At 65.5% G+C, this 56,980-nt stretch carries 50 protein-coding genes (2 of these 50 cut by a window edge); 32 read left to right on the forward strand and 18 right to left on the reverse strand.

What is annotated here, in order from left to right; genetic code table 11:
* From ACUJB0_RS28375 to ACUJB0_RS28405, 7 genes are all read left to right on the forward strand, one after another.
* Window positions 1-760, forward strand: the 3' portion of a protein-coding gene (locus ACUJB0_RS28375) for an efflux RND transporter periplasmic adaptor subunit (protein WP_444848175.1). It extends 488 nt beyond the left edge of the window; only the last 760 of its 1,248 coding nucleotides appear in the window; the start codon falls outside the window, past its left edge; it ends in the stop codon at window positions 758-760.
* Between the two features lie 22 nt (window positions 761-782).
* Entirely contained in the window at window positions 783-1,445 is a 663-nt protein-coding gene (locus ACUJB0_RS28380) for an ABC transporter ATP-binding protein (protein ID WP_444848176.1), read from the forward strand.
* Window positions 1,446-1,460: 15 nt separating this feature from the next.
* The gene (locus ACUJB0_RS28385) at window positions 1,461-2,699 is read left to right on the forward strand and encodes an ABC transporter permease (RefSeq protein WP_444848177.1); all 1,239 of its coding nucleotides are present in this window, start codon (window positions 1,461-1,463) and stop codon (window positions 2,697-2,699) included.
* Window positions 2,696-3,904 carry an ABC transporter permease gene (locus ACUJB0_RS28390; RefSeq protein WP_444848178.1) on the forward strand — a complete coding sequence of 403 codons (1,209 nt, stop codon included), beginning with the start codon at window positions 2,696-2,698 and terminating at the stop codon, window positions 3,902-3,904. The genes ACUJB0_RS28385 and ACUJB0_RS28390 overlap by 4 nt, the downstream gene beginning before the upstream one ends.
* Window positions 3,905-3,918: 14 nt before the next feature.
* On the forward strand, window positions 3,919-5,337 hold the full coding sequence (locus tag ACUJB0_RS28395) for a sigma-54-dependent transcriptional regulator (protein ID WP_444848179.1): 1,419 nt from the start codon (window positions 3,919-3,921) through the stop codon (window positions 5,335-5,337).
* On the forward strand, window positions 5,334-6,683 hold the full coding sequence (locus ACUJB0_RS28400; RefSeq protein ID WP_444848180.1) for a sensor histidine kinase: 1,350 nt from the start codon (window positions 5,334-5,336) through the stop codon (window positions 6,681-6,683). Before ACUJB0_RS28395 ends, ACUJB0_RS28400 begins: the two co-directional genes overlap by 4 nt.
* Before the next feature lie 234 nt (window positions 6,684-6,917).
* Window positions 6,918-8,318, forward strand: a complete 1,401-nt coding sequence (locus ACUJB0_RS28405; protein ID WP_444848181.1) for an L-cystine transporter — start codon at window positions 6,918-6,920, stop codon at window positions 8,316-8,318.
* A gap of 2 nt (window positions 8,319-8,320) precedes the next feature.
* Here ACUJB0_RS28405 and ACUJB0_RS28410 read toward each other — a convergent pair whose 3' ends face one another.
* Window positions 8,321-9,058 (reverse strand): hypothetical protein, encoded by a 738-nt coding sequence (locus tag ACUJB0_RS28410; RefSeq protein WP_444848182.1) that lies wholly within the window; start codon window positions 9,056-9,058, stop codon window positions 8,321-8,323.
* Between the two features lie 173 nt (window positions 9,059-9,231).
* On the opposite strand from ACUJB0_RS28410, the gene ACUJB0_RS28415 reads away from it, so the two are divergent.
* The gene (locus tag ACUJB0_RS28415) at window positions 9,232-9,474 is read left to right on the forward strand and encodes a hypothetical protein (RefSeq protein ID WP_444848183.1); all 243 of its coding nucleotides are present in this window, start codon (window positions 9,232-9,234) and stop codon (window positions 9,472-9,474) included.
* A 46-nt stretch (window positions 9,475-9,520) separates the two neighbouring features.
* On the opposite strand, the gene ACUJB0_RS28420 is transcribed toward ACUJB0_RS28415, so the two are convergent.
* The 4 genes from ACUJB0_RS28420 to ACUJB0_RS28435 all read right to left on the reverse strand — a co-directional run bounded on the left by ACUJB0_RS28420 (window position 9,521) and on the right by ACUJB0_RS28435 (window position 16,287).
* Window positions 9,521-10,933 carry an OmpP1/FadL family transporter gene (locus tag ACUJB0_RS28420; protein ID WP_444848184.1) on the reverse strand — a complete coding sequence of 471 codons (1,413 nt, stop codon included), beginning with the start codon at window positions 10,931-10,933 and terminating at the stop codon, window positions 9,521-9,523.
* Between the two features lie 227 nt (window positions 10,934-11,160).
* Window positions 11,161-14,382, reverse strand: coding sequence for an efflux RND transporter permease subunit (locus tag ACUJB0_RS28425; RefSeq protein ID WP_444848185.1), 3,222 nt, complete (start codon window positions 14,380-14,382; stop codon window positions 11,161-11,163).
* 3 nt (window positions 14,383-14,385) lie between these two features.
* On the reverse strand, window positions 14,386-15,600 hold the full coding sequence (locus tag ACUJB0_RS28430) for an efflux RND transporter periplasmic adaptor subunit (protein ID WP_444848186.1): 1,215 nt from the start codon (window positions 15,598-15,600) through the stop codon (window positions 14,386-14,388).
* A 264-nt stretch (window positions 15,601-15,864) separates the two neighbouring features.
* The gene (locus tag ACUJB0_RS28435; protein WP_176363911.1) at window positions 15,865-16,287 is read right to left on the reverse strand and encodes a divergent PAP2 family protein; all 423 of its coding nucleotides are present in this window, start codon (window positions 16,285-16,287) and stop codon (window positions 15,865-15,867) included.
* A 107-nt stretch (window positions 16,288-16,394) separates the two neighbouring features.
* On the opposite strand from ACUJB0_RS28435, the gene ACUJB0_RS28440 reads away from it, so the two are divergent.
* The 3 genes from ACUJB0_RS28440 to ACUJB0_RS28450 are packed head-to-tail and all read left to right on the forward strand — an operon-like array spanning window position 16,395 to window position 18,824.
* Window positions 16,395-17,453 carry a DUF475 domain-containing protein gene (locus tag ACUJB0_RS28440; protein WP_444848187.1) on the forward strand — a complete coding sequence of 353 codons (1,059 nt, stop codon included), beginning with the start codon at window positions 16,395-16,397 and terminating at the stop codon, window positions 17,451-17,453.
* Between the two features lie 37 nt (window positions 17,454-17,490).
* Window positions 17,491-17,862 (forward strand): DUF8785 domain-containing protein, encoded by a 372-nt coding sequence (locus ACUJB0_RS28445; protein ID WP_444848188.1) that lies wholly within the window; start codon window positions 17,491-17,493, stop codon window positions 17,860-17,862.
* A gap of 5 nt (window positions 17,863-17,867) precedes the next feature.
* Window positions 17,868-18,824: a hypothetical protein gene (locus tag ACUJB0_RS28450; protein WP_444848189.1), complete on the forward strand. Its 957-nt coding sequence runs from the start codon at window positions 17,868-17,870 to the stop codon at window positions 18,822-18,824.
* 204 nt (window positions 18,825-19,028) lie between these two features.
* On the opposite strand, the gene ACUJB0_RS28455 is transcribed toward ACUJB0_RS28450, so the two are convergent.
* On the reverse strand, window positions 19,029-21,341 hold the full coding sequence (locus ACUJB0_RS28455; RefSeq protein WP_444848190.1) for a coiled-coil domain-containing protein: 2,313 nt from the start codon (window positions 21,339-21,341) through the stop codon (window positions 19,029-19,031).
* Window positions 21,342-21,457: 116 nt separating this feature from the next.
* Window positions 21,458-22,546: a serine/threonine protein kinase gene (locus tag ACUJB0_RS28460; RefSeq protein WP_444848191.1), complete on the reverse strand. Its 1,089-nt coding sequence runs from the start codon at window positions 22,544-22,546 to the stop codon at window positions 21,458-21,460.
* 63 nt (window positions 22,547-22,609) lie between these two features.
* Between ACUJB0_RS28460 and ACUJB0_RS28465 the strand changes: the two genes are divergently transcribed.
* Both ACUJB0_RS28465 and ACUJB0_RS28470 read left to right on the forward strand, forming a co-directional pair.
* Entirely contained in the window at window positions 22,610-23,305 is a 696-nt protein-coding gene (locus ACUJB0_RS28465; RefSeq protein ID WP_444848192.1) for a UPF0149 family protein, read from the forward strand.
* Window positions 23,306-23,309: 4 nt separating this feature from the next.
* Window positions 23,310-24,155 carry a carboxylesterase family protein gene (locus ACUJB0_RS28470; RefSeq protein WP_444848193.1) on the forward strand — a complete coding sequence of 282 codons (846 nt, stop codon included), beginning with the start codon at window positions 23,310-23,312 and terminating at the stop codon, window positions 24,153-24,155.
* 7 nt (window positions 24,156-24,162) lie between these two features.
* Here the strand turns inward: ACUJB0_RS28470 and ACUJB0_RS28475 are convergent, their stop codons facing one another.
* The 4 genes from ACUJB0_RS28475 to orn form a co-directional block, all read right to left on the reverse strand.
* Window positions 24,163-24,831 carry a protein-S-isoprenylcysteine O-methyltransferase gene (locus ACUJB0_RS28475; RefSeq protein ID WP_444848194.1) on the reverse strand — a complete coding sequence of 223 codons (669 nt, stop codon included), beginning with the start codon at window positions 24,829-24,831 and terminating at the stop codon, window positions 24,163-24,165.
* A 76-nt stretch (window positions 24,832-24,907) separates the two neighbouring features.
* Window positions 24,908-25,882, reverse strand: coding sequence for a hypothetical protein (locus tag ACUJB0_RS28480; protein WP_444848195.1), 975 nt, complete (start codon window positions 25,880-25,882; stop codon window positions 24,908-24,910).
* Between the two features lie 80 nt (window positions 25,883-25,962).
* Complete coding sequence (locus ACUJB0_RS28485; RefSeq protein ID WP_444848196.1) at window positions 25,963-26,973, reverse strand: DUF1176 domain-containing protein; 1,011 nt, start codon at window positions 26,971-26,973, stop codon at window positions 25,963-25,965.
* A 63-nt stretch (window positions 26,974-27,036) separates the two neighbouring features.
* Window positions 27,037-27,633 carry an oligoribonuclease gene (gene orn, locus ACUJB0_RS28490; RefSeq protein ID WP_175048022.1) on the reverse strand — a complete coding sequence of 199 codons (597 nt, stop codon included), beginning with the start codon at window positions 27,631-27,633 and terminating at the stop codon, window positions 27,037-27,039.
* 53 nt (window positions 27,634-27,686) lie between these two features.
* Between orn and ACUJB0_RS28495 the strand changes: the two genes are divergently transcribed.
* The 15 genes from ACUJB0_RS28495 (at window position 27,687) to ppnP (ending at window position 46,364) form a co-directional block, all read left to right on the forward strand.
* Entirely contained in the window at window positions 27,687-28,949 is a 1,263-nt protein-coding gene (locus ACUJB0_RS28495; protein WP_161083149.1) for a M48 family metallopeptidase, read from the forward strand.
* The gene (locus ACUJB0_RS28500; RefSeq protein WP_444848197.1) at window positions 28,946-29,305 is read left to right on the forward strand and encodes a 4a-hydroxytetrahydrobiopterin dehydratase; all 360 of its coding nucleotides are present in this window, start codon (window positions 28,946-28,948) and stop codon (window positions 29,303-29,305) included. Before ACUJB0_RS28495 ends, ACUJB0_RS28500 begins: the two co-directional genes overlap by 4 nt.
* Window positions 29,302-30,216 carry a ribosome small subunit-dependent GTPase A gene (rsgA, locus tag ACUJB0_RS28505; protein WP_444848198.1) on the forward strand — a complete coding sequence of 305 codons (915 nt, stop codon included), beginning with the start codon at window positions 29,302-29,304 and terminating at the stop codon, window positions 30,214-30,216. Before ACUJB0_RS28500 ends, rsgA begins: the two co-directional genes overlap by 4 nt.
* Window positions 30,217-30,301: 85 nt before the next feature.
* Window positions 30,302-33,136: an ATP-binding protein gene (locus ACUJB0_RS28510; RefSeq protein WP_444848199.1), complete on the forward strand. Its 2,835-nt coding sequence runs from the start codon at window positions 30,302-30,304 to the stop codon at window positions 33,134-33,136.
* A gap of 137 nt (window positions 33,137-33,273) precedes the next feature.
* A complete protein-coding gene (gene argF, locus ACUJB0_RS28515) occupies window positions 33,274-34,203 on the forward strand; it encodes an ornithine carbamoyltransferase (RefSeq protein ID WP_444848200.1) in 930 nt (309 codons plus the stop codon).
* A gap of 25 nt (window positions 34,204-34,228) precedes the next feature.
* Window positions 34,229-35,461, forward strand: a complete 1,233-nt coding sequence (locus ACUJB0_RS28520; protein WP_117015304.1) for an argininosuccinate synthase — start codon at window positions 34,229-34,231, stop codon at window positions 35,459-35,461.
* A 114-nt stretch (window positions 35,462-35,575) separates the two neighbouring features.
* Complete coding sequence (locus tag ACUJB0_RS28525) at window positions 35,576-37,390, forward strand: methyl-accepting chemotaxis protein (protein WP_444848201.1); 1,815 nt, start codon at window positions 35,576-35,578, stop codon at window positions 37,388-37,390.
* 43 nt (window positions 37,391-37,433) lie between these two features.
* Complete coding sequence (locus tag ACUJB0_RS28530) at window positions 37,434-39,248, forward strand: HAMP domain-containing methyl-accepting chemotaxis protein (RefSeq protein WP_444848202.1); 1,815 nt, start codon at window positions 37,434-37,436, stop codon at window positions 39,246-39,248.
* A 12-nt stretch (window positions 39,249-39,260) separates the two neighbouring features.
* Complete coding sequence (locus ACUJB0_RS28535) at window positions 39,261-39,704, forward strand: chemotaxis protein CheW (protein WP_444848203.1); 444 nt, start codon at window positions 39,261-39,263, stop codon at window positions 39,702-39,704.
* Window positions 39,701-40,921 carry a CheR family methyltransferase gene (locus tag ACUJB0_RS28540; RefSeq protein WP_444848204.1) on the forward strand — a complete coding sequence of 407 codons (1,221 nt, stop codon included), beginning with the start codon at window positions 39,701-39,703 and terminating at the stop codon, window positions 40,919-40,921. Before ACUJB0_RS28535 ends, ACUJB0_RS28540 begins: the two co-directional genes overlap by 4 nt.
* 12 nt (window positions 40,922-40,933) lie before the next feature.
* Window positions 40,934-41,620 (forward strand): chemotaxis protein CheW, encoded by a 687-nt coding sequence (locus ACUJB0_RS28545; protein ID WP_444848205.1) that lies wholly within the window; start codon window positions 40,934-40,936, stop codon window positions 41,618-41,620.
* Window positions 41,617-43,908: a hybrid sensor histidine kinase/response regulator gene (locus tag ACUJB0_RS28550; RefSeq protein WP_444848206.1), complete on the forward strand. Its 2,292-nt coding sequence runs from the start codon at window positions 41,617-41,619 to the stop codon at window positions 43,906-43,908. Before ACUJB0_RS28545 ends, ACUJB0_RS28550 begins: the two co-directional genes overlap by 4 nt.
* Window positions 43,905-44,963: a chemotaxis-specific protein-glutamate methyltransferase CheB gene (cheB, locus tag ACUJB0_RS28555; RefSeq protein WP_444848207.1), complete on the forward strand. Its 1,059-nt coding sequence runs from the start codon at window positions 43,905-43,907 to the stop codon at window positions 44,961-44,963. The genes ACUJB0_RS28550 and cheB overlap by 4 nt, the downstream gene beginning before the upstream one ends.
* 22 nt (window positions 44,964-44,985) lie before the next feature.
* Window positions 44,986-46,053, forward strand: coding sequence for a diguanylate cyclase (locus ACUJB0_RS28560; RefSeq protein ID WP_444848208.1), 1,068 nt, complete (start codon window positions 44,986-44,988; stop codon window positions 46,051-46,053).
* Entirely contained in the window at window positions 46,050-46,364 is a 315-nt protein-coding gene (ppnP, locus tag ACUJB0_RS28565) for a pyrimidine/purine nucleoside phosphorylase (RefSeq protein ID WP_020705687.1), read from the forward strand. Before ACUJB0_RS28560 ends, ppnP begins: the two co-directional genes overlap by 4 nt.
* Window positions 46,365-46,411: 47 nt before the next feature.
* Here ppnP and murB read toward each other — a convergent pair whose 3' ends face one another.
* Window positions 46,412-47,440: a UDP-N-acetylmuramate dehydrogenase gene (gene murB, locus ACUJB0_RS28570; protein WP_444848209.1), complete on the reverse strand. Its 1,029-nt coding sequence runs from the start codon at window positions 47,438-47,440 to the stop codon at window positions 46,412-46,414.
* 155 nt (window positions 47,441-47,595) lie between these two features.
* On the opposite strand from murB, the gene ACUJB0_RS28575 reads away from it, so the two are divergent.
* Together ACUJB0_RS28575 and ACUJB0_RS28580 are read left to right on the forward strand one after the other, a co-directional pair.
* Window positions 47,596-48,081 carry a YajQ family cyclic di-GMP-binding protein gene (locus ACUJB0_RS28575; RefSeq protein ID WP_161083162.1) on the forward strand — a complete coding sequence of 162 codons (486 nt, stop codon included), beginning with the start codon at window positions 47,596-47,598 and terminating at the stop codon, window positions 48,079-48,081.
* Between the two features lie 156 nt (window positions 48,082-48,237).
* Window positions 48,238-49,494 carry a nitronate monooxygenase gene (locus ACUJB0_RS28580; RefSeq protein ID WP_161083163.1) on the forward strand — a complete coding sequence of 419 codons (1,257 nt, stop codon included), beginning with the start codon at window positions 48,238-48,240 and terminating at the stop codon, window positions 49,492-49,494.
* A gap of 64 nt (window positions 49,495-49,558) precedes the next feature.
* Here the strand turns inward: ACUJB0_RS28580 and ACUJB0_RS28585 are convergent, their stop codons facing one another.
* On the reverse strand, window positions 49,559-50,494 hold the full coding sequence (locus ACUJB0_RS28585; protein WP_161089631.1) for an exopolyphosphatase: 936 nt from the start codon (window positions 50,492-50,494) through the stop codon (window positions 49,559-49,561).
* Window positions 50,495-50,746: 252 nt separating this feature from the next.
* On the opposite strand from ACUJB0_RS28585, the gene ACUJB0_RS28590 reads away from it, so the two are divergent.
* Complete coding sequence (locus ACUJB0_RS28590) at window positions 50,747-51,451, forward strand: hypothetical protein (RefSeq protein ID WP_444848210.1); 705 nt, start codon at window positions 50,747-50,749, stop codon at window positions 51,449-51,451.
* Window positions 51,452-51,475: 24 nt separating this feature from the next.
* Window positions 51,476-52,054, forward strand: a complete 579-nt coding sequence (locus ACUJB0_RS28595; protein ID WP_444848211.1) for a C39 family peptidase — start codon at window positions 51,476-51,478, stop codon at window positions 52,052-52,054.
* 24 nt (window positions 52,055-52,078) lie between these two features.
* Here the strand turns inward: ACUJB0_RS28595 and glcF are convergent, their stop codons facing one another.
* The 5 genes from glcF to ACUJB0_RS28620 all read right to left on the reverse strand — a co-directional run.
* Window positions 52,079-53,305 (reverse strand): glycolate oxidase subunit GlcF, encoded by a 1,227-nt coding sequence (glcF, locus tag ACUJB0_RS28600; protein ID WP_444848212.1) that lies wholly within the window; start codon window positions 53,303-53,305, stop codon window positions 52,079-52,081.
* A gap of 2 nt (window positions 53,306-53,307) precedes the next feature.
* On the reverse strand, window positions 53,308-54,393 hold the full coding sequence (gene glcE, locus ACUJB0_RS28605; protein ID WP_444848213.1) for a glycolate oxidase subunit GlcE: 1,086 nt from the start codon (window positions 54,391-54,393) through the stop codon (window positions 53,308-53,310).
* Entirely contained in the window at window positions 54,390-55,886 is a 1,497-nt protein-coding gene (locus ACUJB0_RS28610) for an FAD-linked oxidase C-terminal domain-containing protein (protein ID WP_444848214.1), read from the reverse strand. The genes glcE and ACUJB0_RS28610 overlap by 4 nt, the downstream gene beginning before the upstream one ends.
* A 94-nt stretch (window positions 55,887-55,980) precedes the next feature.
* Complete coding sequence (locus tag ACUJB0_RS28615; RefSeq protein WP_444848215.1) at window positions 55,981-56,880, reverse strand: LysR substrate-binding domain-containing protein; 900 nt, start codon at window positions 56,878-56,880, stop codon at window positions 55,981-55,983.
* Window positions 56,881-56,925: 45 nt separating this feature from the next.
* Window positions 56,926-56,980: the final stretch of a lactate permease LctP family transporter gene (locus tag ACUJB0_RS28620; protein ID WP_444848216.1), read on the reverse strand. It continues 1,658 nt past the right edge of the window; only the last 55 of its 1,713 coding nucleotides appear in the window; its start codon lies off the right edge, out of view — the gene reads right to left on this strand; its stop codon occupies window positions 56,926-56,928.

The following is a 56,980-nucleotide window of genomic DNA, read 5'->3' on the forward strand; positions in this document are numbered from 1 at the left end:
GACGCTGCGCAAGGCCGGCGGCGTCTCGGCCGAGGATCTGCTGACCGCCGAGCTGAACGTCAAGCGCACCGAGATCCAGCTGCGCCAGCAGCACGAACAGATCGACGACAGCCAGCGCGTCACCTCCTCCAGCATCGAAGGCGCGCGGCTGCAAAAGAACATCCTGCAAAAACAGCTGCAGCAGCAACAGGAGCTGCTGGCGCAAACCCAGGTGCGCGCGCCGTTCGCCGGCATGCTGACCTGGCTGCTGGCCGACGAGGGCGCCAGCCTGGCCACCGGCCAGCTGGTGGCCAAGGTCTCGGAGCTGAGCAACTACAAGGTCGAGGCCTCGCTGTCGGACTTCCACGCGCGCGCGCTCAGCGCCGGCCAGGCGGTGCGCGTCGAGCAGGGCAATGTGCGGCTGGACGGCGTGGTGCAGACCATCCTGCCGGAAATCCAGAACGGCACCGTCAAGCTGCTGGTCACCCTCAACCAGCCCAACCACCCGATGCTGCGCAACAAGCTGCGGGTGGAGGTGAACATCGTCACCGAGCAGAAGCAGCGCACGCTGCTGGCCGACTACGGCCCGGCCTTCAACGGCCGCGGCCCGCAGGACATCTTCGTGGTGCGCGACGGCATGGCCCGCAAGACCACGCTCAACATCGGCGCCAGCGACGGCAAGGCCGTGGAGATTTTGTCCGGCGCCCGCGCCGGCGACCGCCTCATCATTTCAGACACCACCCGCTACAAGGACCGCGACAGCATCCGCGTCGCCCAATAACCCGCATCGAAAGGACCGCATCATGATCCGCCTGAGCAACGTCAGCAAAACCTACCAGACCGACAAGGTCGAAACCCTGGCCCTGAAGGACATCGACCTGCATGTCGAGAAGTCGGAATTCGTCTGCATCATGGGCCCCAGCGGTTGCGGCAAGAGCACGCTGCTGAACCTGATCGGCCTGCTGGACCGTCCAGGCAGCGGCGCCATCCACGTGGCCGGCGCGCCGGTGGCCTCGTACAAGGACAAGCACGTGGCCAAGCTGCGCAACAACACCTTCGGCTTCATCTTCCAGAGCTTTCACCTGATCAACGACCTGCGCGTGATCGACAACGTCGAGCTGCCGCTGCTGTACCGCGACCTGTCGGCCAAGAAGCGCCAGCGGCTGGCGCGCGAGGCGCTGGAAAAAGTCGGCCTCGGCGCGCGCATGGACCATTACCCCAACCAGCTGTCTGGCGGCCAGCAGCAGCGCGTGGCGATCGCCCGCGCCATCGTCGGCCAGCCGCAGGTGCTGCTGGCCGACGAGCCGACCGGCAACCTGGACAGCAAGATGGGCCAGGAGGTGATGGACATCCTGCTCAAGCTCAACAGCGAAGGCACGACCGTGGTGATGGTCACCCACGACGAGCAGGAAGCCAAGCGCGCCAGCCGCATCGTGCGCGTGTTCGACGGCCAGCTGGTCGCTTAAGTTTAAGGGGACGCCATGTTCAGGAATTATCTATTGACCGCGTGGAAGGTCTTCATGCGCCGCAAGCTGTTCACCGCCATCAACCTGCTGTGCATCGTGCTGACGCTGGTGGTGCTGCTGGTGGTCACGGCGCTGCTGCAGAACGCCTTCTTCCCCAGCGGCGTCGAGGGCAAGAGCGACCGCTTCGTGCAGGCCATCATGATCGAGGCCCGCCACACCGAGGGCAAGGGCGTGCGCCGCAGCCCGCTCGGCTTCAAGCTGATCGACAAGTACATCAAACCGCTGCCTGGCGTGGAGGCGGTATCGGCCACCACCATGCCGGAAACCGTGTCGGTGTACCAGGAGGGCCGCGTCAGCGAACTGCTGATGCGCCGCACCGATGCCGAATACTGGAAGATCCTCGACTTCAAGGTGCTGCAGGGCCGCGTGCCGGACCAGGCCGACCTCGACCAGGGCCGCTTCGTGGCGGTCGTCAACGCCAGCACCGCGCGCAAGCTGTTTCCCGGCCAGCCGGCGCTGGACCAGAAGATCAGCATCGGCGGCCAGTACTTCACCATCATCGGCGTGGTCGAGGACGCCATGCACCTGAACGCCTTCTCCGACATCTGGGCGCCCATCACCACCTTCCCGTCGACCGACTACCGCAACCAGATCTTCGGCAACTTCGCCGTCATGGTGTTGGCCCACTCGGCGGCCGACCTGCCGCGCATCCGGCGCGACATCGAGGCGGCCGCCAAGACCGTGGTGTTTGACGATCCCAAGGAATACAACATCGCCCGCGTCTGGGGCGACAGCAAGCTCGACCTGTTCGCCCGCATGCTGCTGCAACAGGAAGGCGCCGATTCCGGCGCCGGCAAGCTGCTGCTGGTGATCGGTGGCCTGATGCTGCTGTTCATGGCGCTGCCGGCGCTCAACCTGGTCAACCTGAACACCGGCCGCATCCTGGAGCGCAGCAGCGAGATCGGCGTGCGCAAGGCCTTCGGCGCCACCAGCGCCCACCTGGTGCGCCAGCTGGTGCTGGAGAACGTGCTGCTGTGCCTGGCCGGAGGCCTGATCGGCCTGGCCTGCGCGCGGGTGGTGCTGTGGTGGCTGGAAGGCTCGGGCCTGATCCCCTACCTGCATGTGGAACTGAACCTGGCCGTGTTCGGCATGGGCCTGCTGCTGGCGACCGTGTTCGGCCTGCTGTCGGGCGTGCTGCCGGCCTGGAAGATGTCCCGCCTCGACCCCGTCCACGCCCTGAAAGGAGCCGCATGATGCTGCGCCACTTATTGAAACTGATCTGGAAACGCAAGTCGCGCAATATGATGCTGTCGCTGGAAATCCTGCTGGCCTTCGTGGTGGTGTTCGCCATTGCCGCGTTCGCGCTGCGCAGCTACCAGCTGTACCGGATGCCGACCGGCTTCAGCTACCAGGACGTGTGGTCGGCCTCGCTCAACGCCCGCAACGAGGGCGGCATCGAGGCCGATCCGCTGATCTACGATAAATTCCGCCAGAGCCTGAAGGCGCTGCCGGAAGTGCAGGAAGTCGGCTTCAGCAGCTTCCCGGTCTACCAGTCGTCGAACTGGATCAGCGAATTCACGCTGCGCGAAGGCAAGCGCAAGTTCGTCTCCAACCTGTTCCAGATCAGCGATGAATTCCCCGCCGTGGTCGGCATGACGCTGGCCGAGGGCCGCTGGTTCTCCCAGGCCGACGACGGCGCGGCCGAGCGGCCGGTGGTCATCAACCGCCGGCTGGCGCAGAAGCTGTTCGACGGCAAGCAGGCGCTGGGCCAGGTGTTCACCGAGGATGAGGACGATCCGAAGAAAGCGCTCAAGCAGTTCAAGGTGGTCGGCATCGTCGAGGAGTTCCGCAGCCAGGGCGAGTTCATGTCGCCGCCTAACTTCATGCTGGTGCGCCACCAGACGGGCGCCGGCGAAGGCGGGCTGGAGGCGATCCAGCTCAAGGTGCGCCCCGGCACGCCGCGCACCTTCGAGGCGGCGCTCAACCGCCAGCTCAAGCTGGTGCGCAACGACTGGAGCTACACCATTTCGCCGGTGGCCGACATGCGCACCTCGATGATCAAGACCCAGACCATACCGCTGACGGTGCTGGCGGTGATCGCTGCCTTCCTGCTGGTGATGGTGGCGTTCGGCCTGTTCGGCGTGCTGTGGCAGAACACCACCCAGCGCATTCCGGAGATCGGCCTACGGCGCGCGATCGGCGCCGATTCCGGCCACATCTACAGCCAGATCATCGTCGAGCAGATGCTGCTCAGTTCGGGCGCCATGGCCATCGCGCTGCTGTTGCTGGTGCAGCTGCCGCTGACCGGCGCGCTGGGCGACAGCCTGAACTGGACGGTGTTTTTGACGGCGGCGGCGCTATCGGCCGGCGTGATCTATCTGCTATCCTTGCTGTGTTCGCTCTATCCGGGCTGGCGCGCTGCGCGCCTGAGCCCGACCCAGGCGCTGCACTATGAATAGGCCAGTTTGAATTGATGGAATCAACCCGCAAACCACGCATCCTGATCGTCGACGACGACAGCGCGGTACAGGTGTCGCTGGCGCTGCTGCTCAAGCAGTCCGGTTTCGACACCGTGTGCTGCGACGACCCGCGCCAGGCGCTGGAGCAGCTGGCGCGCCAGCCGGCCGACCTGGTGCTGCAGGACATGAACTTCTCGCTGCGCACCAGCGGCGAGGAAGGCTTGCAGCTGCTGGCTGACATCAAACAGCTGCAACCGGCGCCGCCGGTGCTGCTGATGACCGCCTGGGGCTCGATCGCGCTGGCGGTCAAGGGCGTACAAGCCGGCGCCGCCAACTTCTTCACCAAGCCGTGGGACAACGCCCAGCTGATGGAGCTGATCCGCACCACGCTCGACACCGCCGCGCCCGCCCCGGCCGGCTGTCCGACGCGCGCCGCGCTCGACGCCCAGTTCGATTTCAGCGGCATCGTCGGCGAGCATCCCCGGCTGCTGAAGGTGCTGGCCACCGTCGGCCAGGTGGCGGCCACGCGGGCGCCAGTGCTGATCCTCGGCGAAAGCGGCTGCGGCAAGGAGCTGATCGCCGACGCCCTGCACCGCAACAGCCCGCGCGCGGCGCAGGCCATCGTCAAGATCAACATGGGGGCGATCACGCCATCGCTGTTCGAAAGCGAAATGTTCGGCCACGTGCGCGGCGCCTTCACCGACGCCAGGACCGACCGCAAGGGCCACATCGCCAGCGCGCACGAGGGCACGCTGTTCCTCGACGAGATCGGCGAGCTGAACCGCTCGGACCAGGTCAAGCTGCTGCGCGTGCTGCAGGACCAGACCTACCAGGCGGTGGGCGCCAGCCGCACCGAGCGGGCCGACATCCGCGTGGTGTCGGCCACCAACCGCGAGCTGGCCGAGCTGGTGGCGGCCGGCGAGTTCCGCGAGGACCTGTTCTACCGGCTCAACCTGATCACCATCCGCCTGCCGCCGCTGCGCGAACGCCGCAGCGACATCCCGCTGCTGGCGCGCCACATCATCGGCCAGGTGTCGGCCAGCTACGGGTTGGGGCCGGCCACCATCGCGCCGGCCGCGCTGGAGTGGCTGAGCGCGCAACCGTGGCCGGGCAATATCCGCCAGCTCAAGCAGACGCTGGAGCGCACCCTGCTGTTGGTAGGCAAGAGCGAACTGAAGCAGGCTGACTTCATCGCCACCGAGCAGCACGAGCACGGCGGCGCGCTGGGCGGCCAGCGGCTGGGCGTGGATGGCATGACGCTGGAGCAGGTCGAGCGCCACATGATCGCCAAGGCGCTGGAGCAGCACCAGGGCAATATCTCGCGCGTGGCCAAGGCGCTGGGCCTGAGCCGCACCGCGCTGTACCGGCGGCTGGAGCGGCACGGCCTGGGCGGCGGCGTCGCGCCCGAGGCCGCCCACGAAGCGCGTCCATGAGCCTGCGCCACCAGCTGTATGGCTACCTGACAGTCGCCCACCTGCTGTTTTTGGGGCTGACCATCACCCTGTTCAAGCAGGCACCATTGCTGATGCTGGGTCTGGAGGCCGCGGTGCTGCTGAGCTTTGCGCTGGGTGTGCGGCTGATCCGGCGCGCGCTGGAGCCACTCAGCTACACCCGCCACTTCCACGACCTGCTGCAGGACCAGCACTACGCGGCGCGCCTGCAGCAGAGCGGCGATCCGCAACTGAACGAACTGGTCCAGCTGTTCAACACCATGCTGGGCGCGCTGTACCAGGAGCGTTTGCAGCTGGGCGAACAGCAAGGCTTCCTCGACCGGCTGCTGGAAGCGACGCCGAGCGCGGTCATCGTGTTCGACTTCGACGGACGCATCAGCCTGCTCAACGCCAGCGCGCAGGCGCTGCTCAAGCGCGACGACGCCAAGGGCCAGCCGCTGTCGGCCTGCCTGCCGGCCGACGGCGGCGACTACCCCGGCCTGCTGGCCCAGCTCGACGCGCTGCCACTGGGTGAAAGCCAGCTGCTGACCGACACCGACGGCCGCCGCTACCGTGGCCAGCGCGGCCGCTTCTACGACCGCGGCTTCGCGCGCCACTTCCTGCTGGTCGAGGAGCTCACGGCCGAGCTGGAGAGTTCGGAAAAAGCCGCCTACGACAAGCTGATCCGCGTACTGGCGCACGAGGTCAACAACACCGTGGCGGCCACCGGCTCGGTGCTGGACTCGCTGCTGTACTACCGCAGCCAGCTGGCCGAGCGCGACGGCGAAGACTTCAGCACCGCCATCGTCGCCGTCAAGCGGCGCAACGTCAGCCTGGGCGAGTTCATCGAACGGTTCACGCGGGTGGTCAAGATGCCGGCGCCGGAGCTGCGGCCCAACGCCGTGCGCGACGTCATGGACGACATACTTTATTTGTATCGCGAGCCCTGCCGCAGCCGCGGCATCCACATCGGCTGGCAGCGCTGCGACGACGTGCCCGCCATCGCGCTGGACCGGCACCTGATGGAGCAAGCGCTGCTTAATGTGGTCAAGAACGCGATGGAAGCGGTGGAAGCCGGCGCGGCCGAAGACAAGCGCATCGACCTGGTGCTGGCGGCCGAGGACGGTGGCGTGCGTCTCTCGGTGATCGACTCCGGCGACCTGCTGGGCGACGTCCCGGCGCGGCAATTGTTCACGCCCTTCTTCACCACAAAAAAAGGGGGCCAAGGCATAGGCCTGCTGTTCGTGCGCGAAGTACTGAACCGACACGGCTTCAGCTACCGCCTGGCCGCCACCGGCCAAGGCACAACCCGCTTCGACATCTGGCTCCAACCCGGGGGTCAAGTCTGACATTCGGACACGAGCTCCGCCGTAAAGCGTTGGGGTCAAGTCTGGCATTCGGACACGAGCTCTGCCGTAGCGCCCGCTACCGCAGAGGCCGTGTCCGAATGCCAGACTTGACCCCAACATCGTTTGGCGCATATGGTTATCGCCAAAAATTCGTTCGGGCGCCCCAATCGCATATAAAATGGCCGCTTCTTTAGCGGCCTCGGCCACATTCCTTCTCGCAGCAAAGGGCAGCCCATGACGATCAATGTAATTCTCAATCTGCTGGCGGCACTGGTCCTGCTCGGCGTGCTGTACGCGCAGCAGCGCAGGCATGCGTCGTTCTCGGTGCGGGTGTTCACCGGCATGGGCCTGGGCGTGCTGCTGGGCGCGGCGCTGCAGGCGCTGTACGGCGCCACCTCCCCCGCCCTGCAAACCACCGGCGATTATCTCGACATCGTCGGCTCCGGCTACGTCAAGCTGCTGCAGATGATCGTCATGCCGCTGATTATGGTGTCCATCATTTCCGCCATCCTCAAGCTCAAGGGCATCAACTCGCTGGGCAAGATCAGCGCGCTGACCATCGGTATATTGATGCTGACCACCCTGATCGCAGCCGGCCTCGGCATCCTGATGGCCAAGGTGTTCCACCTGAGCGCGGTCGGCCTGACCGCCTCCGCCGCCGACGTCGCCCGTGGCGTCTACCTGCAGGGCAAGGTCGAGGCGGCCCAGGCGATCTCGCTGCCGAGCATGCTGCTGAGCTTCATCCCCGCCAATCCCTTCCTCGACATGACCGGCGGCCGCAAGACCTCGACCATCGCGGTGGTGATCTTCTCGGTGTTCATCGGCATCGCCGCCACCGGCATCCACGACAAGAAGCCGGACGTGTTCGCCTCGTTCGAGCGCTTCATCCACGTCGCCCACGCCATCGTCATGCGCATCGTCACGCTGGTGCTGCGCCTGACGCCGTACGGCGTGTTCGCGCTGATGGCGCAGGTGGTGTCGACCTCCAGCTACACCGACATCCTGCACCTGATCGACTTCGTGCTGGCCTCGTACAGCGCGCTGATCCTGATGTTCTGCGTGCACCTGGCGATCGTCTCCGGCGCCGGCCTCAACCCGGCGCGCTACGTGAAGAAAATCCTGCCGGTGCTGACCTTCGCCTTCACCTCGCGCAGCAGCGCCGGCGCCATTCCGATGAGCGTGCAGACCCAGACGCTGCGCCTGGGCACCTCGGAAGGCATCGCCAACTTCGCCGCCTCGTTCGGCGCCACCATCGGCCAGAACGGCTGCGCCGGCATCTACCCTGCCATGCTGGCGGTGATGATCGCGCCCACCGTCGGCATCGATCCGTTCACGGTAAGCTTCATCGCGCCGCTGCTGGCCATCATCACCATCGGCTCGGTGGGCGTGGCCGGCGTGGGCGGCGGCGCCACCTTCGCCGCGCTGATCGTGCTGTCGTCGATGAACCTGCCGGTGGCGCTGGCCGGCCTGCTGATCTCGATCGAACCGCTGATCGACATGGGCCGCACCGCGCTCAACGTCAGCGGCTCGATCGCGGCCGGCACCGTCACCAGCCGGGTGCTGGGCGAGACCGACCTGCGCGTGTTCGCCAGCGACGCCGAGCTGCCGGTCGACAGCGACCGCAAGGCCGCCTGATCCTACCTGGCGTCGATGCTGATGGAAATGCCGTCGACGACTTCCGACATCTGCAGCCGGATCAGTTTCGGCACGCCGGCCGTGGTGATCGAGTACGTCGTGCTCACGGAGCCCTGCAGCTTGTTCGAGCCATCGTAGACGGTGCTCAGCATTTGGACATTGAGGCTGTTGCTGTCGTCGCCGGCCGTCGTGACATAGGTGATTTTTTGCGTCGCGACCAGCGTGCGCTTGGTGCTGTCCGAGTAGCAGTTGTAGCTGGCCAGGTCGCCGCTCTGTCCGGCCGTGGCGCTGGCCGGATAGCCTGCCGTGCTGGTCGCCACGCAATAGTTGCCCGGCTCATTCGAGCCGATCGGCGCGTACTGGGCATTGACGTACAAGGGACTGGAAATGGACAGCGGCTGCGTGACGCCGTTGCCGGTCAATGTGCCGCTGATCGTTTCCGTCGCCTGCATGGCCGCGACGCCATTGAACGTGGCGTTGACCGCGGCGCCCAGCGTGTAGGTCAGCGTGCCCGACAGCGGATAGGTCACGCTGCCGCTGCTGGTGCTGCCCGAGATCGCCAGGCTCGACTGCATGCCGTGCGTGAACGCGTAGGCCAGCCCTTGCTGGACCGGGACACTGGTGACCACCGTGGCGGCGGTGCTGTTGCCCGGCGACGCGCCGCCACCACCGCCGCCGCAGGCAGCCAGGGACATTGCAATCAAGCCAGCCAGGGCCAGCGGCGCGGTCTTTTTCGACATCTGCACAATCATGTTTTCTCGCTCAAGTTGATGAAAATTGGAATAGTGATAGCCTAGCACTGTTGCCATACGTTAATACTCTCCAATAGTCACCCCGCTGGCGGTAAAAAATCGTGGGAACCGCCGGGCGGCCACGCGGTCTAATTTTTTCCCTGAGTTGAAAGGAAAAAATGATGACTACGATCTCCCTGACTTGCCGACTGTTACTGGGTGCGGCCACGGCGGCCGCCTTGCTGGGCGGCTGCAACAAGCACGCGGCGGACCAGCCACCAACGCCCGCCGTCACCACGCCGGAACAGACCACGCCGGCCACGCCGCCCAACAACAGCACCACACCCAACAACACCACGCCCGCCACGCCGCCAGCGGCCACGCCACCGGCCCAGAGCAGCGCGCCGCCTGCGACCACTCAATAGGCGTAAAAAAAGGGCCCGTAGGCCCTTTATGCTGCGTCGTTTCGGTTTAGAACTTGTAGTTGTAAGCGATACCGATCAGCGACAGATGGGTCTGGTACGTGCCGCGCGTGGTTTCGCCGTTGCCCGTGCAGGTGGTCATCACCGGGTTGCACTTGTTGGTGTAGTTCATCGACGCGTCCTTGAAGTCCAGGAAGCTGTACGCCAGGTCGATCGACGAACGGGCATCCAGCTTCCAGTTGGCGCCGATGGAGTACTGCATGCGGTCGCTGTCCGGCAGCGCTGGGTGGGTCAGCTCGGCGTTCTTGACTGGCGACTCGTCATACGCCACGCCAGCGCGCAGGGTCAGGTTTTCGTTGTAGGCGTAGTTGCCGCCCAGCGAAACGCGCACAGTGTTCTTCCACTGTTGACGGATGACTTCGGCGCCTTCGGTGGTGCCCGGGAACTGGATGTCCAGGTCGCCCAGACGGTTGTGGCGCACGAAGGTCACGTCGGCCATGCCGGCCCATTTGGCGTCGAACTGGTGGAACACGTTGGCCGACAGCGTCTCAGGCGTACGCAGCTCAACCAGCGCGGCCGAGTTGGCCTTGTTCGACGACTTGGCCAGCACGCCGTTGACGACCGGGTCGGAGGTCACTTTCGAGAAGTCCCACACGGTGCTGCCGCGCAGCTTGTGCGAGATCGACGAGCGGTAGGACAGGCCGAAGCGGGTGTCCTTGTCCAGCGTGAACATATAGCCCAGGTTGAAGCCCCAGCCCCAGTCCTTGCCGTCGTTGGAGCCGTGGCCGTCCTTGGCGGTGGCCAGCAGTTGCGGGTTACCGCCCAGCAGAGCGATCTGCTTGGCCAGCGCCGCCGATTGCGGCGTGCCGCGCAGCGCCGCGATCGTGCCCGGCACGTCGACGGCCTGGCCCAGGCTGGCCTTCATGAACTCGGCGTCGATGCCGAAGCCGAAGGCGTGACGCTCGTCCAGCTTGAACGAGGCCGACGGGTTCAGCGTGATCGATTCCAGCTTCACGTCGGACAGCGCGTAGCGGCCGGTCCATTCGCTGCCGTAGTTGATCTTGGTACCGTATGGCACGAACATGCCCATGCCGACGGTCCACTTGTCGTTCAGCTTTTTGCTCAGGTAGAAGGCTGGCGCGGTGACCGAACTTGGCACATAGTCGTTGGCGGCGGTGCCGCCGGTCGGGGTGCCGGTGAAGCGGGTCGAGCCGCTGTCGTTGAAGGTCGAGTGCGGCACAACCACGGTGGCGCTGCCGCTGATCTGCAGGCCGTCCAGGCGCGACAGGCCGGCCGGATTGTAGAAGATGGTCGATGCGTCGTTGGCTTCAGCGGCGTTGGCGTCAGCCGTGCCCTGGGCCGATACGCTCTGCGAACCGAAACGGTAGCCGGACGCCTGGGCGCCCACGGACATGGCGCTCAGAGCGGCGGCGATGATCAGGGGGAGATATTTGTGTTGCATTGTGGTCTCGCTTTATAAGTAGGCGGCTCTGCGCCAGGTTTTTCTGGATTTCTTGCGCCGAAACCGGTGCAGGAGGCCAGCAGCATACTACATTTATAAAACTATTCAAAAGGCAAGTCGTTAGAGTTAAAACTCTAATTTATACCTTGAAACCGAGCAGTTGCTCTGCATTGACGGCGTAAAAAAAGGGCCCGCAGGCCCTTTTTTAGTGTCGCTAAAACAGCGACTTAGTGCGGATCCAGCGCGCCGGACGACACGCCACGGCCGCCCTTGCCCGTCACCTTGTACACCACCCACATCAGCATGCGGAACACCAGGCGCACGAAGATCAGCGTCAGCAGGGCCTCGACCAGCGTCATGACCAGCGCCGGCGCCGCCGTCCAGCGCGCCGCGCGGCGGTGGAACTTGGCCAGCGCGCGGTCCTTGGCGATCTCGATGCTGTCGTAGAAGGTCGGCACCACCAGCAAGGTCAGGATGGTCGAGGTGATGGTGCCGCCGATGATGGCGATCGCCAGCGGACGGTAGAACTCGCCGCCCTCGCCCAGCCCCAGCGCGACCGGGAACATGCCGGCGATCAGCGCGAAGGTGGTCATCAGGATAGGACGCAGGCGCATGCGGCCGGCGTACATCAGCGCGTCCTCGCGGCCGTAGCCCTCGGCCTCGCGCTTGCGGGCCGCGTCCAGCAGCAGGATGGCGTTCTTGGCGACCAGGCCCATCAGCATGATGACGCCGATAAAGCTCATCAGGTTCAAGGTGCTGCTGGTGACCAGCAGCGCCAGCACCACGCCGATCAGCGACAGCGGCAGCGACAGCATCACCGCCACCGGCGCCGTGAACGAGCCGAACTGCATCACCAGGATCAGGTACATCAGGCCGATACCCATCACCAGCGCGATCGCCATTTCCGTGAACAGCTCGGTCTGGTTCTTGCCGTCGCCGCCCAGGTCCAGGCCGTAGCCTGGCGGGTAGTCGATCGAGTTGGCCAGCTTCATGGCGTCGGCCGTCACCTCGCCGGGCGAGCGGCCCTGCACGTTGGCCGACACCGTCACGGTGCGCTTGCCGTTCTTGTGCTCGATGGTGGACGGGCCCTTGCCCATCGTGATCGTGGCGATCTGGTCCAGCGGCACCATCTGGTTGGTGCCGGTCACCGAGATCGGCAGGCGCTCGATGTTTTCCGCGTTGACGCGGTCTTCCGGCGCCAGGCGCACCGCGACGTCGCGCGATTCGCCGGTCGGGTCGACCCAGTCGCCCACCTCGACGCCGGCGAACGCCACCCGCAGCGATTGCGCGGCGTCGTTGACGGAAATGCCCATCGAGTTGGCCAGGCCGCGATTCAGTTCGATCTGCAGCTCGTTCTTCGGATCCTGCTGCGACAGGCCGACATCCACCGCACCAGGGATCTGGCGCAGCTTGTCCATGTAGGCGTTGGTGATTTCCATCAGGCGGCGCGAGTCCGGGCCGGTGAATTCGATCTGCACCGGCTTGCCCTGGTTGCCCAGGTCGTCGACCACCGAGATCTCGGCACCGGCGATGTGGCTCATCTTCTCGCGCAGCTCGGCGCCGATCTGGAAGGCGGTGCGCTTGCGGTTCTGGCGCTTGCCGATGTCCAGGTAGATGCGGCCGCCGCCGGCGTTGATGTTGGAGTTGGTGTCCTTGGTCTCCGGAATCGTGCGGGCAATGGCGGCGATGGTCTCCATCTTGCGGCGCGCGATCTCCACGCTGCCCGACGGCGGCATGCGCACGTCGATGGCGATGGTGCTGCGGTCGGCCGCCGGCAGGAAGCTGGAGCCGCCGAACTTGGCGTGCAACACGATGGCGCCGACGAAGGTGCCGAAGGCGATCATCGCCATCCAGCGGCGGTGGTGCAGCGCCCAGGCGATCACGTGGCCGTAGCGGTCGGACTGGTGGTCAAACCAGTCGTTGAACTTCTGCAGGAACTTGCCCAGGCCTTTTTTCGGCGCCGTGTGGTGGTCGACCGGGTCGCCCCAGTAGGCCGACAGCATCGGATCGAGCGTGAACGAGATGCCCAGGCTGACCAGCACCGAGCACGTCACCGTCAGCGCGAACGGACGGAACCATTCACCGGAGATGCCCGGCATGAAGGCCACCGGAATGAACACGGCGATGATGGAGAAGGTGGTCGCGGCCACGGCCAGGCCGATCTCGGCCGTGCCGTTCAGCGCGGCGGTGCGGCGGTCAAAGCCCATCTGCATGTGGCGCACGATGTTTTCCCGCACCACGATGGCATCATCGATCAGCACGCCGATCGCCAGCGACAGGCCCAGCAGCGTCATGAAGTTCAGCGTGAAGCCGCACAGCCACACGGCGATGAAGGCCGCCACCACCGAGGTCGGCAGGCTCATCGCGGTGATCAAGGTCGAGCGCCACGAGTTCAGGAAGGCGTACACCACGAAGATGGTCAGCACCGCGCCCAGCACCAGCGATTCGATCACGTTGTTCAGGCTGCGCTGGGAATCGTCGCCGCCGTCGCGGGTGATCTCCAGCTTGGTGCCGGCCGGCAGCGTGGCGTTGATGGCCTTGATTTCCTCCCGCAGCTTGGCCGCCACCGACACCGTGCTGGCGTCGCGTGAACGGGAGATGGCGATGCCGACGTTGGGCTTGCCGCTGCGGATGCTCACGCCGTCGACCTCGGCGAAGCCGTCCTCGATCGTGGCCAGCTGGGCCAGGCGCACCACCTCGTCGCCGTTGCGCTTGACCACCACGCCCTCGAATTCGCGCGGGGTGATGATGCGGCCCACCAGGCGGATGCTCTTCTCGTCGAGCACGCCGCGCACCTTGCCCACCGGCGCGTTGGTGTTCTGGTTGCGCAGCGCGTTGACCACGTCGCTGACCGAGACATTGTATTCACGCAGCTTCTCGGCGTGCAGCAGCACCGACAGCTCGCGCTTGAGCGAACCGTTGACCTGCACCTGCGACACCCCGTCCACCGCGCGGAAGCGGTCCGACAGCGTGTCCTCGGCCAGGCGCGAGATCTCGGCGTGGCTCTGGCTGGTCGACGACAGCGAGATCTGCATCACCGGATCGGAGGCCGGGTCGATGCGCTGCAGGATGGGCTCGCGCATCTCCAGCGGCAGCTTGTAGCGCACCGAGGCGATGGCGTTGCGGATCTCGTCGGAAGCCTCGATCAGGTTCTTCTTGAAGCTGAACTCGATGAAGATCTGCGCCGAGCCCTCGTTGGCCGCGCTCTCGATCTTGGTGGCGCCGGAAATGGCCAGCAGCGGCTTCTCCAGGCGGTTGACGATCTCGCGCTCGACCGTGTCGGGCGAGGCGCCCGGATACGGCACGCTGACGATGATGAACGGCACCTCGACGTCCGGGTTCTGGTTGACGCGCAGCTTCTTCAGCGCCAGCAAGCCCAGGCACATCATGGCGACGATCAGGACGATGGTCGCGATCGGCCGTTTGATACTGAAATCGGATAAGAACATGGATCAGTTCCCTTTCGGAGCGGTGCTTGGGGAGGTCGCGGCGGAGGCCTGGGCCGCGCCGTTGCCGGAACCGGCCACCTTCGGCGCGGTCAGCTCGACGCCCTGGCCATCCTTGTAGCCGGAGTTGGGCACGCGCAGCACGCGGTCGCCGGCGGCCAGGCCGCTGCGCACTTCCCACTGGCCGGTGCGCGGATCGCGCACGCCGATGGTCAGCGGCGCCTTGTTCAGCGCCTTGCCGTTGACGCGCCAGGTGTAGCTGTGGTCGCCGCTGGTGACCAGCGCCGAATCCGGGATCATCAGCGCGTTCGAGACGTCGGACTCGACCCGGCCCTCGGCGTACAGCCCGGCCACGCCCGGCATGTCCTTGCCGGCGAACTCGACCAGCACCTCGACCTGGCGCGTGACCGCGTTGGCCGACGGATCGACCCGCTTGACGCGGCCGCTGAAGTCGCGGTTCTGGTAGCCGTTGATGCGGAAGCGCACCGGCTGGCCGACCTTGACCACGCCGATCTTGTCGGCCGACACCAGGCCCTCGAAGCGCATGCTGGACGGGTCGATCACCTTGATCAGTTCCTTGCCGATGGCGGCGGTGTCGCCGTTGGACACCTTGCGCTCGCTGACGATGCCGTCGAACGGCGCGCGCACCAGGGTGCGGGTCAGTTGCTGGTGCGCCGCGACCGAGCGCGAGCGGGCGGCCGCCAGCTCGCTCTGGGCGTTGTTGCGGCGAATCTCGGCATCCTCCAGCGCCTGGGTCGACACCATGCCCGACGAACGCAGCGTCTTCTGGCGCTCGAACATGCGGGTGGCCTGCTCCAGCGACTGCTGGGCGGCGCGGGTGGCCTCGTCGGCCGAATTGAGGGCGTCGCGGATCGAGGTCTCGTCCAGGCGCACCAGGATATCGCCCTTCTTCACCGCCTCGCCGTTTTCCTTCATCACTTGCAACACCACGGCGCTCACCTCGGCGCGCAGGTCGGCCTTGCGCTCGGGCTGGACCGAACCGGTGATGACCGGACCGGACGCCAGCGCGTTCGATTCAATGGTCAGCAGGTCCTCCGGCGCCAGTGCCAGGACTGCTGGAGCGGCGTCCTTGCCGTCCTTGCCACCCTTGGCGGCGGTGGCCGAGGCGCTGGCGCCCGCCTTTTCAGGCTCCTTGGAGGACTTGCCGCAGGCAACCAGGGCTGAAGCGACGGCGAGAGCTAGAAGGGTTTTGCGCAACATACAGTTCTCCGAGAAAGTGGCACGTGGGTGCTATTAATAGCTTGTAAAGTTTTAGCCAGACTACAGGGCGCAGAGTATCCCTGAGTGTCCGAAAACGGTCAATGCAAGTGCGACTGGACGGCAAAAAACGTGGCTGAATTGCCAAATGCTGGGATAAACGGTGAATTATCAGAAGTATCAGGATAGGCCGGAGCGGCCAAAAGAACAGCAAAACCGCCGGGAAGCGGGACGGCGCGCCAGGACGGCGCGCCGGAACAGGACGGATCAGCCGCGGCCGAACACGGCGTGGATGACGTGGGCGATGGCGATGCCGGTGCACAGGCCGCCGGCGATTTCCACCAGCGTATGGCCCATGCGCTCGCGCAGCCAGTGGTGGCCGGCGTCGTCCCTGGCCACGCGGTTGATCGCCGCCGCCTGCTTGCCCACGTGCTGGCGCAGGCTGTTGGCGTCGATGACGACGATGAAGCACAGGGTGACGGCCACGCCGAAGGCCGGATGGCCGATGCCCTCGCGCAGCGCGATCAGGGTCGCCATGCTGGACACCACCGCGCTGTGATTGCTGGGAAAGCCGCCATTGCCGACCAGGTTGAAGGCCCATTTGCGCGCCTTGGCGCTATTAATCAGAAACTTGATCGGTCCGACCGTGATCCAGGTGATCAGCGGGGTGACGAGATAAGCGATGTCCATCGATGGTTCCTTTGCATTTTTGTGGCGACATTATCGCAGAAGGGTCCCCAGCGACGGAAGCAAGTAATATAAAATTCAGCCCTGTCCCCATTTCCATAAAAACAACGATGCAACACTTCAGACTCTCATTTGCCGTCACCCTGGTCCTGATGGCGCTGGCCGCCTGGTGGGGCTACCAACACGGCGGCACCACCGGCCTGCTGCAGGCGGTGTGGGTGGCCGCCGTGCTGGGCGTGATGGAAGTGTCGCTCTCGTTCGACAACGCGGTGGTCAACGCCTCGGTGCTGCGGCACTGGGACGCGTTCTGGCAAAAGCTGTTCCTGACGGTCGGCATCGTCGTGGCCGTGTTCGGCATGCGGCTGCTGTTCCCGCTGCTGATCGTCTCGCTGGCGACCGGCCTCGGGCTGGCGGACGTGTGGCACATGGCCACCGCCAACCCGGCCGAATACTCCAAACACCTGACCGGCGCCCACGCCCAGGTGGCGGCCTTCGGCGGCGCCTTCCTGCTGCTGGTGTTCCTCAATTTCCTGTTTGACGAGGAAAAGGAGCTGCATTGGCTGGGCTGGCTGGAGAAGAAAATGGGCCAGCACGGCACCGAAACCCTGGCCGTGCTGCTGGCCTTGGGCGCGGTGTTCGGCTGCGTCGGCCTGGTGCCGATGGAGGAAAAGTACACGGTGCTGGCGGCCGGCGTGATCGGCGTGGTGGTCTACCTGGCGGTCGGCTGGATCAGCACGCTGCTGGAGGAAGAGCCGCCCGAGGACGACGACGACATCACCGAGGCCGGCGTCGGCGCGGTGGTGGCGACGGTGGCGCGCGGCAGCATCGGCGGCTTCCTGTACCTGGAAGTGCTGGACGCCTCGTTCAGCTTTGACGGCGTGATCGGCGCCTTCGCCATCACCAGCGACGTCGTCATCATCATGCTGGGGCTGGCCATCGGCGCCATGTTCGTGCGCTCGCTGACCGTGTTCCTGGTGCACAAAGGCACGCTGGAGGAATACGTCTACCTGGAACACGGCGCCCACTACGCGATCGGCATTCTGGCACTGATCATGCTGGCCAGTGTCAAATACCATGTGCCCGAATGGCTGACCGGCTTGTCGGGCGCGGCCTTCATCGCCGTGTCGCTCTGGTCGTCGATCCGTCACAAGCGCCGGCTGGCCGCGTGATAAGATTAAAAACATTGCACTCAACTCAAGCGTAACCATGACCACATCCAAACGCGTCACCCTCTACCTCGCCGGCCTGCTGGGCGTCGTCCTGCTGCTGTTCGCCGCCTACACCTGGGTCATGCTGCACGTCTCCTACTCGGATGGCGAACGGGCGGGCTACCTGCAGAAGTTCTCCAGCCGGGGCTGGGTCTGCAAGACCTGGGAAGGCGAGATCCTGCTGACCTCGATGCCGGGCGCGATACCCGAGAAGTTTGAATTCAGCGTGCGCGACGACGGCGTCGCCCAGCAGCTGATGTCCGCCACCGGCAAGCGCGTGGTGCTCAGCTACGCCCAGCACAAGGGCGTGCCGAGCCAGTGCTTCGGCGAGACCGAGTACTACATCACCAAGGTGCAGGTCCAGCCCTGAGCGCCATGTCCAAGCGCCCCTCCCTATTGCTCGCCGCGCTGCTGACGGCGGGCGCCGTGTCCGCGCAGGACCTGTCGATGCAGGGTGGCGCGCTGCGCGTCAGCGGCAACGGCGAGCGCTCGTTCGCGGTCGGCGTCAACTACGTCCAGCCGTACGGCGACTACCTCGCGCTCAGCCTGGGCTACCTGAATGAAGGGCATCCGGACAACCACCACCGCGACGGCGTGTCCGGCCAGGTGTGGCTGCGTACGCCTGTCGACCAGCGCGGCATGTCGTGGGGTGTGGGCGTGGGCCAGTACTATTTCTTCGACACCTCGCGCCCGCACGGCGGCGGCGAGGCCTACGTCAACGACCACGGCTGGGCGCCGATCTACAGCGTGCAAGCCACCTGGCACCATCCCAGCAACTGGTACACGCAGGTGCAGCTGAACCGCGTCGTCCCGAGCGGCGCCAAGGATCCGACCACCTCGCTGCTGGTGGGCGTGGGCTACCGCTTCGACACCGTCCGCGGCGACAAGCTGCACCTGGACGGCGGCAAATCCACCGACGACACGCTGACGGTGATGGCCGGGCAAAGCATCGTCAACAGCCTGGAGTCGGAGCGTTCGCGGGCCGGCACCATCGAATACCGGCGCGCGATCGCGCGCTATGTGGACTGGACCGTAAGCGCCCTGCGCGAAGGCACCTCGGCCGGCACGCACCGCAGCGGCGTGGCGACACAGCTGTGGCTGATCCGTTCCCTGAACCGCGAGATGGAATTGGGGATGGGCGTCGGGCCCTACCTGGCCTTCGAGCTGCACGACGTGCCGGGCACGCGCTCGCACCAGGCGGGGCTGGTATCGGTAGCCGGGCGCTACCACTTCAACAAACGGATGGTCGGCACGCTGTCACTGAACCGCGTCGTCACCGACTACCACCGCGACGCCGACCTGCTGCTAATCGGCCTCGGCTACAACTACTAACCAAAACAACTTGGGGTCAAGTCTGACATTCGGACACGAGCTCTGCCGCATGCGGTGGGGTCAAGTCTGGCATTCGGACACGAGCTCTGCCGCGAACTTGGGGTCAAGTCTGACATTCGGACACGAGCCCTACCGTAGCGAGACACTACGGTAGGGCTCGTGTCCGAATGTCAGACTTGACCCCAATTTTTTGACCGCAATTTTTTAGCGGGCGCGCCAGACGGCTTTGCCTGCTTCGGCCGGCGGCGCCAGGCGAGCCGCTTCCTTGCGGGCGCGTGCGGCGTCCAGCGTGGCGATGCCTGCGCCCTCTTCCGCTTGCTTGCATTCGCCGGCCGCCGCGGCCACTTTCGCCTGCACCGCAGCCAACGCTTTTTGCGCGGCGGCGTGACGGCGGGTTTCCAGTTCCAGTAATTGCTGCTTGGCGGCGGTCATCGCGGCCGTGGTGTCGGCCACTTTGCGCTGCATCGCCGCGTGCGCTTGTGCAGCCTCGAGCAGCGCCTGCTGCGCGGCGGCCTTGTCGGCCACGGCCTGCGTGGCTGCCTGCTCGGCCTGCTCGCGCTGATGCATCGCGTCGGCTTCGGCCTGCTCGGCGTCGGCACGCTGGCGCGCATTGGTCGCGACGTTGCGCTCGGCTTCCAGACGACCGGCGATCGCTTTCGATGCGCGGATTTCCGAGGCCGTGGTCAGACGCTGCTGCGTCAGCTTCTGGTCGATCAGCGCCAGCGATTGACGCTCGGTCTCCACGAATTCACGTTCTGCCAGCAGCAACGCTTCGGCGGCGGCGGCCTTCTCCTGCTCGACACGGGCGCGCTCGGCATGCACCACGCCCAGCTCAACCGCCAGACGCGCCTGCGCCGCCAATGCCTGTCCCGCGATGGCTTTCTGCTCAGCCTCCAGCGACACCTGCTGCGCCATCACCCGCGCCGCCTCGGCTTCCTTGTCGGCGGCGGCGGCCAGGCGTTGCTCGGCTTCCTTCTGCTCGCGATACGCTTCGGTCTGCGCGCGCTCGGCGGCGATGCGCTGCTGCGCCGCGTCGCTGGCTTCCTGTTCGGCTTGCAGCTTTTCCTTCAGCGCCGCGATGGCTTGCTGCTCGGCGGCGGCACGGGCCTGCTCGGCTTGCAGCAACGCCTCGGCCTGCGCGGCCTTTTGCATGGCCAGCGCGTTGGCCTGATCCTGCGCTTCGACGTGCAGCGCCAGCGTGGCGATTTCCTGCTGTTCGGCGGCGTTCTGGCTGGCGGCCAGCTCGGCGGCGGCGCGCGACAGGGCGGCGCGTTCCTCGGCCAGCTCGGCGGCACGCTGCTGTTCCAGGCTGTCGGCGCGGGCCGCCTCGGCGGCGGCTTCATCGGCGGCCTGGCGCAGCTTGGCCTGTTCCAGCGCCAGCGTTTCGGCCTCGACCTTGGCGTGGGTTTTCAGTTCGGCTTCCTGCTCGGCCTGCACACGGGCCAGCGCGACAGCGCGCAGCTGGCTGTCGACCTCGATACGCGCCTCGGTGGCGGCCAGGATGCTGGCGTCGGCGTCGCGGCGCGCCTGGGCGCTGGCGGCGGCCACCATTTCCAGACGCTCGCGGTGGATCGCCGCATCGCGGATTTCCTTTTCGGTTTGCAGGCGCAGATGCAGCGACTGCGCGGCGCTGCGCTCGGACTCGGCCTTGGCCAGCGCGATCTGTTCACGTTCCTGCTCCAGATGCGCCAGCGCACGGGCCTCCTCCAGCGCGCGCACCTCGGCGGCGGCGCGGTTGAAGGCCGATTCCAGCGCGATCTGGTCGGCGCGTTCGCGCTGCACGGTCAGGTCCAGCGCCTCGGCTTCGGCTTGCGCCAGCATCTGCGCGGTCTGGCGGGCGGCGTGGGCGTGACGCTCGCGTTCGCGGGCCAAGGTGGCCACGCGGGCGTCGGCCGAGGCGATCCCGACCACCTCTTCCTTGGCGGCCTGCACGGCGGCCACGCGCTCCACCGCCTGCAGGCGGGCTTGTTCGGTTTGCGCCGCCAGTTCCTCGGCGGCGCGCGCGGCCTGCTCAGCCAGCTCGGATTCGGCGGCGATCTGTTCGTGGGCGCGCTTGCGGCTTTCGTTCTCGGCTTTGGCGCGCTGTTCGGCGGCCACGCGGATCTGGGTGTCGGCCTCGACACGGGCGCGCAGCTCGGCGGTTTCCTGTTTGACGGCATCCAGGCGGGCCACGCTGGCCTGGGCGGCGGCGCGCAGCGATTCCAGGCGCTCGCGATTGGCGGCGATCGCCTCCTCCGACGCTTGCGCATTCTGCAGCGCGACAGCTGCTGCGGCGGCATCCATGGCGGCGCGGTCTTCGGCCAGCGCGCGGGCGCGGGCTTCGGCGTGGGCGCGGTTCTCGGCGGCGCAGGCGGCCTTGGCGTCGGCCTCGACGCGGGCGATCGCTTCCTGGATCGCCTTCATTTCCATCGCGGCGCGCGGGGTGTGGCTTGGTTCGTCCGGGTCATGCAGCGATACCAGTGGGAGCAAAGTGACGCTGTCTGGTGCGCTGTCTTGTTTGGCCAGTTGTGCTTGCATGAGAGTTCTCGCTAGACGATATGCCCCGGCACCCACCGGGACTTCTGAGTTCTCATTATCAAGCAGCAATCAGGCAAGCCGAACCGCAAGGAGAGCGGGAAAAGCCCGTCAATTCGCTAGATCGGCAGCGGCGGCTCGTCCATCAGCGAGATCTGCTCCTTGAGCTCCAGGATGCGGTCCTGCCAATAGCGCTGGGTGTTAAACCACGGGAAAGCCACCGGGAAGGCCGGATCGTCCCAGCGCCGGGCCAGCCAGGCCGAGTAATGGATCAGCCGCAGCGTGCGCAACGCTTCCACCAGATGCAGCTGGCGCGGCTCGAACTCACAGAAATCCTCGTAGCCGGCCAGGATGTCGCTCATCTGGCGCACCTGGTCGGTACGCTCGCCGGACAGCATCATCCACAGATCCTGGATCGCCGGCCCCATGCGGCTGTCGTCGAAGTCGACGAAATGCGGGCCGGCGTCGGTCCACAAAACATTGCCGCCGTGGCAATCGCCGTGCAGGCGCAGCTGCGGCAGCTCGCCGGCGCGGTCGTAGCAGCGGCGCACGCCGTCCAACGCCTGCGCCGAGACGCTGGCGTAGGCCTCCTTCAAATCGGCCGGAATGAACTGGTTGGCCTGCAAATAGTCGCAAGGCTCGGTGCCGAAGGTGGCGATGTCGATCGCCGGCCGCTCCCGGTACGGCTTGATCGCGCCCACCGCGTGGATACGGGCGATGAAGCGCCCGGTCCACTCCAGCACCGACGGGTCGCTGAGCTCGGGCGCGCGGCCGCCGTGGCGGGTGAACACGGCAAAGCGGAAGCCGTTGAAGTGATGCAGCGTGGCCCGCTGCGGCCCCAGCGGCAGCGCCGGCACCACCGGAATCTCGCGCGCGGCCAGCTCCTCGGTGAAGGCATGCTCCTCCAGGATGGCCGCGTCGCTCCAGCGGCCGGGACGGTAAAACTTCACCACCAGCGGCTGCGCGTCCTCGATGCCGACCTGGTAGACGCGGTTTTCATAGCTGTTCAGCGCCAGCAGGCGGCCGTCGCCATGCAAGCCTATGCTGTCGAGCGCGTCCAGCACGCACTCGGGATTGAGCGCGGAATACGGATGCGGCGCCTGTTCCTGCTGGCTGTCTGCCGCGCCGGCCAGCGCGTCGGCCATGCCGGCGGCCAGGGCCGCGGCGCGGGCGTCTTCTTCTTCGTCGTCGAAATGATCTTGGTTCATCCCCGCATTGTACGGGGCGCGGCGTGTATACTGTCGGCTTCAATCCAATAAAAAGAGCAAGCCATGCAACTCGACCAGCCACTGAGCGAAAAAGAATTCGACGAATTAGACAACTTCCTGCTGTCCGACCGCAGCCCTGAAGATGCGATGACGATGGATATGCTGCACGGCTATCTGACCGCCATCGCCATCGGCCCGGAAACCATCATGCCGGCCGAATGGCTCAAGCGCGTGTGGGGCCAGGAAGAAACCGACATCCCGAAATTCAAGAACGAAAAGGAAGAGGAACGCATCCTCAACCTGATCATGCGCTTCATGAACGAAGTGCTGGTGACGTTCGAAGTGGCGCCGAAGGAATTCGAGCCGCTGTTCGTCGAGCACGAACACGAAGGCCAGACCCTGATCGACGCCGAAGCCTGGTGCTGGGGCTTCTGGGAAGGCATGGAGCTGCGTCCGGGTTCGTGGGACGAGATCTGGGAATCGGACGTGCAGGAACTGATGAAGCCGATCTACCTGCTGGGCGCCGACGAGATCGAGGAAGAGGAACTGCCGCTGGTGGAAGATCCGGTCAAGGCGCACAAGCTGGCGCAGGAACTGGAAGCGAACCTGCCGGCCATCTACAAGTTCTGGGTACCGCGCCGCAAGGCCGCCGTCACCACCCTGGTGCGCGACGAGCCCAAGGTCGGCCGCAACGACGACTGCCCTTGCGGCAGCGGCAAGAAGTACAAGAAGTGCCACGGCGCCGACAAGGCGGAATAAGCCGATGGCCTTGCGTGGTGTTGTCCTCGCGCTGATGCTGGCCGCCGGCTGTGCCAGCGCCGCCCGGCCCGAACTGCTGACCGACCGTACCACGCCTGCCCGCCAGGCGTCCGACGCGGCCTTGCTCAAATCCCTGAGCCGCGACGTTTTCCTCAACGGCGCCTACGCCGGCCCCACCGGCAGGCTGTCCTATCGACTGATGCCGCCGGCCGACGTCCAGCCCGGCAAGCGCTATCCGCTGGTGATCGTGCTGCACGGCTCCGGCGCCATCGGCAACGACAACGCCAGCCAGCTCGGCGCGCTGGCCATGTCCTGGACCGCGCCGGCCATCCGCAAGCGTTATCCCGCCTACATCCTGGTGCCGCAATTCGCCGAGCGCAGCGCCAATTACGCGCCCTCGGCCGCCGACGGACTGCTGGCCTCCCGCCCCGGCCCCAACCTGCCGAGCGTGGCCGCGCTGGTGGACAACCTGAAATCCCAATTCGCGATCGACCCGGACCGCATCTACATCACCGGTTTCTCGATGGGCGCCTCCGCCGCCACGCAGGCGGTGCTGCAACGGCGGGACCTGTTCGCCGCCGCCGTGGCCTTCTCGGGCATCGCCCCCGAACGCGCCACCGCCGCGCAGCTGAAAGACCTGCCGCTGCTGCTGGTGCACGGCGACGCCGACACCGAGAACCCTATCGAGCCGGACCGCGCGCTGTTCGCCGCCCTGCAGAGCCAGCCCGGCGGCGCCAAGGCCCGCATGCTGGAGTACCGCGGCATGGAGCACACTGTGCCCGCCGACATGCTGCTGGCCCCGGCCTGGCGCGACTGGCTGTTCGCCCAGCGGCAGGCCAAGGGCAGGTAAGCCAGTCCTACCCCCAGCTGGGGAGCAGGCGCCCGGTGCGTTTCTGGTAATCGGCGTATTGATTGCCGAAGTGATCCAGCATCATTTTCTCTTCGTAGTCGATCCGCAGATTGTACAAAACCAGGAACGCCAACAGGAAGGCCGGACCGGCGATCCAATTCCCAAACAGCAGCAACTGAGCCAGCCCCATCAGGAACACGCCGGTGTACATCGGGTGGCGGATGTTTTTATACACGCCCTCGGACACCAGCACATGGGCATCCTTGACTTCCAGCGTCGGCGAAAACTGCCGTCCGAGGTCGGCGTGCGAGCGCCAGAACAACCACAGCCCGGCCACGGCGATCGCGCTGCCGATCCACCCCGCGACGGGAGCGACCGTGTGGTTGGCAACGTCCAGCCAGGGGGAAACGAAATAAATCAATGGGAGCGTCACCGATCCGGTGAAGACCAGCGTCAGGCAGAATTTCTCTTTCGCGTTGGTGCGCGACTCGACCGCCTTGATTTTCTTCCCGTGATACTCGCGCGGAAAGCGGATCAGGAAACTGACAAACACCATCGCGATAAACACATAATCAAAAACAGTTAAGTGGCGCATCGGGCATTCCTTCGAAGGACAGTGGGAAGTTGTCACGGATGACAATATGCCAACATCCACCCCTGGGGTCAAGTCTGACATTCGGACACGAGCTCTGCCGTAAGCGGCCGCTACGGCAGAGCTCGTGTCCGAATGTCAGACTTGACCCCAATCGGAATTACTCCACCGTCAGCTCGTCGGGCACGTTGTAGACGAAGGCTTTGCTGTCGAACATCAGCTTCCACGACTTCGCTTCCATCGGCGCGCCGTATTGCGTGCCTTTGACGCTGACCGTCAACGGACCTGGCAGCGGGCCGACCACGTCGGCGGTGCGGTAGGTCCAGCGGCTGTGCTCGCAGCGCAGCGGCTCGGTCTCGTCCATCGCCTCGGCCTCGTGCACCTCCTGCTCGGTGGTCTGCTCCTGGTTGCCCATCGCCTCCACCGCCTTGCGCCACGTTTCGTGTTCGGCGTTGGCCTGCGCGCAGTCGCCAGGCTCGGCATCGACCGCCGCCTTGAAGCGCGCCAGCAAGGCGATCTCGTCGCCATGCGGCGCCAGCATCACGTTGCTGACCATGACTTGCTCATTGCTCGGCTTGGTGCCGTTCTGCACCTTCAGCACCCAGCCCCAGGTGCGTTCGGACAAGGCCTCAAAGCGCACCTTCTCCGGCGTCACCGGCACGTCGCTTTCGTAGCGGAACGGCGAGCTGATCTCGACCAGTCCGCCACCGGGCTTGGTGTCGGCGCGGATCTGGAACACGCCGTAGAAATTGCGGCCGTCGCCCTTGAGCGAGACGCCGCTGGAGACAAAAAACAGCTCGTCGCTGGCGCCCACCGCCTCGATCCGCGCCTGCTGGACCACCCGCACCAGGAAGGGCTCGTTGGATTCATCCACATACACCCAGCCTTTTTTCTCCTGCGAGTATTTGCCGTAGGTGCGCGTCATCGCCTCGTCGATGGAGGCCGCCTCGTCGATCTTGATCAGCTGCGGTTCGGTGCTGGCCTTGTAGAACACCGCCGCCACCAGCGCGATCAACAGCACACCCAGCACGGCCAGCGTGTACAGCACATAGCGGCCCCACTTGCGGCGCTTGGGCGGCGGCGGAGTTTGGATAGGAGCGTGCTCGGCGACGCCAGGCTCAATCAGATCAGACATAATAATTCCCGCAAAGAGATTGCTAATTTAACATTTGCAGAATTGTAATGCCAAAAGGAAAAACCGTGCGCGCGATAGACTCACTTGATTTCCCGCGCCACCCAGTCGCGCAGCGTGACGCCGCCCGGCATGCCCCTGCAGATATTGGCCTGCGACACATCGATCAGCTGGAAGCCCTGCGCCGTCCACACCCAGGTCCAGAACCCGCCGCAATCGAACAGGCCCCGGCCCTTGGCATAGCTGCTCAGCTTGCCGCCTTCGAGCGACGCGTTCATTATGCCGCCGCCTTCCATGCCCGGCACCTCCAGCGGCTTGAGGTCGTACGGCGGCTTGTCGCGGGCCACCCACAGCCCATAGGACGATTGATAGGCCGCGCGGTCGCACTCCAGCACCAGCAGCACCTTGCCGCCCGGCAGGCGATGGATGCTCTGGTCGCCGCCGGATTCGCCGAGGGCCACTTCGCAGTCTTCAACCCGCATGGTCTTGAGGATGGCGGCCAGCAGCTTGTCGTCGCCCTTTTGCGCCGGCGGCAGCGGGACCGGCCGCACCGTCGGCGGCACCAGCGCCGGCAGCACCTCGCTGGCCGGCCGCATGCCCGCCTTGACCAGCGCCGTGACCGTGCCCACCCGCCCTTGCACGTCGTCCATCTTCAGCAGCACCGCCTTCAGGCCGGCCAGCGACAGCAGCCACTGATGCTTCCCGTCCGACACCTTGGCCGACTCGGCGTTCAACAGCTGCGGCATCAGCCGCCCGATCTGCTCCGCGGTCAATCCGGTGTCCGCCTTCAGGCCGCCCAGCGCCAACTTGCCGACGGTGATGGTCAAGGGACCGGCGTCCTTGTCGTCCGGAATCACCACGTGCAACTTGGCCTCCAGCGCGCCGGCGGGGCCGGCATCGCGCCCCAGCCACAGCGCCACCGGCGCGCTTTCCGATTCCTCGCTCTGGAAGCCGACCGCCTCGCAGCGGCGCGTGTTATCGCAGGCCACTTCCCAATCCTTGGCGCCGAACCGCGTGCCGTTGTATGGCGCGGCGCCGGCAGGCAATGCGGCGGCCAGCGCCGACGTTATCAAAACCAGTTTCAATATTTTCATGTATTTCCTCGCAGGCGAAAAAAAAACAGGTTCGACGGAACCTGTTTCGATGCAGCGCGCGGCTTACAGCTTGATGAAATGCTCGCGGTAGTATTTCAGCTCGTCGATCGACTCGATGATGTCGGCCATCGCGGTGTGCTTCTGATGCTTCTTGAAGCCGCCGACGATTTCCGGTTTCCAGCGCTTGCACAGCTCTTTGAGCGTCGACACGTCGATGTTCCGATAGTGGAAATACGCTTCCAGCTTGGGCATGTAGCGCACCATGAAGCGGCGGTCCTGGCCGATGGTGTTGCCGCACATCGGCGCCTTGCCCTTCGGCACCCACAGCTTCATGAACTTGATCAGTTCCTCTTCCGCCTGCGCCTCGGTGACGGTCGACGCCTTGACGCGGTCGATCAGGCCCGAGCGGCCGTGCGTGCCCTTGTTCCAGGCGTCCATCTTGTCCAGCGTCTCGTCGCTCTGGTGGATCGCGAACACCGGGCCCTCGGCCAGCACGTTCAGGTGCATGTCGGTGACCACCACGGCCACCTCGATGATGCGGTCGGTATCCGGCTCCAGGCCGGTCATTTCCATGTCCACCCAGACCAGGTTGAATTCGTTCTGGCGCGGGGTGATGGCCTCTGGTGCGGAACCTTCTGGCAAATCGTTAGCTTGTGACATAATTCTCTCTTGGCTTCATTAATCCGAATCCGCCATTTTCTCACAGGCATAGAATGTATTCACTCGCGTTTTCGATTTTGTTTGTATCTTTCATCATTTTGACGTTGATCGTGCGCTTCTGGCTCGCCTCGCGCCATATCCGCCATGTGCTGGCGCACCGCAACGCCGTGCCGGCCGAATTCGCCGAGAAAATCCCCCTGTCCGCCCACCAGAAGGCCGCCGACTACACCGTCGCCCGCACCAAGTTCGGCCTGGTCACCCTGCTGGTCAACACCCTGGTGCTGGTCGGCTTCACACTGCTGGGCGGCCTGCAATGGCTGTCGGTGGAAATCCTCAAGCTGACCGGCCCCGGCATGGTCTACCAGCTGGCGCTGCTGGCGGCGTTCGCCGCCGTGTCCGGCATCATCGACCTGCCGTTCGACTACTACAAGCAGTTCGGCCTGGAGCAGCGCTTCGGCTTCAACAAGATGACACCCGGCCTGTTCTTCGCCGATATGGTCAAGGGCCTGCTGCTGGGCGCGGCCATCGGCCTGCCGCTGGTGTGGGTCATGCTGACCCTGATGGAAAAATCCGGCAACCTGTGGTGGCTGTACGCCTGGCTGGTGTGGAGCGGCTTCCAGCTGCTGATGATGGTGCTGTTCCCGACCGTGATCGCGCCGCTGTTCAACAAGTTCACGCCGCTGGAAGACCAGTCGCTCAAGGCCCGCATCGAAGGCCTGATGAGCCGCGTCGGCTTCGCCTCCAAGGGCCTGTTCGTGATGGACGGCTCCAAGCGCAGCGCCCACGGCAACGCCTACTTCTCCGGCTTCGGCGCCAACAAGCGCATCGTGTTCTTCGACACCCTGCTCTCGCGCCTGCAGCCGCAGGAGATCGAGGCGGTGCTGGCGCACGAGCTGGGCCACTTCAAGCTCAAGCACATCATCAAGCGCATCAGCATGATGTTCGCGATCTCGCTGGCCTTCCTCGCGCTGCTGGGCTACCTGAAGAACCAGGTGTGGTTCTACACCGGCCTGGGCGTCGATCCGATGCCGGGCCAGGGCAACGACGCCATGGTGCTGCTGCTGTTCATGCTGGTGCTGCCGGTGTTCACCTTCCTGTTCGGCCCGCTGACCTCGATCAGCTCGCGCAAGCACGAGTTCGAAGCCGACGCCTTCGCCGCCCAGCACACCGACGCCCGCGACCTGGTCTCGGCGCTGGTCAAGATGTACGAGGACAACGCCTCCACCCTGACCCCGGACCCGCTGCACTCGGCCTTCTACGACTCGCACCCGCCGGCCAGCGTGCGCATCCGTCACCTGCACGCGGCGGCCGCATGATCGCCAGCCACGCCGACCTGTTGAACCGCCGCAGCCGCCCCGCCAAGGACGCGCTCGGCGCCGACGAGGCCGCGCGCCTGCTGGCGCTGCTGCCCGATTGGTCGCTGCAGGACGGCAAGCTGGTCCGCACCTTCGACTTCACCAACTACTATCGCACCATGGCCTTCGTCAACGCGCTGGCCTACCTGAGCCACGCCGAAGACCACCACCCGGAAATGACCGTGACTTACAAAACCTGCATCGTCCGCTACGACACCCACTCGGTCAACCAAGGCCGGGGCGGCCTGTCCGACAACGACTTCATCTGCGCGGCCAAGGCCGGCGCGCTGTACCAGACGGCGGCGGTCCAGCCATGAGCCAGCAAGCCAACCAGCAACTGACCGCCACCATCATCGCCGCCCACGGCCGCCACTACCTGGCCGAGGCGGACGGCGTCAAGCTGCAATGCGTCACGCGCGGCAAGAAGACCAACGTCGCGGTCGGCGACCAGGTCCGCATCACGCTGACCTCGCCCGACCAGGGCGTGATCGACAAGATCGAGGAACGCAAGACCCTGCTCTACCGCTCGGACCAGTACAAGTCCAAGCTGCTGGCCGCCAACCTGACGCAGCTGTTCATCGTGGTCGCCACCGAGCCCGGCTTCGCCGACGACCTCGTGTCGCGCTCGCTGGTGGCGGCTGAGGCGGCCGGCATCACCGCCCGCCTGATCCTCAACAAGACCGACGTCACCGAATCGCTGGAGCGCACCCGCGAGCGCCTGCAGCCGTACGCCTCGCTCGGCTACCCGGTGCACGAGGTCTCGGCCAAGGCGCGCCCCGAGGAAGCGCTGGCCGTGCTGAAGCCGCTGCTGGCTGGCCAGTCGTCGATCCTGATCGGCCAGTCCGGCATGGGCAAGTCCTCGCTGATCAACCTGCTGGTGCCGGACGCCGATATCGCCGTGCGCGAGATCTCCGCCGCGCTCGACACCGGCAAGCACACCACCACCTTCACCCGGCTGTACCAGCTGCCGGAACTGGGCGCCGGTTCGTCCATCATCGACTCGCCCGGCTTCCAGGAGTTCGGCCTGTACCACCTGAGCGAAGGCATGCTGGAGCGCGCCTTCGTGGACTTCGAGCCCTACCTGGGCCAGTGCAAGTTCTACAACTGCCGCCACCTGATCGAGCCGCAATGCGCGATCCTGGCCGCCGTCGCCGAAGGCAAGATCGCCAAAATGCGCCACACGCTGTACGGTCAACTGTTGCATGAGTCGTCGCAAACCCTATATTAAAAAAAACAATTGTCGTAGCACACGCACAATCTGCATTTGCGGACTATAATTCTCCAAGGCAATTATCTGCGGCCCGAGGACCCCGATGGACATGTACGCGGTCGACGACGAAGTAGCGCATTGGGAAGCGGCCCTGCAGCCGCTGCGGGGACCTGCGCGCCTGCCGGTGCTGGTGCCGCTGGCCTGGCACCTGCGCCAGCGCGACACCGCGCGCGCGGTCGCCCTGGCCGCCGAGGGCCGCCAGCTGCTGCCCGCCACCGCGCTGCCGCCGGACGACATGAGCCTCATCTCCGCCCGCCTGCAGCTGGTGCAGGCCGAAGCGGTGTGGCTGGCCGGTGAACTCGACGACGCCGGCGCCCTCGCCGCCGTATGCCATGAACAGCTCTCGCGCCTGGACGACCACGAAGGCCGCGCCGACGCCCACTGGCTGCGCGCCTGGATCGCCATCGACCGCGGCGACCACCGCACCGGCGACCACGAACTGGAACTGATGGCGGCCGCCGCCCGCGCATGCGGCGACGATCAGCGCGCCGACATCGCCGAAGCGGCCATCGCCCGCTGGGCCGTGCTGCAGGACCTGCGCTCGGCCGAACAGCGCTGGGGCCAGCGCTTCTCCACCGGCGAGGCGCCGCAGCATCCCGGCGTGGCGGCATGGGTGTACGACTTCTTCGGCCTCTCGGCCAGCCAGCACAGCGACCACGGCACCGCCGCGCGCCACTACATCCACTGCTATGAGACGGCGCTGGAGACGGGCCAGGTGCGCATGGCCATCATCGCCGCGATCAACATCGGCCTCAATTTCACCATCCTCAACGACCACCACTCGTCGCTGGAGTGGATGCAAAGCGCGCTTGATCTGGCGCGCCCCACCGGCTGGCCGCGCAGCATCGGCGCCTGCCTGATGCACACCGCCGAAACCATGCGCCGCCTGGGCCGCCTCGACGCCACCGAGGAGCTGCTGCACGAGGCGCTGCAGATCATGACGCCGCTGCCGGGCGCGCGCAGCTACGCGCACGCGCTGTCCTATCTGGGCGACCTGGCGCTCGACAAGGCCGACTACGACGGCGCGCTGGACGCCTTCCACCGCATGGCCGCGCGCGCCGACGCGCTGGGCCAGGCAGACTTCCAGTCGATCGCGCGGCGCGGCCAGGCGCACGCGCTGTGCTTCCTCGGCCGTCCGCAGGAGGCGCTGGAGATGGCCGAACGCGCGGTCGAACTGGCGGCCGAACAGGCCAACCGCGACAACCACGTGGCCGCGCTGCGCGTGCTGTCGGTGATCCACGAGCGCCACGCGCTGCCGCCGCCGCCCGGCATGACCGAGCAAAACGCCACGCTGCACTACCTGCACCAGGCGCTGGACGTGGCCTCCGCCATCGACGGCTACACCCTGCCCGGCGACCTGCACGACGCGCTGGGACGCGAGTACGCGCGGGTCGGCGACTACGCGGCGGCCTACCGCTCGGCGCAGGCGGCGGCCGCCGCGCGCCACAAGACCCACAGCCAGGAAGCCACCAGCCGCGCCATCGCGCTGCAGGTGCACCACCAGACCGAGCACGCCCGCGCCGAGGGCCAGCACCACCGCGAGCTGGCCGCCTCCGAGGCGCGCCGCGCCGAGGTGCTGCAGCAGACCAGCGACACGCTCGAGCGCCTGTCGGCCATTGGCCAGGAGATCACCACCCACCTCGACGCCGCCGCCGTGTTCCAGGCGCTGAACCGCCACGTCCAGGGCCTGCTGCCGGCGCACAGCTTCGCCATTTACCTGTGCGACGCCGGCGGCGCCACGGTCAGCCGCGCCTTCGGCATCGAGAACGGCCGCCCGCTGCCGACCAACACCATCGCCATCGACAACCCGCGCGCCAACGCGGCGCGCTGCGTGCGCGAACGGCGCGAGATCTACATCGAGGAGGCGGGGCCGGACGACATCTTCCTGGCGCCCGGCACCCAGCTGATGGTCAGCGCGCTGTACGTGCCGCTGGTGGTGGGCGAGCGCGCGCTGGGCGTGATGACGGTGCAGGCCATGCACGCGCGCGCCTACGGCGAACGCGAACGGCTGATCTTCCGCACGCTGTGCGCCTACGGCGCCATCGCGCTGGACAACGCCGAGGCCTACCGCCAGCTGAAGGACGCGCAAACGCAGCTGGTATCGCAGGAGAAGCTGGCGGCGCTGGGCTCCCTGATGGCCGGCGTGGCGCACGAATTGAATACGCCGATCGGCAACAGCCTGCTGATCGCCAGCACCTTGATCCAGAAAACCGAGGAGCTGGAAGCCCAGGTCAATGGCCCGGGCCTGCGCCGCTCCGAGCTGGCCGGCTACCTGGCCGACGCCCGCAAGGCGCACGAGCTGGTGATGCGCGGCCTGACCAGCGCGGCGGACCTGGTCAACAGTTTCAAGCAGGTGGCGGTCGACCGCACCACCGAGCAGCGCCGCGTGTTCAACCTTCAGCAGGTGTCGCACGAGGTGATCGCGACGATGATGAACCGCATCCGCGCCGCCAACCACCGCATCGAGATCGAGGTGCCGGAGCTGATCTCGATGGACAGCTATCCCGGCCCGCTCGGCCAGGTGATCGCAAATTTCATCAACAACGCGCTGCTGCACGCCTTCGCGCGCGAGCGCAGCGGCGGCATGTGGCTGCAGGCCTCCACGCCGGCCGAGGGCCGGGTGCTGATCACCTTCCGCGACAACGGCGGCGGCATCGCGCCGGAGCACATGTCGCGCATCTTCGATCCCTTCTTCACCACCAAGCTGGGTCAGGGTGGCAGCGGGCTGGGACTGTCGATCAGCTACAACATTGTCACTTCGCTACTGGGCGGCCAGATCACGGTCCACAGCTCGCGCGACGGCACCGCCTTCACGCTCGACCTGCCGCTGACGGCGCCCGAACACCAGACCCCCGCCACCACGCAGATCTACACCTAGCAACCGCAGCGCCGCGTAGCCTGTATAGACAGGAGAATCTGCGGCAATCCGCCCTATCCGCCGAATTGCCTTTATAATTGTCCGGCTAAGCCGGCCAGGCACACCGCCCCACGCCCGCACATCTGTCAGTCGTTACTATGCCTATCCAAAAACCGATCAAGCATTACCTGCAGTTTTCTGATTTTTCGTTAGCCGAATACGAATACGTGATTGAACGCGCGCACCTGATCAAGCGAAAATTCAAGAACTACGAAATCTACCACCCGCTGATTGACCGCACGCTGGTCATGGTGTTCGAGAAGAACTCCACCCGCACCCGCCTCTCCTTCGAGGCCGGCATGCACCAGCTGGGCGGCGCGGCGATCTACCTGAACACCCGCGATTCGCAGCTGGGCCGTGGCGAACCGGTGGAAGACGCCGGCCAGGTGATGAGCCGCATGTGCGACATCATCATGGTGCGCACCTTCGGCCAGGACATCATCGAGCGTTTCGCCGCCAACTCGCGCGTGCCGGTGATTAATGGCCTGACCAACGAACACCATCCATGCCAGGTGTTCGCCGACATCTTCACCTACTACGAACACCGTGGCCCGATCACCGGCAAGACCGTGGCCTGGGTGGGCGACGCCAACAACATGCTGTACTCCTGGCTGCAGGCGGCCGAGGTGTTCGGCTTCCACGTCAACGTGTCCACACCCAAGGGCTACGACATGGACATGTCGCTGGTTTCGACCGACCGCTACACCTTCTTCGACAACCCGTCCGATGCCTGCGAAGGCGCGCACCTGGTCAACACCGACGTCTGGACCAGCATGGGCTACGAAGAGGAAAACGCCGCCCGCCTGAAGGCCTTCGACGGCTGGATCGTCGACAGCGCCAAGATGGCGCGCGCCGCGCCGGACGCGCTGTTCATGCACTGCCTGCCCGCCCACCGCGGCGAGGAAGTCTCGGCGGAAGTCATCGACGGACCGCAATCGGTGGTCTGGGACGAGGCGGAGAACCGCCTGCACGTACAGAAGGCGCTGATCGAGTACCTGCTGATCGGCCGCGTCGACACCAACAACTAAACACTACCCACCAATTGGAACTAGCATGAGCGATATTAAAAAAGTAGTCCTCGCCTACTCGGGCGGCCTCGATACCTCCGTCATCCTCAAATGGCTGCAAGATAACTACCAGTGCGAAATCGTCACCTTCACCGCTGACCTGGGCCAGGGCGAAGAACTGGAACCGGCGCGCGCAAAAGCGATCAAGTTCGGCATCAAGCCTGAGAACATCTACATCGACGACGTGCGCGAAGAATTCGTGCGCGACTTCGTCTTCCCCATGTTCCGCGCCAATACCGTGTACGAAGGCGAATACCTGCTGGGCACCTCGATCGCGCGTCCGCTGATCGCCAAGCGCCTGATCGAGATCGCCAACGCCACCGGCGCCGACGCCATCTCGCACGGCGCCACCGGCAAGGGCAACGACCAGGTGCGCTTCGAACTGGGCGCCTACGCGCTGAAGCCAGGCGTGAAGATCATCGCCCCATGGCGCGAGTGGGACCTGCTGTCGCGCGAAAAACTGCTGAAGTACGCGGAAGACGCCGGCATCGAAATCGACATGAAGCACAAGAACGGCGGCGCGCCCTACTCGATGGACGCCAACCTGCTGCACATCTCCTTCGAAGGCCGCCACCTGGAAAACCCGAGTGCCGAAGCCGAGGAAACCATGTGGCGCTGGAGCGTCAGCCCAGAAGCGGCGCCGGACCAAGCGGAATACCTGGACATCGAATACGAGAAAGGCGACATCGTCGCCCTGAACGGCGTGCGCATGTCGCCAGCCACCGTGCTGACCGAACTGAATCGCCTGGGCGGCAAGCATGGCATCGGCCGCCTGGACCTGGTGGAAAACCGCTACGTCGGCATGAAGTCGCGCGGCTGCTACGAAACCCCTGGCGGCACCATCATGCTCAAGGCGCACCGCGCTATCGAGTCGATCACGCTGGACCGCGAAGTGGCCCACCTGAAGGACGACCTGATGCCACGCTACGCCTCGATGATCTACAACGGCTACTGGTGGGCGCCGGAGCGCGTCGCCATCCAGACGCTGATCGACCACACCCAGGCCACCGTAAACGGCTGGGTGCGCGTGAAGCTCTACAAGGGCAACGTGATCGTCGTCTCGCGCGATTCGAAGACCGACTCCCTGTTTGATATGAACATCGCCACCTTCGACGAAGACGGCGGCGCCTACAACCAGGCCGACGCCGGAGGCTTCATCAAGTTGAACGCGCTGCGCATGCGCATCGCCGCCAACGCGCGCCTGAAACGCGGCCAATAAGCCGGACATCGGCAGCAAACGAGGGACCGCCGATTGGCGGTCCTTTTTTTTGTCCTCCACAATCGGCGGCAAAATGTTACATTGTTTCCACCACCCAGCCCCAGTGGAGCATCCATGCTAAAGAACGTCCGTATCAAATCAAAACTCGCCATCGGTTTCGGCGCCGTCGTCGCCACCATCCTGGTGCTGCTGGCCATGGCCTATCTCAACTTCAGCAAGCTGTCCGAGGCCCGCCAGTGGGACCGGCACACGCTGGAAGTGCTGCACGAAGCCGACCGCACCTCGATCGCCGTGCTGGAACTGCAATCGGCCGAGCGAGGCTTTGTGCTCAGCGGCGACGAGAAGCTGCTTGCCGGCGGCACCGAGGCCGAAGCCGCGCTGGAGCAACGTATGCAACGGCTGCTGACACTCACCGCGGACAACCCCGTCCAGCAGGAACGCCTGCGCCGGCTGCACACCATGGTCAACGAATGGCTCGCTCAGGTCTACCATCCGCTGCTGGACAAGCGCCGCGCGCTGGGCCAGAACGTCAGCGCGGCCGACCAGCTGGGCCACGGCGCCGAGCTGCGCGCCGGCGCGCGCGACGTCGGCGCCATCCGCGCCCTGATCGACGAAGCCGCCGCCGACGAAACCCGCCTGCTCGATGGGCGCACGCGCACCTCGCAAAGCCTGCAGCAGACCATGTCGCTGGTGCTGATCCTGGGCGGCAGCTTGTGCGTGGCGCTGGCCATCGTCATCGGCCTGGTGCTGGCGGGCGCGCTGCTGGCGCCATTGAACAACCTGACCCACGCGCTGGGCCGCATCGCCGCCGGCGAACAGTCGGCGCGCGCGGCGGTGCTGTCGGGCGATGAAATGGGCCAGGTCACGGGGGAATTCAACCGCATGGCGCAGGCCATCCAGGACAGCCAGGCCAGCGAACTGGCGGCCACCAACCTGCTCAAGTCCAAGGTCGACTCGCTGCTCCGCGTGGTCTCCAGGGCCGCCGCCGGCGACCTGACAGGCAAGATCGACGTGGCCGGCGGCGACGCCATCGGCCAGCTGGCGCATGGCCTGGACCGCATGTTCGAGAACCTGCGCGCCCTGCTCAACAACGTGCAGAAGGCCGGCATCCAGGTCACCACCTCGGCCACCGAGATCGCCGCCTCGGCCAAGCAGCAGGAGGCCACCGGCATCGAGCACGCCCAGACCAGCGCCGAGGTGCTCGCCACCACCAAGGAAATCTCGGCCAGCACTTCGCAGCTGTTGAAAACCATGGAGGACGCCACCGCGGTGGCCGACTACACCACCACCGCCACCGCCGACGCCCAGACCAACCTGCGCCGCATGGACAGCACCATGCAGCACATGGTCTCGGCCACCGATTCGATCAACGCCAAGCTGGCGGCGTTGTCGGAGAAAGCCTCCAACATCAACAGCGTCCTGGTCACCATCACCAAGGTGGCCGACCAGACCAACATCCTCTCGCTCAACGCCGCCATCGAGGCCGAGAAGGCCGGCGAGGCGGGACGCGGCTTCTCGGTGGTGGCCACAGAAATCCGCCGCCTGGCCGACCAGACCTCGGTCTCCACCTGGGACATCGAACAGATGCTCAAGGAGATGCAGTCGGCGGTGTCGGCCAGCGTGATGGGCATGGACAAATTCTCGGAAGAGATACGCCGCAGCGTCGGCGAGGTGCGCCAGGTGACGGACCAGCTGTCCGGCGTGATGGACCAGGTGCAGAAACTGGCGCCGCAGTTCGACGTGGTGCTGCAGGGGATGCAGTCGCAGGCGGTGGGCGCGCAGCAGATTTCCGAAACCATGATGCAGCTGAACGACGCCACCCGGCAGACGGTGGAATCGCTCAAGGCCACCAGCGAAGCGGTGCACCAGCTGCAGTATGCGGCGGGCGATCTGCAGACCAGCGTCGCCAACTTTGCGGTCACGGCTTGAAGCGTGGGACAATGCCGCATCGAAGGCGGCTCATGGAGAAAAAATGTTGAACGACTTGAGCATCAAGCAGAAGCTGTACCTGGGGTTCAGCGCCATCCTCGCCATCATCCTGGCGCTGCTGTCGATGGCCTACATCAAATTCAACAGCCTGTCCGACGCCAACGCGTTGGACCGGCACTCGATGGAAGTGATACAGTCGATCGACAAGATGCGCAACGACCTGCTGCAAGTGCAGGTCGAGGCACGCGGCTACTACCTGAGCGGCACCCCGGCGCGCCTCGAAAACACCCACAAGGAATTGCGCGACCTGCCCGGCTCCCTGCAAGCCATGCAAAAGCTGGTGGCCGATAGCCCCAACCAGGCCACCCGCTTCAAGGAGCTGGAAGCCATGATCGCCACCTGGACGCGCGACGTCATCGAATCGCAGTTGGCCATGCGCCAGCAGCTGGGCGACAAGCCGGGAGCGGCCGACGCGATGGGGCACAACGCGCAGCAGAGCGGCGGCAATGTCGCCGTCCACGGTATCTACAAACTGCTGGACAGCGCCGCCGCCGAGGAGCGCCGCCTGCTGGCCGAACGCTCCGAGGCCGCGGCCCGGCTGCAGGAGACCATGCGCCTGGTGCTGAGCGGCGGCGGCCTGGCCTGCGTGGCGCTGTCGGCGCTGATCGCCTGGGCGCTGGGACGCGCGCTGCTGGCGCCATTGAACAACCTGACCCACGCGGTGGGGCGCCTCGCCGCCGGCGAACAGTCGGCGCGGGCGGCGGAGGGCAACGCCGATGAACTGGGCCGAGTGGCGACGGAGTTCAACCGCATGGCGCAGTCCATCCAGGACAGCCAGGCCAACGAACTAGCGGCCACCAACCTGCTCAAGTCCAAGGTCGACTCGCTGCTCGGCGTGGTCTCCAAGGCCGCCTCCGGCGACCTGACCGGCAAGATCGAGGTGACCGGCGACGACGCCATCGGCCAGCTGGCGCATGGCCTGGACCGCATGTTCGAGAACCTGCGCGCCCTGCTCAACAACGTGCAGAAGGCCGGCATCCAGGTCACCACCTCGGCCACCGAGATCGCCGCCTCGGCCAGGCAGCAGGAGGCCACCGGCATCGAGCAGGCGCAGACCAGCGTCGAGATCCTCAGCACCACCAAGGAAATCTCCGCCAACACCTCGCAGCTGTTGAAGACCATGGAGGACGCCACCGCGGTGGCCGACTACACCACCACCGCCACCGCCGACGCCCAAACCAACCTGCGCCGCATGGACAGCACCATGCAGCACATGGTCTCGGCCACCGATTCGATCAACGCCAAGCTGGCGGCGTTGTCGGAGAAAGCCTCCAACATCAACAGTGTTTTGATCACCATCACCAAGGTGGCCGACCAGACCAACATCCTCTCGCTCAACGCCGCCATCGAGGCCGAGAAGGCCGGCGAGGCGGGACGCGGCTTCTCCGTGGTGGCCACCGAAATCCGCCGGCTGGCCGACCAGACCTCGGTCTCCACCTGGGACATCGAGCAGATGCTCAAGGAGATGCAGTCGGCGGTGTCGGCCAGCGTCATGGGCATGGACAAATTCTCGGAAGAGATACGCCGCAGCGTCGGCGAGGTGCGCCAGGTGACGGACCAGCTGTCCGGCGTGATGGACCAGGTGCAGAAACTGGCGCCGCAATTCGACGCGGTGCTGCAGGGGATGCAGTCGCAGGCGGTGGGCGCACAGCAGATTTCCGAAACCATGATGCAGCTGAACGACTCCACCCAGCAGACGGTGGAATCGCTCAAGGCCACCAGCGAAGCGGTGCACCAGCTGCAGTACGCGGCGGGCGACCTGCAGACCAGCGTCGCCAACTTCGCCGTCGCGGCCTGACCGGAGCGGGCGATGAAGCTGCTGATCTTCCACATCGGCGCCGACCGCTACGGCCTGCGCCTGCGCGACGTGGTGCGCGTGCTGCCCCTGCTGGAACTCAAGCACCTGCCGCTGGCGCCTGACACCGTCGCCGGCCTGATGGACTTCCACGGCGAGTCGGTGCCGGTGATCGACTTGTGCCGCGCCAGCGGGCTGCCAAGCGGCGCCGATCATTTCGACACCCGCATCATCGTGGTGACCTACCACGCGCCGGAAGGCACGGACCATCTGCTTGGCCTGCGCGCGGAGCGCGTGCTGGGCGTGCAGGAAGTGGCCGAAACGCAGCTGGGCGCCAGCGGCGTGCAGGCCGCGCCCTTCCTCGGCGAGGTCGCCAGCGACCCGGGCGGCATGCTGCAACTGGTGGAACTTGAACACCTGCTGCCCGCGTCGCTGCGCGCGATGCTGTTCCAGCCATGACGCCCGCCCAATCCATGCTGCACGAGGCCACCGGCTTGACGCTGTCCAGGTCCACGGTCGAACGCGCGATCAAGCTCCGCATGGAGCGGACCGCCGCCGCCAACCAGGACGTCTACCTCGACCGCATGACGCCGGACGAGCTGACCGCGCTGGTGGAACTGGTGGTGGTGCCGGAGTCCTGGTTCTACCGCGATCCGCAAGCCTTCCAGGCCGCCGCAGAATTCGCCCGGGCGCGCCTGGCCGGCGATGCCAACCGCATGGTGCGCATCCTGTCCATCCCCTGCGCCGGCGGCGAGGAGCCATACACGATGGCGATGGTGCTGGCCGACGCCGGCGTGCGGCGCGACGGCTACATCATCGACGCCTACGACATCAGCCCCGCTTGCGTGGAGCGCGCCAAGAGCGGCGTGTATAGCCGCAACGCCTTCCGCAGCCAGGACCTGGCCTTCCGCGACCGCCACTTCATCGCCGACGGCGACGACTACCGCATCAACGACACCTTGCGCCAGCAGGTGCGCTTCAAGCAAGGCAACCTGCTGGAGTTCGACCTCCTGACGCGGACGGGCCATTACGACGTGATCTTCTGCCGCAACCTGCTGATCTACTTCGATAAGCCGACCACCAGGACAGCCATCGCCAAGCTTGAGGCGCTGCTGGCCGATCACGGCCTGCTGTTCGCCGGCTACGCCGAAGTGCCGTCGTTCTGCCAGCACGGCTTTACCCCGTACCCGTATCCGCAGGCGTTCGGCTTGAAGAAGGAAGCTGCGCGGCCGGCACCCGCCATCCAGGCGGTTCCCAAGACGGCTCCGCGCACCGTACGCCGCCCGGCTCCGCAGGCGCCCAATCAGCCGGCGCGGCTCGCGCCCCTGCCGGTGCCGGCGCCCGCCGCCGTCGCGATGGACACCAACCTGCTGGCCGAAGCCCGCAAGCTGGCCGACCTGGGACAATTGAAGGAAGCCGAAAACAAAAGCCGCGACCATCTGGCGCAAACGCCCGATTCGGCGGAGGCGTATTTCATCCTCGGCCTGGTCAACGAACTGACGGACAAGCGCAAGCTCGCCGAGGACTACTGGAAGCGCTGCATCTACCTGCAACCGGACCACTACGAAGCGCTGTGCCACCTGGCCCTGCTGGCCGAGACCAACAACGATCCCGGAGCCGCTGCCGCGCTCAAGGCCCGCGCCGCGCGCGTCTACAAACGCCAGCAAGGATCATAAGGGCGAACGACCATGAACACGACCACTTCCCCCATCGCCATCGCCAGCATCGACGACTGCTGGAACCGCATCGGCGTCATCGGCGACCAAAGCTGCGAGAAGCTCGAGCAGGCGGTCCACTGCCGCAATTGCGAGGTGTACGGCGGCGCGGCCCAGCGCAACCTGCAACGCCCCGTCGGCGACGACTACAAAAAGGAATGGGCCGCCCACTTCCGCCAGCCCGCCGCCGGCACGCAGCAGCTGGACGCCTCCTGCCTGGTGTTCCGCATCGGCCGCGAATGGCTGTCGCTGCCGACTAAAATATTCGTCTCGGTGGCGCCGCAGGCCAGGCCGCACCGCCTGCCGCATCGCACGGAACCCGGCTTGAGCGGCATCGTCAACGTCGGCGGCACGCTGTATCCCTGCATGTCGCTGGCGGCCTTGCTGGGCATCGACGAAAACGAAGGCGACGCCGCCACCGGCCGCCACACCTTCGCGCGCCTGCTGCTTACTCAATGGGAGGACCAGGCCTACGCCCTGCCGGTGGCCGACCTGCACGGCATCCTGCGCTACGCCACCAAGTCCGTGCAGGCGCCGGCCGCCACCATCAACAAGGGGTTGTCGCGCTTCCTGTCGGGCGTGATAGCGCATCAAGACATGCATATCGGCGTGCTCGATTCGGCGCTGATCGGCTACCAACTTGCGAGGTCGCTGCGATGAGCCAGGATAACAACGGAGACCTAAGCCAATTCTCCATGCTGGACCTGTTCCGCATGGAGGCCGAGAGCCAGACCCAGATCCTCACCGACGGCCTGCTGGCCATGGAGCGCCTGAAGGACGACGCCGGCGCGGTCGAATCGATGATGCGCGCGGCGCACTCGATCAAGGGCGCGGCCGCCATCGTCGGCCTGGAGGTGGTGGTGCAGCTGGCGCACGGCATGGAGGACGCCTTCGTCGCCGCGCAGCGCGGCAAGCTGGCGCTCACGCCCAACCGCGTGGACGCGCTGCTGGCCGGCGTCGACCTGATACTGCAACTGTCGCGATTGCAGGACAGCGGCGTTGAAGGCTGGCTGGGCGCCAACGCGGCGCTGATCAGGAAGACGTTGGACACCATCGCCAATATCGCCTTCCTGCCCGAGCCGGCGAACCTGGCGCCGCCCGCGCCGCCGATGCCATCGCCAGTGCCGGCGCCGGTGCCGTCCCCGGCGCCGGCCGCGCCCGAAGCCTCAGCCGCCGCTGCCGAGGAAGCGCCACCCATCGCCCCGCGCGCGCCGGCCGTGCTGAAGACCGCGCAGAACTTCGACCGCCTGTTGTCGCTGGCCAGCGAGTCGCGCATCAACGCGCACCAGATGCATCCCTTCATCCAGGACCTGCAGCGTTTCAAGCGCAACCAGAGCAGCCTGTTCGCGCTGGTCGAACAGCTGCACGAAGCGATCGCCAACAGCAGCGACGCCGGCCTGAAAGAGAAGTCGCTGCTGGCACTGCAAAAGACCCACCCGCTCAAGCAGTTCGTCCTTGAGCACATCGCCGACATCGAAGCCTACGAACGCCGCCTGCTGGCCGTTTCGCAGAACATGGTGGACGAGGTGCTGACGCTGCGCATGCGCCCCTTCCGCGACGGCGTGCAAGCCTTCCCGCGCATGGTGCGCGACCTGGCGCGCGGCATGGGCAAGGAAGTGCAGCTGCAGATCATCGGCGAGGACACGCTGGTCGACCGCGACATCCTGGCCAAGATCGAAAGCCCGCTCAACCACATGCTGCGCAACTCGGTCGACCACGGCATGGACACGCCGGCCGGCCGCATCGCCGCCGGCAAGCCCGGCGCCGGCATCATCATATTGGAAGCGAAGCACCGCGCCGGCATGCTCAGTATCGAGATCAGCGACGACGGCCGCGGCGTCGACCTGGAAAAGATCCGCGCCAAGGTGGTCGAGCGCAAGATGGCCAGCGAGCAGATGGCGGCCTCGCTGTCGCCCGCCGAGCTGCTGGAGTTCCTGTTCCTGCCGGCCTTCAGCCTGAAGGAAAGCACCACCGAGATTTCCGGGCGCGGCGTCGGCCTGGACATCGTGCACGAAACCATCCGCGCGCAGAACGGCACCGTGCGCATCGAATCGGAACTGGGCGTCGGCTTCCGCACCTGCATCACGCTGCCGCTGACGCAATCGATCGTGCGCGCGCTGGTGGTCGACATCAAGGGCGAGGCCTACGCCGTGCCCATCGTGCAGGTGGAGCGCGTGGCCAAGGTGCCGCGCGCCGCCATCCACACGCTGGAGAGCAAGCAGTTCTTCGACCTGGGCGGCGAGCATCTGGGGCTGGTCTCGGCCTCGCAGGTGCTGGAGCTGGGCGACACCGACACCGGCAGCGACGAGCTGGCGGTGGTGGTCATCGGCAGCGGCGCGCGCCGCTACGCGCTGGTGGTGCAAGGCATACGCGGTGAGCAAAGCCTGGCGGTGCAGGCGCTCGATCCCACCTTCGGCAAGATGCGCGACATCTCCGCCGCCGCCCTGCTCGACGACGGCGAGCCGGTGCTGATCCTCGATGTGCCGGACCTGCTGCTGTCGATCGACAAGCTGCTGCACGAAGGCGGCCTGCATCAGCTGACCAGGTCCGACCAGGCCGGACGCCGCAAGACCAAGCGCATTTTGGTGGTCGACGATTCGCTCACCGTGCGCGAGATGGAACGCAAGCTGCTGCTGGGCCGGGGCTTCCTGGTCGATATCGCCATCGACGGCATCGACGGCTGGAACGTGGTGCGCAGCGGCGACTACGACCTGGTGATCACCGACGTCGACATGCCGCGCATGGACGGCATCGAGCTGGTCACGCTGATCAAGAAGGATATTCACCTGCACAAACTGCCGGTCATGATAGTCTCTTACAAAGACCGCCCCGAAGACCGCGCACGCGGGCTCTCGGCCGGCGCCGATTATTACCTGACCAAGGGCAGCTTCCACGACGAGACGCTGCTCGACGCGGTCAGCGATTTGATTGGAGAGGCCAGGATATGAAGATCGCCATCGCCAACGACGTCGCCATGGCAGCCGAAGCGCTGCGGCGGGTTGTGGCCAGCACCGCGGAACACCAGGTGCTGTGGATCGCCCGTACCGGCGCGGAGGCGGTGCGCATGTGCGCCGACAACCGGCCCGACCTGATCCTGATGGACCTGAACATGCCGGAGCTGGACGGCGTCGAGGCGACCCGCCAGATCATGGAGCAAAGCCCGTGCGCCATCCTGGTGGTGACCGGCAGGCCGCAGGACAACGTCAACCAGGTGTTCCGCGCGCTCGGCGCCGGCGCGCTCGATGTCACGGCGACCCCGGTATTGCAGGGTAAACCGGACGGCGACCTGGAGCTGCTGGCCAAGATCCGCACCATGGACAAGCTGATACGCCACAGCGGCGGCAACCAGGCGATGATGCCGAAGACGGCCACCCATGGCAATGGCAACAATGGCAACCATCACGGCGCGGAAACGCACGACGCGCCGCAGCGCGTCACGTCGCTGCTGGCGATCGGCGCCTCCACCGGCGGGCCGATGGCGGTGGCGAAGATGCTGGCCGGCTGGAAGCCGCCGCGCGGCTGCGCCATCGTGGTGGTGCAGCACATCGACCAGCACTTCGCCGACAATTTCGCCCGCTGGCTGGGGGAGCACCTGGAAATGCCGGTGCGCTCCGCCGAGGATGGCGACGAACTGGTGGCCGGCACCGTCCTTGTCGCCAAGAGCAACGACCACTTAACGCTGGATCAAAACAATCGATTACGTTACGATGCGAATCCGAAGGACTACGCCTACCGTCCGTCGGTCGACGTGTTTTTCCGCTGCGTGGCGCAGCACTGGAAAAGCGAGGCGGTGGGCGTGCTGTTGACCGGCATGGGCCGCGACGGCGCCGAAGGCCTGCTGGCCATGCGCCGCGCCGGCCAGCTCACCATCGCCCAGGACCAGGCCAGCAGCGCCGTCTACGGCATGCCGCGCGCCGCCGCCGAGCTGGATGCGGCGCAGATGATTTTACCGCTGGCGAAAATCGGGCCACTATTGCGCACCACCCTGGGCGGCAGCACCTGATGGGCATTTAAAGAGAACGCAGATGTCAGAAGCACACGTAATCGCAGCAGATACAGGGCAGTCGCTGACGGCGTTCAAGGCCCGCGTGCTGCTGGTGGACGACCAGTTGATCATCGTCGAAGCGGTGCGCCGCATGTTGCGCGGCCAGGACGACATCGAATTCCACGCCGTGAGCGATGCCTCGCAGGCGCTGCAAACCGCGATGCAGTGGCAGCCCACCGTGATCCTGCAGGACCTGGTGATGCCGGACGTCGACGGCTTCGCGCTGATCCAGCAGTACCGCGCGCGGGAGGAACTGCGGCATGTGCCGGTGATCGTCCTCTCGGCCAAGGAAGACCCCAAACTCAAGGCGCACAGCTTCGCCACCGGCGCCAACGACTACATGGTCAAGCTGCCGGACCAGCTGGAACTGCTGGCGCGCATCCGCTACCATTCGGGCGCGCACGTCAGCCGCCTGCAGCGCGACCAGGCGTTCCGCTTCCTGCGCGAGAGCGAGCAGCGGCTGGCCGAAGCCAATCTGGAACTGCAAAAGCTGGCCGCGCTCGACGGCCTGACCGGCATCGCCAACCGCCGCCGCTTCGACGAGTGCATGCGCGTGGAATGGCAGCGCGGCCAGCGCGACAAGCAACCCTTGACGCTGTTGATGTGCGACGTGGATTTCTTCAAGCGCTACAACGACAGCTTCGGCCACCAGGCGGGCGATTTGTGCCTGAAAAAAGTGGCCGCCGTATTAACCGAACACCTCAAGCGCCCGGCCGACCTGGCCGCGCGCTACGGCGGCGAGGAATTCGCCATTATCCTGCCGGAGACACCACTGACTGGGGCACTGATCGTGGCCGAGTCGTGCCGCCGCCATCTGGAACAACTGGCCATCGAGAACCCGCTGGCGGAGACCGAATTTTCCACCGTGACCATGTCGATCGGCGTGGCGAGCGTGGTGCCGTCGCCCTCCTCCAGCATCGAGCAGTTGATCCAACAAGCCGACCAGGCCCTGTACGCCGCCAAGCGCGGCGGCCGTAACCGCGTGATGAACGCGGCCGAACTGCCTGGTCCTCCCTCCGCATCGAACCAAGGAAAAACAGCAGTATGAGTGCTCAATTTGATCAAGTCAGCGTCGTCAAGAAATCGAATATCTACTTCGACGGCAAATGCGTTTCGCACAATGTGATTTTCGCCGACGGCAGCAAGAAAAGCGTCGGCGTGATCTTCCCTTCCAGCCTGACCTTCAACACCGGCGCGCCGGAAACGATGGAGATCATCGGCGGCGTGTGCAAGGTGCGCCTGGCCGGCGCCAGCGAATGGCAGACCTACGCGGCTGGCCAGGAGTTCAAGGTGGGCGGCAATTCGAGCTTCGATATCGAGACCGTGGAGACGGTCGATTACGTTTGCCACTTCGGCTAACGCATTTCAGCTGATACGCGTCATGGCGGGCCGCGCGCCCGCCATTTTTAAATGAACACCGGCTCCGGCTCCAGCAGCACGCCATAGCGCGCCTGCACGTCCGCCTGGATCGCCCGCGCCAGCGCCACCACATCCGCGCCCTTCGCGCCGCCATTATTGACCAGCACCAGCGCCTGTTTCGGGTACACGCCCGCCGCGCCCAGGTTGCGCCCCTTCCATCCGCATTGATCGATCAGCCAACCCGCCGCCAGCTTCTCGCTGCCGTCCGGCTGCGCGTGATGCACCAGCGCCGGGAACTGCTCCAGCAACGCCGCGCACTGCGCGCCCGTCACCACCGGATTCTTGAAGAAGCTGCCCGCGTTGCCGATCACCGCGGGATCGGGCAGCTTGCGGCGGCGGATCGCGATCACCGTGTCGGCCACCTGCTGCGCGGACGGCGCGGCGATGCCCTGCTCCGCCAGCGCCTGCGCCAGTTCGGCGTAGCGCAGGTTGGGCTGCCAGCGCTTGGGCAGCGCGAAGCACACGTCGAGGATGATCAGGTGACGTCCACCGTCCTGCTTGAAGATGCTGTCGCGATAACCGAAGCGGCACGCCGCGGCATCCATCGTGCGCGTCTCGCCGCTGGCCGGATCGAACACGGTCACGCTGTGGAACACGTCCTTGGTTTCGAGTCCGTAGGCGCCGATGTTCTGGATCGGCGCCGCGCCCACCGTGCCCGGTATCAGCGACAGGTTCTCCAGACCGCCCAGGCCTTGCGCCAAAGTCCACTGCACGAACTCGTGCCAGTTCTCGCCGGCCGCCGCACGGACGTAATGATGGTCCGCATCGTCGGCCAGCACCTCGCGACCCTGCAGCGCGATGTGCAGCACCAGGCCGGGAAAGTCCCCGGTCAGCAGTAGATTGCTGCCGCCGCCCAGCACCAGCTTCGGCAAAGAAACCCAGGCGGCATCGGCAAAAACGCCGAGCAGTTGCTCTGTTTTCGTCACGCGCAAATACGCGTGCGCGCTCGCCGCGATGCCGAAGGTGTTGAGGGATTGAAGTGGGAACTGGTACTGGATGGCTGACTGTGGATGCATGGAGGAAAAACCTGGGAAATTTCATCGATTATAGAGCGAAACAAGCAAAAAACCAGTGTGGATATGGCGGCTTTCGGCCCGTTGTCCGTTAAAATGTCAGTCTTTGATGCAGCGGATTGAATGCATGCTGCATGCCACACGAAAAGGAAATAGTTATGCCGTCGTTTGATGTAGTCTCCGAAGCCGATATGATCGAAGTGAAGAATGCCGTCGAGCAATCTCAAAAAGAAATCGCCACCCGCTTCGATTTCAAGGGTACGGGCGCCTCGGTCGAGCACAAGGAAAACGAACTGACCGTCGTCGCCGATTCCGAATTCCAATTGCAGCAGGTGCGCGACGTGCTCACCAACAAGCTGGCCAAGCGCAAAGTCGATGTCCGCTTCCTGGAAGACGGCGACATCAAGAAGATCGGCGGCGACAAGGTCAAGCAAGTGATCAAGGTCAAGAACGGCATCGAATCCGATGACGCAAAGAAAATCGTGCGCGTCATCAAGGACAGCAAGATGAAAGTGCAAGCGAGCATCCAGGGCGAGTCCGTGCGCGTCACCGGCGCCAAGCGCGACGACCTGCAAGCGGCCATGGCCATGCTGCGCAAGGACGTGCCGGACATGCCGCTGGAATTCAACAACTTCCGCGACTGATCCCTCGCGCGACGCCCGCCGCGGCGTCACAATGCTGTAGTACACATGGAGTAGAATCGAACCGGCTCCATGCAAGGTGTACTGCCGCGCGACCGCATATCACGCATAGCGCCGGGCTCTTTGCCCGGCAACCACTACGGTAGTCTAAGGATAGCAATGAAACGTGTTGATGATTTCCGCCTGCGATTTGGCAAAAACGAGTACGTGCCCATCATGGTCGGCGGAATGGGAGTGGATATTTCGACCTCGGAGCTGGCGCTGGAAGCGGCCCGCCTGGGCGGCATCGGCCACATCTCGGATGCCATGGTCGAAGACGTATCGGACCGCAAGTTCGACACCAGCTTCGTCAAGGACAAGACCAAGCTGTACAAGTTCAACATCAACAACATGGACAAGTCCGTGGTGCAGTTCGACCTGGAACGCCTGGCCGACGCGCAGCGCCGCCACATCGGCGCCACCATGGCGGCGAAAAAAGGTCCCGGCCTGATCTTCGTCAACTGCATGGAAAAGCTGACCATGAACGGCCCGCGCGAAACCCTGCGCACCCGCCTGAACGCGGCGCTGGACGCCGGCGTCGACGGCATCACGCTGTCGGCCGGCCTGCACTTCGGCTCGTTCGCGCTGATGGCGGACCACCCGCGCTTCCGCGAAGCCAAGCTGGGCATCATCGTCTCGTCGGTGCGCGCGCTGCAGATCTTCCTGCGCAAGAACGCCAAGCTGGACCGGCTGCCCGACTACATCATCGTCGAAGGCCCGCTGGCCGGCGGCCACCTGGGCTTCGGCATGGACTGGGCCGAATACGACCTGATGACCATCACGCAGGAACTGCTGGACTACCTGAAGGCCGAGAACCTGGACATTCCGCTGATCGCGGCCGGCGGCATCTTCACCGGCAGCGACGCGGTGCGCTTCCTGGAAGCGGGCGCGGCGGGCGTGCAGGTGGCGACCCGCTTCACCGTCACCAATGAATGCGGCCTGCCTGCCAAGGTCAAGCAGGAATACTTCAAGGCGTCGGAAGAGGACATCATCGTCAACGGCATCTCGCCGACCGGCTATCCGATGCGCATGCTCAAGAATACGCCGGCCATCGGCGCGGGCATCCGTCCGGGCTGCGAATCGTACGGCTACCTGCTGGACGCGACCGGCAACTGCGCCTACATCAATTCGTACAACCGCGAAGTGGCGGCGCATCCGACCGAGAAGAACATCGTGGTCATGGACAAGACCTGCCTGTGCACCCACATGCGCAACTTCAACTGCTGGACCTGCGGCCACTACACCTACCGCCTGAAGGACACCACGCACAAGAAGGCCGACGGCGAGTACCAGCTGCTCACCGCCGAGCACGTGTTCAAGGACTACCAGTTCAGCACTGACAACCAGATCGCCCTTCCCGAAAAGGAAGAGGCGTAAAAAAACGCCATGTGCGCTTGCGACGCTCAAGATCGTCGCACGGCCACATGGCGTTTTTTTATAGTTACCCTTCCGAGTTGATCCGGGCGATCAGCGCTTCCAGCACCTCCTCCGCCCGCTCATTATCGACCTGGCACGTCCCGGCATTCTCATGCCCGCCGCCGCCGTACTCCAGCATCAGCGCGCCGATATTGGTCTTGGACGTACGGTTCAGTATCGACTTACCGGTGGCGAACACGGTGTTCTGGTTCTTCAAGCCCCACAGCACGTGGATCGAGATATTCGTCTGCGGATACATCGCATAGATGATGAAACGGTTGCCGGCGTAGATGATCTCCTCATCGCGCAGGTCCAGCACCACCAGGTTCTTGTGCACGGTGGCGCACCGGCGGATCTGCTCCTTGCACTTCTCGGCATGCTCGAAGTACAGCTCCTTACGCTCCTTCACGTCCGGCAAGGCCATGATCTGGTCGATCGTATGGTTCTTGCAATAGTCGATCAGGTCCATCATCAGGTTGTAGTTCGAGATGCGAAACTCGCGGAAGCGGCCCAGGCCCGTGCGCGCATCCATCAGGAAGTTCAGCAGATCCCAGCCTTCCGGATTGAGCACCTCCTGCTCGTTGAAGCGGGCGGCGTCGCCCTTGTCCACCGCCACCATCATGTCGTGCCAGGAAGCCGGGAAAGCCTTCTCGGCGCCGTAGTAGTCGTACACCACGCGCGCGGCCGACGGCGCCTCCGGATGGATCACATGGTTCTTGCGCTCGCCCGTATTGCGGATGGTTTCCGACAAATGGTGGTCGAAGGCGAGATGCACGCCCGGCACGAACGGCAGATTGGTGGTGATGTCATTGTCGCTGATGGCGATCTTACCGTCCTGCATATCCTTCGGGTGCACGAACAGGATCTCATCGATCATATTCAGGTGTTTTAACAGGACTGCGCACACCAGCCCGTCGAAATCGCTGCGGGTGACCAGACGATATTTTTTTGCTTCTGACATGAATGCACCTCTGTGGATTGAACATGACAATGGACTTAATAATACAACCCAAACCTGCACGTGGACAGCAATTGTGATGACACGTTGCAATACGTCACATCAACCGCCAGCGACTTTCGATTGTTAAGAAACGAAAAAGACTCGGAGCATCTGTCTCAATTATTCAAAAACGACAAACTTGCAATTTGGATTACCTAGAATGGCTGCCGCATCACCCCATTACAAATTACAACGCAAGAGGAGACCGATACCATGCCGCGCATTTCAATCTTACTTGGCCTGGCCGCCGCAAGCTGCCTGGCGCTGTCCAGCCCCGCGCTGTATGCGCAGACCGCGCAGATCAGCGCATCCGCGCAATCGCAGCGCGACGGCGCCGCCAGCGCTGTCCGGCGCGATTTCGCCCAGTTCGTTCAATACCAGGTGCAGAACCACGCCGGCAGCGCGCCGCAAGGCTTCCCACTGGAAGTGGCCGACGTGCAGGACTTGAAGGACGCGCGCATCGCCTACGGCTTCCCGGTCTACACCATCGACCCAACCGACCTGCTGGCCGGCCGCCGCGAGATGAAGGCCATGACCCGGCCGACCGGCATCTGGCGCTTCGTCATCACCCTCCACGACCAGCCGATCGGCCTGGCCACGGTCGAACAGGTCAACGGCAAATGGGAGACGGTGGCCTACGGCGCCTCCGTGATGGCCAAGGATCTCGACGCCGCCATGGGCGCCTACGCCAACACGGAACGCTCGAACGTACGCGTGCTGCGCATCTACCAGGCGCAGTCCGATTTCCTGGAAGTGAGCTCCGCCCAGAACGGCGCGGTGCGCTTCGCGCCCCTGCATTCGGCGCGCCAGTCGCTGCTGCTGCAACGCAAAGGCGCCGGCGACGGCCTGCTCGACGCGAGCGACTTGCTGGAGCCGCTGCGCGTGGCGGTCAAAAAAAATCTGGATAGCACGCGCTAAGCCGCGCGGGACAAGGAGACTCACATGAAAAAATTGAACAGCCTGATATTGAGCGCCGGCCTGCTGGCGATGTTGCCGTCCGCCTTCGCACAGTGGCGGACGCTGAACGTGCCGCTGGTCACGCAGGAGCACAGCCAGTGGTGCTGGGCCGGCTCCAGCAAGGCCGTGCTGAACTACTACGGCCAATCGCCCAGCCAGTGCCAGATCGTCAACTGGGCCTTCGGCCTGAACTACGCCTGCGGCAATTCGACCTTCGACTGGAACAGCTGGGCCAACCAGCCCAACAATATGTACGGCAGCAATGGCAGCGTGCAGAACATCCTGCGCGCCTGGGGCGTGTCCAACACGGCCTACAACTACGCCTCGTCGTGGAGCAGCGTGGTGTCCGACATCAACGCCAACCGGCCGTTCGTGATCCGCTACGGCTGGACCGGCGGCGGTGGCCACATCATGGTGGGACGCGGCTATGAAACCTACAACGGGGTCAATTACATCTACATCATGAACCCTTGGCCGGGCGAAGGCCAGACCTACCGCACCTACAGCTCGGCGGTGTCTGCGTCCGATCACCAGTGGACGCACACCCAGCGCATGAACAACTAGGCGCAGCTATAGGGACCCCGCTCGTCACGCCAGCATCTGGTCGATCAATTCGATCCAGTGCCCGACCGGCATCGGCGTCCCCGATTGCAGGTGGCTTTGACAGCCGATGTTGGCGGAGACGATGCGGGCCGCGCCCGTGGCCTGCAGATTGGCCAGCTTGCTGTCGCGCAGTTGGTGCGACAACTCCGGCTGCAGCAGCGAATACGTGCCGGCCGAGCCGCAGCACAGATGGCTATCCGCGCACAGGCGCACATCGATGCCCAGGCCGCGCAGCAGCTCCTCGACCTTGCCGCGTATGCGCTGCGCGTGCTGCAGCGTGCATGGCGGATGAAACGCCACCGGCTCGGCCGGTGGCCGCTGCTTCAGCAACGCCTGCAAGCCAGCCTGCTCGTCGTACAGTATCTCGCTGATGTCGCGCGTCAGCTCGGACACCCGGTGCGCCTTGGCGGCATAGGCCGGATCGTCGCGCAGCAGATGGCCGTATTCCTTGACGGTGGCGCCGCAACCGGAAGCAGTCATCACGATGGCCTCCGCGCCGGCTTCCAGCAGCGGCCACCACGCATCGATATTACGCCGCATGTCATCGAGGCCGCCATCGTGGTCGGCCAGGTGGTAGCGGATCGCGCCACAGCAGCCGGCGCGCGGCGCCACCACCAGCTCCACATCCAGCGCCGCCAAAATACGCGCCGCCGAGCTGTTGATATTCGGCGCCATCTCCGGCTGCACGCAACCGTCCAGCAGCAGCATCTTGCGCGCTTGTCCGCCGCGCGGCCAGGGGCCGGGCGCCGGCACCGGCTGCACCTTCTCCTGCAACGCCGCCGGCAGCAGCGGACGCACCATGCGTCCCATCTTCATCGCGGGCCGGAACAGCCATGCGCGCGGCAGCGCCTCCTTCAGCAGCAGGCGCTGATAACGCTGGCGCGCCGGCCGGCCCACCTGCTGCTCCACCACCTTGCGGCCGATGTCGAGCAAACGGCCGTACTGCACGCCGGACGGACAAGTGCTCTCGCAGTTGCGGCAGCTCAGGCAGCGGTCCAGGTGCAACTGGGTGCGCTCCGTGGCCGCCTGCCCTTCCAGCACCTGCTTGATCAGGTAGATGCGGCCGCGCGGTCCATCCAGCTCGTCGCCCAGCAGCTGGTAGGTGGGACAGGTCGCGGTGCAGAAGCCGCAATGCACGCAGGCGCGCAGGATGGCTTCGGCCTCGTCGCCGTCGGCGGTGTTCTTGAATTGTTCTGCCAGATTGGTTTGCATGATTACAGGTCCCGGTACATGCGGCCGGGATTGAAGATGCCGGCCGGGTCGAAGTGCTGTTTGAGGTTGCGGTGGATCGCGTGCACGGCCGGCGCCAGCGGCTGGAACACGCCGTGCCGCTTGTCGCCGCCGCGGAACATGGTGGCGTGGCCGCCCAGCTCCGCCACCCGCGCGCGCAGCGCGATGGGATCGGCCTTGCTGCGCAGCCAGCGTTGCGAGCCACCCCACTCGATCAGTTGCGCGCCGTCGTCCAACGCGGACAGCGACTTGGCCGGCGTGGTGGACGGCAGCGACAAGCGCCACAGCGGCGTCTCCACCTCGGCGAACCATGCATGCCGGTGCTCGCGCAAATCGCTCCACCAAAGCGCCGCCGCTTCCGGCTCCAGCGTCTCGCCGCCGATGTGCCGCGCGGCCGCCGCCACCGCAGCCTGTGCGCCGGACAGCCGAAGCGTGAGCACGCCCTCGTGCCAGGCGGATGCCGACAACGGCAACGGCTGCCCCGCCCAGCGGTTCAGGCGCAGCAAGGCCTCCTCCTGATCCAGCTCCAGCCGCAGCGTGGCTTCCGCCGTCGGCCGTGGCAGCACTTTCAGCGATACTTCCAGCATCAATCCCAGCATGCCCAACGAGCCAGCCAGCAGGCGCGAGACGTCGTAGCCGGCCACGTTCTTCATCACCTCCCCGCCGAAGCGCAGCAACTCGCCGCGGCCATCCATCAGCACCGTGCCCAGCACGAAATCGCGCACCGCGCCCACGCTCTGGCGGCGCGGGCCGGACAGCCCTGCCGCCACCATGCCGCCCACCGTGGCGCCGGGCCCGAAATGCGGCGGCTCGAACGCCAGCATCTGTCCCTGCAGCGCCAGCTCCCGTTCCAGGTCGCGCAGCGGCGTGCCGCAGCGCGCCGTCACCACCAGCTCCGTCGGTTCATAGGCGACGATGCCCTGGTAGGCGGACGTCTCCAGCACCTCGCCCTCCGGCGCTTGTCCGTACCAGTTCTTGCTGCCGCCTCCGCGCAGGCGCAGCGGCGTGCCTGCGGCGCCGGCGGCCACGATGCGGTCGCGGAACTGGTTCACTATCGATTCCATCGTCATGCTCCCACCTGTTTGACAAACTTGAACACACCGCCGCGCGCCTGCCGCTTGCCATACGCGGCGCAGCGGTCCAGCGTGGGTATGGCTTTGTTTGGATTGAGCAGGAAGGCGCCATCGAAGGCGCGCTTCACGCCGATGAAGGCGGCCACCTCGTTCACGGTGAACTGCCCGCACATGGCGTCGATCTTCTCGATGCCCACGCCATGTTCGCCGGTGATGGTGCCGCCCACTTCCACGCACAGCGCCAGGATCGCCTCGCCGAAGCGTTCGGCGCGGTCGAATTCACCGGGCTCGTTGGCGTCGAACATGATCAGCGGATGGAGGTTGCCGTCGCCCGCGTGAAACACGTTGGCGCAACGCAGGCCGTAGGTCTGCTCCATGGCGGCGATGCCTTGCAGGACCTCGGCCAGGCGCTTGCGCGGGATGGTGCCGTCCATGCAGTAGTAGTCGGGCGAGATGCGGCCCGCCGCCGGAAAGGCGTTCTTGCGGCCGGACCAGAAGCGCATGCGCTCCGCCTCGCTGCCCGACACCGCGATGGCGCTGGCGCCGGCGCGCCGCAGCACTTCGCTCATGCGTTCGATTTCCTCCTCCACCTCTTCCGGCATGCCGTCCGATTCGCACAGCAGGATGGCGGCGGCGTCGGTGTCGTAGCCGGCCTTGACGAAGGGTTCGACCATGCGCGCGCTGGTGCGGTCCATCATCTCCAACCCTGCGGGGATGATGCCGGCGGCGATCACCTCCGCCACCGCGTCGCCGCCGGTGACGACGTCGTCGAAGGAAGCCATGATGACGCGCGCAAGCGGCGGCTTGGGAATCAGGCGCACCGTCACTTCGGTGACCACGCCCAGCATGCCCTCGGAGCCAATGAACACCGCAAGCAGGTCCAGGCCCGGCGCGTCCAGCGCTGCGCCACCGAGTTCGATAACCTCGCCGTCCATCGACACCATCCGCACCCGCATCACGTTGTGCAAGGTCAGGCCGTACTTGAGGCAGTGGACGCCGCCCGAGTTCTCGGCCACGTTGCCGGCGATGGTGCAGGCGATCTGCGACGACGGGTCGGGCGCGTAGTACAGCGCGTGCGCGGCGGCCGCCTCGGAGATCGCCAGGTTGCGCACGCCGGGTTGCACGCGCGCCGTGCGCGCCAGCGGATCGAGCGCCAGGATGCGGCTCATCTTCGCGGTCGAGATGACGATGCCGTCGGCGATCGGCATGGCGCCGCCGGACAGGCCCGTGCCGGCGCCGCGCGGCACGATGGGCACCTGCAGCGCGCTGCATGCCTTCAGCAGCGCGATCAGCTGCGCCTCCGTTTCCGGCAGCGCCACGGCCAGCGGCAACTGCCGGTAGGCGGTCAGGCCATCGCATTCATAGGGTCGGGTGTCTTCCTGCTCGGACAGCAGGCAATGCGGCGGAAGCAGGCCACGCAGCGCGGCCAGTATGGCGTGTTTGCGTTCCTGTAGCAGCAGCGGTGGCGGCGGGGTTAGCGGCGCGTTCATGAGTGGCCTTGGATGCGATGGAAATGGCGTCCAGTGTAGCGGCCTGCCGCGCGCTCCAGCGGTGAAAAGAATTAACCGCTGAAGCGCAGATTTTTCATGCGTCGCGTTCGTGGTCGGGATAGGCCGCCATCATCCAGTCGATGAACAAGCTCACCTCCGGCCGGATATGGGCGCTCTGCTCGTACACCACGTAGTAGGCGTGCGGCGGCGACGCCAGGCGCACGTCGAACAGCTGCACCACTTCGCCGCTGGCGATCATGTCCTGCGCGAAGTGCTGTCGCGTCAATCCAACACCGTGGCCATGGCGTATCGCCTCCAGCAGCAGGCCAAGGTCGTCGACACGCAGCGCGTCGGTGGGCTCCGGCCAATCCAGGCCGGCCTGCTCGAACCACGGCTTCCACTGCTCCAGCGCGGAGCGCAGCAAGGTCGCCTTCTTCAGATCCGCAGGCGTGGCGATGCCGCCGATCCGTTCCAGGTAGGCCGGGCTGGCGACGGCAAACGCCGGTTCGCCGAACAGCCGCGTGGTTACCATGTCGGGATATTTGCCGGCGCCGAAGCGGACCTCCAGATCCGTCTCGTTCACGCACAGGTCATACAGGGGCACCGACAGGAACACTTCAACCACGATCTCGGGATGGGCTTCGGTGAACTCGGCCAGGCGCGGCATCAGCAGGTAGCGCGCGAAGGTCGGCGGCACCGTGATCTTGACGCGCGGCTGAACCGGCGCGCTGCGGTGAGGAAGGGGAAAATCAGTCAGCGTGCGCAGCGCCTGGCATACCACGTCCAGGTAGCTGCGGCCGAACGGCGACAGCGTCAGCGAACGGCCATCGCGGACGAACAAGCGGTCGCCGACAAACTCCTCCAGCAGGCGGATACGGTGCGACAACGCCGACGGCGTAATGCACAGCTGCTGCGCGGCGACCGCAAATGAACCGGCACGCGCCGCCGCTTCGAAAGCGGACAGCGCGTGCACCGGGGGGAAACGTCTCGGCATGGATATGCGCCTTTCACAAACCCTTGGCAGGGCTGGGGAAAAGCGTCAGTGCGGCACCATCCCCGTAAATACATACGCCTGCAATACCGTCATGATACCA

The sequence above is a fragment of the Duganella caerulea genome, from assembly GCF_040362985.1.
GTDB classification, from domain to species: domain Bacteria; phylum Pseudomonadota; class Gammaproteobacteria; order Burkholderiales; family Burkholderiaceae_D; genus Rugamonas; species Rugamonas vulcania.

Coding starts and splice junctions, on each gene's coding strand:
- ACUJB0_RS28380 (WP_444848176.1), top strand. CDS start 783: ATGATCCGCCTGAGCAACGTCAGCAAAACCTACCAGACCGACAAGGTC.
- ACUJB0_RS28385 (WP_444848177.1), top strand. CDS start 1,461: ATGTTCAGGAATTATCTATTGACCGCGTGGAAGGTCTTCATGCGCCGC.
- ACUJB0_RS28390 (WP_444848178.1), top strand. CDS start 2,696: ATGATGCTGCGCCACTTATTGAAACTGATCTGGAAACGCAAGTCGCGC.
- ACUJB0_RS28395 (WP_444848179.1), top strand. CDS start 3,919: ATGGAATCAACCCGCAAACCACGCATCCTGATCGTCGACGACGACAGC.
- ACUJB0_RS28400 (WP_444848180.1), top strand. CDS start 5,334: ATGAGCCTGCGCCACCAGCTGTATGGCTACCTGACAGTCGCCCACCTG.
- ACUJB0_RS28405 (WP_444848181.1), top strand. CDS start 6,918: ATGACGATCAATGTAATTCTCAATCTGCTGGCGGCACTGGTCCTGCTC.
- ACUJB0_RS28410 (WP_444848182.1), bottom strand. CDS start 9,058: ATGTCGAAAAAGACCGCGCCGCTGGCCCTGGCTGGCTTGATTGCAATG.
- ACUJB0_RS28415 (WP_444848183.1), top strand. CDS start 9,232: ATGACTACGATCTCCCTGACTTGCCGACTGTTACTGGGTGCGGCCACG.
- ACUJB0_RS28420 (WP_444848184.1), bottom strand. CDS start 10,933: ATGCAACACAAATATCTCCCCCTGATCATCGCCGCCGCTCTGAGCGCC.
- ACUJB0_RS28425 (WP_444848185.1), bottom strand. CDS start 14,382: ATGTTCTTATCCGATTTCAGTATCAAACGGCCGATCGCGACCATCGTC.
- ACUJB0_RS28430 (WP_444848186.1), bottom strand. CDS start 15,600: ATGTTGCGCAAAACCCTTCTAGCTCTCGCCGTCGCTTCAGCCCTGGTT.
- ACUJB0_RS28435 (WP_176363911.1), bottom strand. CDS start 16,287: ATGGACATCGCTTATCTCGTCACCCCGCTGATCACCTGGATCACGGTC.
- ACUJB0_RS28440 (WP_444848187.1), top strand. CDS start 16,395: ATGCAACACTTCAGACTCTCATTTGCCGTCACCCTGGTCCTGATGGCG.
- ACUJB0_RS28445 (WP_444848188.1), top strand. CDS start 17,491: ATGACCACATCCAAACGCGTCACCCTCTACCTCGCCGGCCTGCTGGGC.
- ACUJB0_RS28450 (WP_444848189.1), top strand. CDS start 17,868: ATGTCCAAGCGCCCCTCCCTATTGCTCGCCGCGCTGCTGACGGCGGGC.
- ACUJB0_RS28455 (WP_444848190.1), bottom strand. CDS start 21,341: ATGCAAGCACAACTGGCCAAACAAGACAGCGCACCAGACAGCGTCACT.
- ACUJB0_RS28460 (WP_444848191.1), bottom strand. CDS start 22,546: ATGAACCAAGATCATTTCGACGACGAAGAAGAAGACGCCCGCGCCGCG.
- ACUJB0_RS28465 (WP_444848192.1), top strand. CDS start 22,610: ATGCAACTCGACCAGCCACTGAGCGAAAAAGAATTCGACGAATTAGAC.
- ACUJB0_RS28470 (WP_444848193.1), top strand. CDS start 23,310: ATGGCCTTGCGTGGTGTTGTCCTCGCGCTGATGCTGGCCGCCGGCTGT.
- ACUJB0_RS28475 (WP_444848194.1), bottom strand. CDS start 24,831: ATGTCAGACTTGACCCCAGGGGTGGATGTTGGCATATTGTCATCCGTG.
- ACUJB0_RS28480 (WP_444848195.1), bottom strand. CDS start 25,882: ATGTCTGATCTGATTGAGCCTGGCGTCGCCGAGCACGCTCCTATCCAA.
- ACUJB0_RS28485 (WP_444848196.1), bottom strand. CDS start 26,973: ATGAAAATATTGAAACTGGTTTTGATAACGTCGGCGCTGGCCGCCGCA.
- orn (WP_175048022.1), bottom strand. CDS start 27,633: ATGTCACAAGCTAACGATTTGCCAGAAGGTTCCGCACCAGAGGCCATC.
- ACUJB0_RS28495 (WP_161083149.1), top strand. CDS start 27,687: ATGTATTCACTCGCGTTTTCGATTTTGTTTGTATCTTTCATCATTTTG.
- ACUJB0_RS28500 (WP_444848197.1), top strand. CDS start 28,946: ATGATCGCCAGCCACGCCGACCTGTTGAACCGCCGCAGCCGCCCCGCC.
- rsgA (WP_444848198.1), top strand. CDS start 29,302: ATGAGCCAGCAAGCCAACCAGCAACTGACCGCCACCATCATCGCCGCC.
- ACUJB0_RS28510 (WP_444848199.1), top strand. CDS start 30,302: ATGGACATGTACGCGGTCGACGACGAAGTAGCGCATTGGGAAGCGGCC.
- argF (WP_444848200.1), top strand. CDS start 33,274: ATGCCTATCCAAAAACCGATCAAGCATTACCTGCAGTTTTCTGATTTT.
- ACUJB0_RS28520 (WP_117015304.1), top strand. CDS start 34,229: ATGAGCGATATTAAAAAAGTAGTCCTCGCCTACTCGGGCGGCCTCGAT.
- ACUJB0_RS28525 (WP_444848201.1), top strand. CDS start 35,576: ATGCTAAAGAACGTCCGTATCAAATCAAAACTCGCCATCGGTTTCGGC.
- ACUJB0_RS28530 (WP_444848202.1), top strand. CDS start 37,434: ATGTTGAACGACTTGAGCATCAAGCAGAAGCTGTACCTGGGGTTCAGC.
- ACUJB0_RS28535 (WP_444848203.1), top strand. CDS start 39,261: ATGAAGCTGCTGATCTTCCACATCGGCGCCGACCGCTACGGCCTGCGC.
- ACUJB0_RS28540 (WP_444848204.1), top strand. CDS start 39,701: ATGACGCCCGCCCAATCCATGCTGCACGAGGCCACCGGCTTGACGCTG.
- ACUJB0_RS28545 (WP_444848205.1), top strand. CDS start 40,934: ATGAACACGACCACTTCCCCCATCGCCATCGCCAGCATCGACGACTGC.
- ACUJB0_RS28550 (WP_444848206.1), top strand. CDS start 41,617: ATGAGCCAGGATAACAACGGAGACCTAAGCCAATTCTCCATGCTGGAC.
- cheB (WP_444848207.1), top strand. CDS start 43,905: ATGAAGATCGCCATCGCCAACGACGTCGCCATGGCAGCCGAAGCGCTG.
- ACUJB0_RS28560 (WP_444848208.1), top strand. CDS start 44,986: ATGTCAGAAGCACACGTAATCGCAGCAGATACAGGGCAGTCGCTGACG.
- ppnP (WP_020705687.1), top strand. CDS start 46,050: ATGAGTGCTCAATTTGATCAAGTCAGCGTCGTCAAGAAATCGAATATC.
- murB (WP_444848209.1), bottom strand. CDS start 47,440: ATGCATCCACAGTCAGCCATCCAGTACCAGTTCCCACTTCAATCCCTC.
- ACUJB0_RS28575 (WP_161083162.1), top strand. CDS start 47,596: ATGCCGTCGTTTGATGTAGTCTCCGAAGCCGATATGATCGAAGTGAAG.
- ACUJB0_RS28580 (WP_161083163.1), top strand. CDS start 48,238: ATGAAACGTGTTGATGATTTCCGCCTGCGATTTGGCAAAAACGAGTAC.
- ACUJB0_RS28585 (WP_161089631.1), bottom strand. CDS start 50,494: ATGTCAGAAGCAAAAAAATATCGTCTGGTCACCCGCAGCGATTTCGAC.
- ACUJB0_RS28590 (WP_444848210.1), top strand. CDS start 50,747: ATGCCGCGCATTTCAATCTTACTTGGCCTGGCCGCCGCAAGCTGCCTG.
- ACUJB0_RS28595 (WP_444848211.1), top strand. CDS start 51,476: ATGAAAAAATTGAACAGCCTGATATTGAGCGCCGGCCTGCTGGCGATG.
- glcF (WP_444848212.1), bottom strand. CDS start 53,305: ATGCAAACCAATCTGGCAGAACAATTCAAGAACACCGCCGACGGCGAC.
- glcE (WP_444848213.1), bottom strand. CDS start 54,393: ATGACGATGGAATCGATAGTGAACCAGTTCCGCGACCGCATCGTGGCC.
- ACUJB0_RS28610 (WP_444848214.1), bottom strand. CDS start 55,886: ATGAACGCGCCGCTAACCCCGCCGCCACCGCTGCTGCTACAGGAACGC.
- ACUJB0_RS28615 (WP_444848215.1), bottom strand. CDS start 56,880: ATGCCGAGACGTTTCCCCCCGGTGCACGCGCTGTCCGCTTTCGAAGCG.